The organism is Cellvibrio sp. BR (assembly GCF_000263355.1).
Lineage (GTDB): Bacteria > Pseudomonadota > Gammaproteobacteria > Pseudomonadales > Cellvibrionaceae > Cellvibrio.
The window spans coordinates 1,038,085-1,095,755 of sequence record NZ_JH668200.1 but is presented as its reverse complement, the minus strand read 5'-3'; the positions used below and the strand labels follow the sequence as shown (position 1 = coordinate 1,095,755).

The window sequence follows — 57,671 nt, the reverse complement described above, 5'->3', positions numbered from 1 at the left end:
GCAAGTAACTCACCCGTCGCGAACAAGTGCAAAGCGTCGGCTAGAGGATTTTGTTTTTGATTAGTGTTGTACAGGTTTTCACTGTTTAAATACGCTAAAAATAGCTGACTACTGATGCCCAACTGATTGAATAATTGCTGAGCAGCATCCGTAGTGTTAATCACCTCGGGTATTAGATCAGTAGCAATGTGCGGATTAGGGCCTTTAATGATACACAAGCCAAATCCATTTTTACCCTTTAATGCACCCGCTGCGGCCAATGTAGGTAACTTATAGATCGCTAGGTCGCCACGCAAAATACATTGGGCAACCGCTTGATATACCTCTCCCGGATGGCTGCTATGGAAATTAGCGCTATGATGGGTGCGATTGAGAATTTGCATCCACTGCTGCAGTGTGACCGGTAACCTGGCAACAAAACGAAAGGTTGAATAGGAATCACTGGAGTAGCGTTTTGCTGAAGATGTGCGAGGAGACCTGGTGCGGGCTGTCAGCTCATAAGACTGGCCGCTCTGGTCTTTAATAACGAGATTTATCACTATGGCATCCCTGTGGTAATTATCTTGATGAAAATTGAAAACGCAGTGTAAGGATTTTATTCAGTATGTCCATAACCGAAGCGCGGCTTATCCTCAAACTGTGAAAATAGTCAATTCCATTATTTCCCTTTAATTTCCCAATCACCCGCAGCCAGTTTCACCAAAGCAAAATTATGCATTTTTGAACGCGAGCCCTCGCCCAGTGCCTTGGGTGGATAAAACGCGGCTTTGGCCTCAGGGTAATCAATCAATAATTCATCCAATGCCGCGCGAATTTCGCTCAGGGTTTTTTCCAGATTGGTATCAAAATCCGGGCGCTTACGAATGGTGTGCCCCAGTGCTACCAGCCGCATAAAATATTGATTGGCAAGGTGCAGTAATTCATCGGGTAAAATTGCGTGTTGGCATAGGCGCACACGGGGGTTTTGCTGACAGTAATTTAGCAATGCGGCATAAAAACACAGCGGTTTATTGGCCAGCTCTACTTTGTAATCCGTGTCGCGCAGTGCAATACATTTATTTTCCAAATCCAATACCAGTGCGATATGTTGGCTAGCGCCGGGCGCAAGTGTCGCAGCAATTGCTAGCGGTTTACGCTGCAAATAGGGCGATAAAAAGAACACCAGCAGCACAGCGAAAAATAAGGGATATACCGAAATAGTTTGCCACAGACTGGGTTCGCAAATGCCCAGTTTTAAACTGATCACTTGTCCCGGCAGTTGCAACTGCCGCTCTACAAAACGGTGTGAATGCGACGCCTGACCCGACAAGTTCATCTCTGACTCAAAGCGCAACTGGGCATCAAACTGCTGCAAGCTGCTGACCCGCACCGATAAATTCTGCGCGACTAATAGTGCATTTAGTTTTTCTAAATAGGCGTGTACTTGCGCCGGGTTGCCGGCCATGTTCAACGCGGGATTGGGCAGCGAAAGCCGCGGCAGATCCAGTGACACACGATTTTCCACCGCGAGGATACTGCGTTCCAGATTGAATTCTCGCTGCAGCGAGGAACCAAAAAAATAAGCTAATTGCAGCGCAACAAAACTACCTACCAATAACAACAGATGGGCGTAGCTGAGCGTATTTTTTAATGCCCCCAGCTGCGGCCGTTTGAAGCGCGGCAATTTCATACCCAAGGCATTGAGATATAAACTTTGCATTAACGTTTCACCAGCGGCTGTGGGCAACCTTCCGCGTAACTGAGTTCACCAAAATAGGTGGACTGTTGTTGCTGTGCGAGGTTACCCAAGGTGGTTTGCAGGGCGCAGAATAGATCCGTATTGCGCCCATTCATTTTTAAATACCAACTGCTGCCGCGAATATCGCTGTCGCCGATGGCTTGAATATAATTTTCTGAAAATTGTTCGCCGTCTTCTTCTGACCAATAGCTGGCAATCATATCTACCTTGCCGCTGGCGAGTAATTCACGCAGGCCGGTGTGATTGTGGCTGTACACAATGGATATTTGATCCTCGCGTAAATCCAACTCGCGAAATAAATGCATGGGAATAATATGCCCGGAGCGACTGGACGGATAATCCAATAAACCTATGCGCCGACCGAGTAAATACTCGCGGGTTAACAAGGGTTTTTCATGGCGACCAATTAAATAGGCTTGATATTGTGAATAGCTGGCAAGACGTTTATAGCCGTGGGTATTTTCCGCATCAAACGCCTGCACAATATTGTCTTTGGTATTCACTAAATCGCCGATGCCTTTACCGATAAAAGTGATATCGGAAACATCGCCCGTACCCCAATAGGCCTGCACCTGTTGATACTGCCGCTGCACTACCGGATCACCGCACAATAAATTGGCGAGATTGCGTGCGACGCTTTCTGTGTTCATATACACAGTTAATTTTTCTACCGCGGAATTGTTGCCCGCCGCGCAGGTGTAGCTGTCTTCAATCAAACTCGGCAAATGATAATTAAGCGGTGACTGACTATTTTTGCCCAGCAGCCACATAGCCAATACCGCTATAAAAAATAGCGTGAATGGCAAACTTATCGGTGCAAAAATTTTTAAGTCATTCATGTGCGTATTCTTATCAGCCCCTGAAAGAAAATTGCAAAAATCGTACCCTTAATACAGAAACGCCTGTGTGTTTGATAAAACTTGTCTATTAACCGCAAATAGCGTGATTTTTTCTCTTGGTTCAGTGTTAAACCACCTGTTTTTCTGCTTTTTTCCGTAGAGAAAAAACTCTGGCTGAAAAGACAAGTATTAATTGACCACTGCAATAGTGCGCTTCAGCCAGTGCATGCACCAAAGCAGACCAAAGTGGCGACCGGTCAGCGAAAAATCTCGCGACTGCGCGCTCTTATCCAACTCGAATTTTCCTCTCCAGCTCGCACTAACAGCGCACCCGCAACCCATAAACCTTCACATAAACCTGCTTTATTGGTTTGGATAAGCTTATTTATTCACCATAACTAATTGATGTTAAAGATTTATTAACCAGTAACTTTGAATTGCGACAAATGCTTTCTCGCGCACACGGCAATTTGGATGATAGGCCAACACATCTGTTATTGACCTTGTTTGAATTGCTGGAGTTTGTAATGAAGATCGCCCGATTTGTTTGCGGCCTGCTGTTGGTGACCACCAGTGTGCAGGCACTGGCCTGGGGACAAAATGGCCACCGAATAGTTGGCCAGATAGCCAATGAGCACCTGACCAAAAAAACCCAACAAGCCCTGCTGCCATTATTGGGTGGCGACTTGCTGGCCGAAGTGGGCACCTGGGCCGATGAAATGCGCTCCGACCCCGCCGAGTTTTGGCAAAAAGATTCCACCCGCTGGCACTACATTAATGTGGCCGCCCCCAAAGACTTTGATGCAAGCCACTACCACACACCGCAAACCAAAGAAGAAGTAAAAGATATCTACGGCGGCATTTTGCGCTGCATCGCCGCCCTTAAAGATAAAAACACCCCACTCGCCGAGCGCCAGTTTTACTTGCGCTTTCTGGTGCATTTGGTGGGCGATATTCATCAACCCATGCACACCGGCCACGCGGAAGATCGCGGCGGCAATTTGATAGAGGTGAAATTTTTTGGCAAGCCGACCAATTTGCACTCGCTGTGGGATACCGAGTTGCTGGAATCGCAAAACCTGAGTTTCAGTGAGTTTGCCGCCTTTATTAATACGCAGGACAAACAGCTCATCAAAACCTATTTAACCAGCAGCCCCGCTGACTGGCTCAAAGAATCCATGGCGCTGAGCGAGAGCATCTACCAAAGCGCCGCACCCGCAGCAACCAACACCCTGCCCGAATTCAGCTACGGCTACATCCATCAACAATTACCGGTTGCCGAAGAGCGACTGCTGCAAGCGGGCATTCGCCTCGCCGGTTTGCTCAACAGCATTTTTGACCCCAGAGCCAAGCCGGGCACTGCTGCCCTGGCGGTAAAACCCTAACGCCCTTGCCACACAACCGATCACACAACCAATCACACAACCATAGCTCGGTAGCGAGCACTGTTATTAACCGCTCCATTACTCTTGTTTAGGGAACACACACTATGAAACCGCTATTAAAAAGAAGCGCCCTCTTTGTGGCGATGACTGCCGGGATTTCCGGTTATGCCCATGCACAGGACACCAGCTCATCCATCCTCGGTAAAATCAGCGCGCCGGACGGTTCACCCGCCGCCGATACCCGCATCATCGTGATACATGAACCCTCCGGCACGCGCAGTGAAGTGAAAACCAACAGCGCCGGTAGCTACTCGCTCAAAGGCCTGCGCATTGGCGGCCCCTACAAAATCACCATCGATTCCGATACTTATCGCGACGCCGAGATGCGCGATCTATTTCTGCAATTAGGCAAGGTGCTGCGTCTGGATCAAACCCTGGAAGCGGCAGATATGGCCGAGTTGGAAGAGGTGCTGGTGATGGGCACCATCATCAACTCCAGCACCAAAGGCGCCAGTTCGGTATTTAGTGAAGACGATATTAAAAAGACCCCCGCCTTCAGCCGCGATATTAAAGACATCATCCGCAGCAACCCGATGGTGGTGGTAGAAGACGGACAGCTGAGCATTGCCGGTAGCAACCCGCGCTTCAACAATATCACTGTGGATGGTATCGGCCAGAACGACGACTTTGGCTTGAACTTCGGTGGTTACCCCACGGCGCGCCCACCGGTATCACTGGATGCCGTAAGCCAAATCAGCGTGAATTCGGCGCCCTTCACTGCCAAAGTCGGCGGCTTCTCCGGTGGTTTGGTCAACGTGGTGACTAAATCGGGTACTAATGAGCTACAGGGCTCAGTATTTGCTGAAGGCACCAACGACAGCCTTTCCGGCGACCCGAAAACCGGCGACCTGGATCTGGGCGAAGAAACTACCATGGGGTTCAGCGTGGGCGGGCCGCTGGTGGAGGACAAAGCGTTTTATTTTATCTCTTACGAATCCTTCGAGCAGGACACCACCGCGCTCTACGGCCTGAATGGTTCCGGCGCCAACGAGAGTGAAATCACCAGCGCCCAATACGAGCAGTTCCTGCAGATCCTCAACGATACCTATGGCCTGACCGACTCAGTAGCCGGTGGTGCGGGCGAGCGCGATGACAAGCTGTTGGTCAAGTTCGACATCAACCTGAGCGATGAACACCGCCTGGATTTCAGCTACCAGAAGCAGGATAACGAACTCGACCGCAACAGCCCGGATCAGGATTACCAGCTGCGCTTGAATTCCAACTTCTTCACCATCAAAACCGAATCAGACACCTACAGTTCACACCTGTTTTCTGACTGGAGCGATGCCTTCAGCACGGTCATCGGCCTGTCCTACAAAGACCTGACAACTGACTCGCTGAAAAACTCGGACCTGGGTGAAGTGACCGTCAATATCGGCAGCAATGAAATCCTGTTTGGTACCGACCGTTCCCGCCACGCCAATATCGCCGATACCCAAACCTGGCAGCTGCATTTGGACGGCACCTATTTGTTGGGCAACCACGAGTTGCGTTTTGGCTACCAGGGCCAAAGCGTGACCTATTACAACCTGTTCGGCCAATACACCGACGGCGTGTGGGAATTCGCGAGCCTGGATGATTTTGCCGCGAAGAAACCCAATTTCTTTGCCTATCGCAATGCCTACACCAATAACGCCGAAGACCTGGCCTACAGTGCAGAACGCACCACCCATGCACTTTACGCCGAGGACAGCTGGGCGGTTACTCCCTCGCTGTTGCTCACCTTTGGCCTGCGCTATGAGCAGCTCGCCTCAGACGATGTACCGCAAGAAAATGCGCGCTTCGTGAGCACCTATGGTTACAGCAATACCGAAAACCTGGATGGGCTGGACATCATCCTGCCGCGCTTCAACTTCAACTGGGACTTGAATGAGACCATGACCCTGCGCGGTGGCATCGGCCGCTTTAGCGGTGGCAAACCCAACGTCTGGCTCGCCAACTCCTTTACCAACGACGGTCTTACCTACGTTGCCGCACCGAGCAGTGCTACCAACTCGGCCATCGCCGACCCCGCCAATGTCGACTTCACCCAAATTCCCGACTCAGTGCAAGCCTCGCTGGTCAGCGGCACCGGCAGCACCGCCTATGTCGACCCGGACTATGAACTGGAATCTGATTGGCGCTATCAACTGGGTTGGGATCAGGAGCTGAACATTCCCTATTTGGGCGATGGTTATTTGTGGAGCACCGAGTTCAACTACATCGACAAGGAAGACTCCTCCTTCTGGGTAGATACCTCGCGCACCGAAAGACGCCGCACCGCCGACGGCCAGCGCATCATTTACCAGAGCATTTACAGCGGCAACCTGGCCAACAACTACGACCTGATGCTGACCAATGCCAAAAAAGATGGCCGCAGTATTATCTGGACGACAAACCTGAAAAAAGACTGGGATAACGGCGTGAATATGTTTGCCGCCTATACCCATCAGGACGTGACCGAGGTCAACCCCGGCACCAACTCCACCGCCTCATCCAACTACAACTTCAACGTCACCATGAACCGCAACGAGGAGTTGGTTGGCACCAGTAACTACGAAATCAAACACCGCTTTGTACTCAACCTCGGCTACGCCGCCAACTGGTTTGGCGATAACGAAACCCGTATCAATGTAGCGCTTGAGCGCCGCTCTGGCCGCCCACTGAGTTGGACACTGGATGCGTTTAACGACAACGACTTTGGCGACCAACGCGACTTCCAAAGCAGCGATGTCTACCTGCCTTACATTCCCACCGGCCCGAACGACACCAATATCGATTGGGAGGGCAGTAACTGGCCGGGTGCCACCACCAACGAAGAAAAATACGCCGCCATGCTGGCGGTTATCCAAGGCGCTGGACTGGAGGGTTATGCCGGCGGTTATGTGCCGAAAAACTCCACCACCCAACCCTGGGTTACCGATCTGGACTTGAGTGTGCAGCAGGACATTCCCGGATTTGCTGACGGCCACACCGGCACTATTTATTTCACCATTGAAAACCTGCTCAACCTGATCGACAGCAGCAAAGGTGAAGTCCGTCGCATGGAATTCCCGCAACAACCCCTGTGGGACTACGACGTGAACGCCACTACCGGCCAATACCAATATGACGTGCGCTTTAACGGCACCAACACCAACAACTGGAGTGAATACATTCCGGAAGCCTCGGTGTGGCGCCTGAAACTGGGCGTGCGCTACAGCTTTTAACCTCAGCTCAACTTCCCGTTAACGAACGCAGCTCCCGCCCTTTTGCCTAGCGGCAAAAGGGTCTGGGCAAGCTCGCGCTCAATTCCGGGCTTTTCGCGTGTTCCACCTTTATCAATCATCACTGTTAAGGAGTTACCTGTTATGAAAAAGCTCGCCCTTGGTTTACTCGCGCTCGTCGCACTCAGCGCTGCCACCACCCAAGCCGCCAACTGTATTTACGGCTGTCCCACCGGGAAATCCGGTCAAGTCGTCACCCGTTCGATTTACACCATCAGCAATAACGCCACCACCAAGTTTGCCGATTGGGCTGCCTATCAAGTCACAGCGGCTACTATCGATGGCCCCTCACGCACCCGCACTTGGCGCGTCGACCCCAGCATCACCGCCGCCAATACTCTCGAACCCGCCGACTACACGGATGCCGCCGCGGTATTGGGTACTGATCGCGGCCACCAAGTCCCACTCGCCGCGTTTAGCAACACCGCCGACTGGGCAACCACCAATTATTTATCCAACATCACCCCGCAAGCCGCCGAATTAAATCAAGGCCCCTGGGAGCGATTGGAAAATGCCGAGCGGGTTATTGCACGCAGTGGGCAACCGATTTTTGTTGTCACCGGCCCGCTCTACGAATGGTATTTCGGCTCACTGCCCGGCGCCGACGAATCGCACATCATTCCCTCGGGCTATTACAAAGTTGTCATCGCCGTAATCAACGGCACAGTAAAAGCCTCCGCCTTCATCATGGAACAAGACTCCGCGCGCGCGGATAATTTTTGCAACAAAGAAGTCACCATCGATGAAGTAGAAATGCGCGCAGGCATTAACGTCATGCCCAGTTTATCCACCACGATCCAAGCTCCCATTGAACGGAGTTACGGCGGATTAAAAAGCCAATTAGGTTGCTAACCGAGTTAGTGTTGTTTTCATGAGCGCTCCACTTGAGCGGGTTCGCCCGCTCTTTTTTTCGTATTTTTTATTGTTGTTGGTGATGCTTAGATTGAGTTATTGCGCACTGTTGCAATTCAAACTTTTTCCTAATAGGATTGCGGGACTCCATACAGGAGAAGTAAATAAAAAAATAATCATACGTACAAATCGGCAACAATTCCGTCAATAACATTTTAATAATAGAGGTGGTCTTTTAAAAAGGAATGTAACGAATGTACATATGTGACTTCTCCGCGTTGATTAGCAGCTCGTCAGCTCGTTTTACTTCAATGAAATACCCCTCTGTCCCGCCCTGTCGCGGAGCTTTCCTTATTAGCTTCAATATCCCCTATACGCCCACTTAACGCACCTCCAGCGCTCAACCACTTAAATTGCAATCACGCAACATCATTAATTTATAGCTTTTATGACAAAAGCTAGAGGTGATTAATATCATGTCAAAAAGACAAAACACTGTGTCTTATCGGCACTTATTGCATTTTCAAACATACAAAGCTTACACCTTGCTTTTAATACTCAGTCTTTTTTCATGCTGCTTGCACGCGGCTGACACAACTGCATATACCTATGATGCACTAGGGCGATTAGTCGGAGTGAAGCAAAACGGCGCAATCAAAGAAGGGTATCAGTATGACAAGGCAGGAAATAGATGCTCTACATCTTCTACACAAATAGTCGCGGATGCATATTGTGTTCAGAGCAATCCGGTTGAGAGCTATAGTGGCTCATGGGGTGTAGTCACGGCATATCACGATAGTGATGGGACTTTTCAATTAAATTGGACTCATCCGGCACAAACAAATTTAATATCAATTTCAGAATTTCAAATAATACATATTCCCCCTAGCGGAGTCAGAATTACTACAAACGAGGGGCTTTCATACAGTAAATCCTATTCAAATCTTGCACTTGGGCGCCACTCAATTGGAATCTATGCCTGTGGCGTTGAATCTTATGACGATGATGAATACGAGATACTTGGCTGTGATACGAGATCCATGGTTTTCGATATAACCGTACAGTAACCACGATAGATAAATATAACTCCAACACGATGGATGGATTCATTTAAGGTCTTTAATAATGAAAAAAAACCAATTATTTATTCTAATCTTTTGCACATTTATTAGCTTTATAGGGACAAATTTTACGTTTGCTCAGGACTATGACTTCGACAAATTACCTGTCATCAATCCAAAGCCAGACTTTAATGGCGTAGATGTAACCACCGGAAATTACACAACCGCATCGCCGTTTACATTTTCGGCACCAGGTGCGGGGAACTTAAATATCAATTCGTCTTTCAATGGAAGAAGACTTACTTATTCTCTGAATATATATTTTTTAGATCAGACCTACACTATAGGTTACGGTGATCCATCTGAGCGACATGTCTCAATTCGTATTGGAGGTGACGATAAGATATTTACTTGCGGCAATTCAGGTCAGTGCACTCACGCACTATCTCCGGACGGTTCTACCCTAAATCGTGTTACTACAGATAATTACGTGTACACCGATAAAGCAGGAACCGTGTACACCTTCGATTCATTGAGTTACCACTATCTTCAACCCTGCCTTGACCTTGATGGTGAACTTGGCTGCAATGCAGCAGGCTATGAGGCTTACGCTTATGTTTCCACTATCCAGTACGCATCTGGAGAGAAATTAACCTATGAGCCTTACTCGGAAATAACAACACTGAATGGTCAAAAATATGTTAAAGATTCAATTAAAAGCAATTTAGGCTACAGACTTGTCATTGAAAGAGCAGTTGCGGCAAATTATGTAGTACCAAGTTCGGCAGGCGAAAATTGGTACCCTTATTCCATTGGAAAAATACCAGAAAAGTTCTCACTTTATTTTGATACACAATTAATAAATAGCTTGACCACAACCAAAACTCAGGTGGGAGATATTACCACTTGGACACAACAAGATAATCTCAGCAGAACTTACCAAGTAAAACTTCAAGGTGGCACAGTATTAAGGTGCGGCGCATCTTTTGAAATCTATTATCAAGGGGGAGTGTCTGCTGGTAGTGGTGGAGAAGTTCATGACCATACACCTTTGCTGCCTATTCAAGAAATTTCCCCTGGAGGCATTACTACCAATATTGAATATTTCAAGCAGGTGGGAGGTCATACCAACGGATATTATTTAGAAGCCGAAGGATTGGGCATGTCCATTCCAGTGAAAAACATTTCACGCGGAGGCTATAGCTGGAATTACAATAACGCCGCCAATAGTAAAACAATAATTGATCCCTATGGTCAATCCCGTACTACTAATCATGTTTGGCTGCATGACGGATTCAGTTTTGATAATTCTGGCTGTCCAATTGGATATATAGATGCCAAAGTTACATCTTATATAGATGAAATACAGCGCCAATCAGCTTATAGCTATTCGATTGATCGCCTAGAGCAGGCGACTTTCCCCGAAAATAACGGTTATCACTATAGTTACGATCCACGCGGCAACCTTACATTAATTACTCAACGTGCAAAACCAAATTCTGCCGAAGTAGATAGAGTAGTTTTTCGCGCAGAATATCCAACCTATTGCGACACAACAAACGCCAAGTATTGCAACAAACCCACCTGGGTTCAGAATGCAAAAGGCTATCGCACTGACTACACATATAGCTCCACACACGGTGGAGTATTAACCGTAACGCAGCCAGCGCAACCAAATGGTGTTCGCCCACAAACTCGTTACACCTATTCGGGTATTAATACCGGAGATGGCACAGTCTGGCGTCAAACGGGTAGCTCCCTTTGCATAACCGGGGCAAGTTGCAGCGGTACTGTAAACGAACTAAAAACTGTTACCACTTATTGGGGCAATACATTTATGCCCTCAACCATAACAACAAGCGCTGGCGATGGCAGCATCAGTGCAATAGAAAGTTATGCTTATAACAATGCAGGATTGGTAACTTCAGCAACCGATGCGATGGGACAAACGACGCATTATATTTACGATACGGTAGGGCGAAAAATTGGAGAGATTAGTGCAGACCCTGATGGCTCAGGCCCTTTACCTCGCCTCGCGACACGCACTACTTACAATAACGACAATCAACCTACACGTATAACTAAAGGAACAGTAACAGGAACTGACCTTGCAGCACTAAATGCAATGGTTGTTACTCAATATGTTGATACTGCTTACGACAACCTCGGAAGAAAAACCCAAGATAAAATTGTTGCGGGTAGTCAAACTTATGCGTTAACACAATATTCCTACGACGCCAACAACAGGCTCATTTGTACCGCAAATCGCATGAATTTCAGTTCAGTACCTCAGGACGCTTGCACCCTAGGTGCATTGAGCGCAAATGGTTATGATCGCATCACTAAAAATCAGTACAACGATGCAGGAGAGCTGACCAAAATCTATCGCGCTTATGGCACTCCACTTGAACAGGTTTATGCGGAGTATGAATACAGTAACAACGGCAAAAAAACTGCCGTTATCGATGCAAATGGAAACAAAGCGCGCCTGGAATACGACGGCTATGATCGTCAAAGCTACTGGTATTTTCCTTCAAAAATTAAATCGTCTTTTTCGCACTCTACAACAGACTTTGAAAAATACGGCTATGACCTAAACGATAACCGTACCAGCTACCGTCGTCGCGATGGCGTAACAGTGACATATCAATACGACAATCTTGATCGCATGATTAGCAAGACCGTTCCAGAACGATCTGGTTTGGTATCAACTCATACGCAAGATGTTTTTTACGGTTATGACAATCGCGGCCTTTCATTGCATTCGCGCTTTGGCTCACAAACCGGTCAGGGAATCACTCAAACCTATGATGCGTTAGGGCGAATGAAAACTTCCACTATTAATTTAGATGGAGTAAGCCGGGCATTTACCTACACCAATAATCTGAAAGGGGTGCGCACCGAAATAAAACACCCGGACAACCAGTTATTTATTTACAACCACGACAACTTATATCGCCTAACCAGCATCACCCATAGTGCTGCAGGCACGCTGGCATCCTATGGTTTTGACGCTAAAGGGCGACTGGATTTTTTAAACGGTGGTATAAATTCAGATTATGCTTATGACGCTATCAGTCGCGTTTCATCCTTGATTCATGACATGGCAGGCACAGCTAATGACAACACCTATGGCTACACATACACCCCTGTATCGCAGCTGCAAAGCCTGACCACATCGAACAGCAACTACACTCCAGTTAACGGACAGCAAAATCAAACTTATCAAGTAAATGGTCTTAATCAATATACCAATGTGAGTGGCGCCGCTTACGAGTACGATGCCAATGGCAACCTGACTTTTGATGGTCAATCGCGTTATACCTATGACCAGGAAAATCGGTTGGTAAAAGCGACAACCGCAAGCGGTGCATTAAAAGCCGAACTTTGGTATGACCCTATGGGGCGCTTGTATAAAATCCAAAACCCATCATCTACCACGCATATGCTATACGATGGTGATGAGTTGATCGCTGAATTTAATGGCACAAGCACTACCGCACTCAATCGCTATGTGCATGGCATTAGCGTGGATGACCCGGCAGTTTGGTTTCAAGGCTCATCCGTAACCGCGAGTACCCGTAAGTATTTGCGTACCAACCACCAAGGCAGTATTGTCGCCATTGCAGACTCCGCCGGAAACATGCTCCACCTACCTCGTTATGACAACTGGGGAAAACCACAAGGAACCCATCCATTACGTTTCGGTTATACCGGGCAGGCATGGATAGCAGAACTGGGTTTGTGGCATTACAAAGCACGTATGTACTCACCAACACTCGGACGCTTTTTGCAAACAGACCCGGTTGGCTATGAAGATCAAATTAACCTCTATGCTTATGTGGGAAATGATCCGGTTAATAACATCGATGCTACCGGAGAGTTTGCTATACCTGTGCATGGATTGATTACATTTTTTGCTGCAACTAATTCCGGTTACGGATTGATGGATAGTTTCAGAATCGCTTATCGAAGCATGCAAGCTGATTGGGAGCCGGGTTCACAGGGAGCTGATGCTAACGCGGTTGCAAGACATGCAATGAGCGCTCAAGATCAGTTACCATCAGATGCGCAGCGAATGAATTCTTCGTTGGTAAATAAAGCTCTTAGTGATGGGGATCTTGGTTTGGCTGCTCATGCAATTCAAGATAGATATGCTGCTGGCCATGAAGGGTTTCAGGAATGGCCGGGAAGTTTCCGCAAGCTAGGTTTATGGGGCACGCTTAAGCATTTATTTACTGATACGTTCCCATCGCCCTCCAAAGTGTCAAAAGCATATTCGGCAACGAAAGGTGCTTTATCGAATGCGTCAAATAACAAATCAAATGACAATAAGGATGATGAATCTGGCTCTTCTGGCTTTATACAAATAGATAACGCATCCAGGAATGGAGCGATCTGTTTTCATACTGAACGAGGAGCATGCAATTGAAAAATATTAGAATAGTAAAACTGCTAAAATTCCTAGCCATTTTGAGTTTAACAATGAACTCAAAAGCTTTTGATTTTGAGTCTCAATATAGTCGGCCAAACGTAGATGAAATCGAGAAAGTTATAGGCGAATTTACATTGATAGGCTTCAAATGGATTGACCAGCCCATCAATAAAATTTTATTGATAAAGAATGGACAGGATCACTGTGCTATAAAAATTCTGTCTTATAAAAGGTTTAATGACAAAAAAGTTCCTACTATTTTTAGTGCAAATGAAGAATCTTTTTTAGGGGAGGCTACTTTCGTAAAGTTCAAAAATGGAAAGTCCTATAAATTCAAAACGCTGCATCTAAGTAGTAAATCGCCAGTAGGAATTGGAAAAATTGCATATGATTCCAGTCAAGACATCATTCGATGCGGAAAAGCCAGGCTATTGTGGAGATACCCTTCAGCAATAAGTTTATTGTCAGAGAGTAATGGCACTAACCTGTCCCCAACTGCAAATGAAGATTTTAATGAGCTAAATTTCAACTCAACCAATATTCGCTGGTATTCATATGACGAATCAAGAAAGATGGAATTAATACCAATATCTGAATTGCCGATAGCGCAATAAAAGTTCAGCTTCGGTTACCGATGAGATTTTACAAGCGCTGATCAGTCTAAAAATAAAGCGCGTGTTGATTGCCTATGATCGCGATGAAGCCGGTGATAAGGCCGCATTGGTCGTTGCAGAAAAATTAAACCAGCACGGAATAGATGCCTTCCGCGTGCTGTTTCCTAAAGGCATGGATGCCAATCAATATGCCGATCAAATGGCGCCAGCACCTAAAGCATTGGCGCTGGTGATTCGTAGTGCGCAATGGCTTGGCAGCGGTTCCGCTGTGCCGCCACTCACGACAACGATTATCGACGCAGAAAAGCCTACTGCCTTAACTGTGAGGGGTAATAAAGTGCTTGATGGTAATACACTTGTTAATGAGGCTAAAGGTCGTGGTTGGGCTGACGATACAAAAATTCCTGTTGTAGAGTTGCCTGACAACGTAAATGATGACCCACTAGGGCCCTACAGGTAGACAACTACTATGTTGACTGAAGATATAAAAGAAAATCGAAAAATTAATAAGGCGCTGCATTATATGATGCAGCTCGCTTTTATCGAGATAAGGTCGGCTACTAGCCTAAATGCTGCAAAGAAATTTGCTGACATTTTTCACAATACTCCGATGATGCTATCGAATAGTTCAAGTACTTCAGAGGATCAAATAATTTTAGACAAGCTTCTTCAGAGAGCTAAAAATCATGGAATGGAAGATTATATGAAAAAATTGAGTTTAGTCGCATTGGAATCAATTGATCGACCTGAAAGTTAAAAAATAGCGTAGCGATTTAATATTGGCCAATTTTTGATTAATTGAAACTATAACCCTGACCAGTTTTTCTGGTCAGGGTTTTCTTTTGTAGAGCGTGGACTTTCTTTCATTTTCAGAGAGCCCACACAAAATCCGCTCCTGTGAACTATTCGCTTAAATAAGTTTACCCAACAACGCTAACCCTCTCATTTATAAGCATTAACAACAACTCAACCTGAATTCTGTTAAATCATTTCTCGCTAACCTGCACTGCTTGATGATCGATCTGAGTTTTTATCCGGTTATTAACCACTTTAAGCAGGTGATAGAAATGAAACGTAGTCTATTTTTACCCGCCGCGTTGGTTGCGGCTTTTTCACTGCCATTGCAGGCAAAGGTTTTGATTTCCGAAGTGCTTTACGATCCGCCTAATGGTTTGGACAGCACGCTGGAATGGATCGAGCTTTTTAATGCGGGCTGTGATGCGATTGATCTGAGTACCTATACCCTGCAAGACAAACAAGGCGCGCCGGTACTTAACCTGAGCGGCACGATTCAGCCAAATAGTTATTTAACATTTACGCGCGAGGCAGATGCGTTTACAACACACTACGGCTTTGCACCCAACTTGACAGGTATGTCGCTTGCGCTGGGCAACAGCGGTGATTTATTTATTCTAAAAAATAATGGTGTCGATGTAGATACAGTTGCATGGGAAAGCGGTATTACCGGTTGGACAATTGCAGCGGTTGATGTATCGATTTATCGCGTTGATAACACAATGCCGGCAACCAACGCGCAGTGGGCGGTCAGCACTGCGGATAGCCCCGGCATCGGCCCGCTCACGCAAGATTGCTCCGGTGGCTGGGCGTCGAGTAGCAATACAACTAGCAGTATAAGCAGCAGTTCAAGTAGCACTGAAGAAATCAGTAGCAGCTCAAGTTCCAGCGTCGCGTCTAGTGCAAGCAGTAGTTCAATCAGTTTGTCATCAGCTAGTTCATCATCGGCAGCTATACCTTATAGCTACGATGTGTATTATGCACCGGCAATGGGGCTTGAAGGCTTTGAGTTACGCGCCGCGCTACACAATATTATTCGCACTGGCCATATTAATTTAAGCTACAGCCAAGTGTGGAGTGCATTGCAATATGCCGACGAGGACCCGGATAACACCGCAAATGTATTGTTGTTATACAGCGGCCGCTCGGCGAATAAAAATGATCGCGATGGGCAACCTGGATTTGATAACGACTCCTGGAACCGCGAACATGTTTGGGCAAAATCCTACGGCTTTCCTGATGACAATCAATTCGCCTATACCGATCTTCATCACCTGCGTCCGGAAGATAAAACCGTTAACAGTTCACGCAGCAACAAAGCCTTTGATAATGGTGGCACTGCGCAAGGTGAAGCACCCGATACCTTTACTGATGACGATTCATGGGAACCGCGTGATGCGGTAAAAGGCGATGTGGCGCGCATGATGTTTTATATGGATGTGCGTTATGAAGGCACCGATGGCAACACACCGGATTTGGTTTTAGTGGATAACACGGCCATGGCAAGCGGTGATGCCAATATCGGTAAGTTGTGTACTTTGGTTGAGTGGAGTGAGCTGGACCCGGTCGATAATTTTGAAATGCGCCGCAACCATCGTATTCAGGAATGGCAAGGAAACCGCAATCCGTTTATTGATAATCCAAATTGGGTACTTAGTTTGTGGGGCGATTTCTGCGGCGTAACATCGTCTTCCAGCAGCAGTAGTACTACAAGCAATGAATCAAGCAGCAGCATAAGCAGTGAAGCCAGTAGCGCCATATTATCAAGCAGCTCATCTACGGCCATAAGCAGTAGCGCAAGCAGCACTGTTATTTCCAGCAGCTCAACCGCTTCTGCGTCAGCCACTAACAGCGGCTCGGGTAGCGGCTCATTAAACTGGTTAAGTTTATTGTTGCTATTAAGTCTAGTTAGATTGCGTAAACAATAAGACCATACGCTTTGTTGTGAATTATAAAATCTATAAACATAAAAATAAAAAACCAGCTTAATCGCTGGTTTTTTTATGACTTAACGAAAAATCATTTTTCTCTGTTTCTAATTTCTATGGCAATACTAGCCAGCTGTTTTACGATTTCATGATGGCTCTTTGCTATTTCCTGCTGCGACGCGGCAATACGTTTTATGGATATAACCATAACAATGAATAAACAAATGACTAACACATAAATTGCGAACATTCCCAGCATCACTACTGGCCCTAATACAGAAAACATACTATCCCTCACAACAAGTTGAAAAACATTCTCATTAAACGAGAAAACGCAGCAAAAATCAACTTGCGGATTAATCCGTTACGCACAATAAAAATCTATAAATTTTTATCAATCCAGTAAGTGGTTATTGAAAGTACAGTTTCCGCCGTAGATTGATCTTCCGCCAGACCATTCGCATTGGCTGAACCTAAAACGTTAAACATATGATCTGCACCTTTGATAAGGTGCAATTCTGCGTTAGTGGTACCGGCGTGGTTGATTATATTTATCGATGACTCGTAGGGAACCAAGGTATCCGCTGTACCGGCAATTGCGAGTAATTTTCCGTGATAATTTTTTAAGTCCTGCAAACTGCTATTGGCTTTAACTTCTTCAAACCACTGCAAACCAAAATTTAATGGCTCGGGGCGCCAGGGGAATTTTACGACTGCAAAACCATTGGCTTTTGCCTCTGCATAATAGTCGTCAAAAAAGGATTGGAAAACACCAGTGCCATTTCCACTAACACTGGACCAGGCAACCAGCGATTTAATGCGAGCATCTTTTGTGGCAACGAGCTGTGCAATTAATCCGCCCTGACTAAATCCAATCAGGCCAATACGCTGTGCATCTATATCCTGCAGAGTGGTTAGATAATCCAGCGTGCTGACAACATCGCGCTGGGCGCTGGTGAGATTATAAAAACGATAATCCACCGGGCTATCGCCGGTACCAGCAAAGTCGATCCGCACGGAACCGATACCGGCTTCGGCCAAAGCAACAGCCAAACGTTGATACAATCCCCCCACTTCATTTTTCTGCGATGCAGTGCCATGCAACATCACCACCACCGGAAATGGTTTACCGGTTGCCTGAGTTGGCTTTACTAAAATGGCAGGAATTTTATAAGTTCCATTATCGATAAATAATGGCTGCTCGACACAAACAGATCCAGCGGGGGTCACATTATCTGGCTTAACGGCACAACCAGTTATGGCGACAAAACAAAATACTACCGCTAAAAACCTAACGTGCTTTAAACGAATCATTAGCTTCACCCGATTAATTATCGCCATTAAATGGCAACGCCATAAAAGTGCACACGTATACAATTAGAAAAATTTAAGAATTACAATTTTCAACCTGTGTAATCCACACTGCCTTCCACAATAATCATATTGGCCGTTGCATTCGCCGTGCGCAGTGCATGGATGGGGGCATATTCCGCGCAAGTCGCCCAATGGTTGGCGGTTGCCAGGTCAGGAAACTCCATCACCACCAAACGTTTGGGTTGCCAGCTACCGCTAACAATTTCTGCATTGGCGCCGCGCACTAAATAGCGTCCGTTGCAGGCAAATACCGTGGGCGTAATTTTCGTGAGGTAATCTTTATAGTTTTCGGGGTTATGTACTTCAATATCAACAATCACATAAGCAGCCATAATAATTCCTGCACTCATCCGCTATTGTTGCGCAAGCCAATCGATCAAGGTTTTACGTTCCAGATCGGTCATGTGATGAAAATTTCCCAGTGGCATATAGCCCGATGACAAAGCCGGTAATGCACGTACTTTTTGCGCAGCAAGGTGCACAGTGGAATCAATCACCAAACCAGCAGGTGCGGCATTAAAACCCGGTTGCGAGGGCACAGCCGCATGACAATTGGTGCAGTGCACGTGAATTAATTGGTTAATGCGCTCATCGGTACTGACGCTTTGTTCTGCTGAAGTAACAATCGCCGCTTTTTCAGCTTGTTTAGCGGCAATACTCGCGGGCGATGTAATTGCCATTAACACCGCAACCAATACCAAGCCGCTAAAACTGCTCAACAAAATAAATGGCTTTACTACACCCAAATGTTTGAGATTAAAAAAATGTCTGCCCCATGCCAAACACAAACCTATTGCAACCAATACCAGCCAGGAATAAACATGACTGTACAAAAAGGAATAGTGATTGCTGAGCATGCAGAAAATAACCGGCAGGGTTAAATAATTATTGTGCGTAGAGCGTAACTTGGCGAAGGCCATAGCACAGGTGTCCGGCGCTTCATTGTTGCTGACTGCCGCCACAAATTTACGCTGCGCAGGCATAATTCCCCAGAACACGTTGCCTGCCATCCAGGTGGCAATCATTGCACCGACATGCAAATAGGCAGCGCGCGGTGAAAATAACAAGTGCGCCAAATAACTCGCCACACTAATCACCAACAACAATATTGCGGCAAATAATAATCCGCGTTTTACCAGCGGTGTGCGCAACAATAATTCGTAGAGCGCTTGGCCACCGAGAATAAAACCGATGCTGGCAACGACCGCCCAACCTGGTGATTGAATCAGGGTGTTGTACCCCACCAGATAAGTTTGTGCTTGCAGGTAATACATTAATATTAATAAGCCGGTGCCACTCAACCAGGTGCTGTAAGCTTCCCACTTAAACCAGTGCAACTTTTTGGGCATTTCTTGCGGGCGCAAATGGTATTTTGCCACTTCATAAATACCGCCGCCGTGAATTGCCCACAAATCACCTTTTACGCCTTTATCCGCTTTCCATTGTGGCGGTTCACGCAAACTCAAATCCAACCAAATAAAATAAAAGGATGCACCAATCCAGGCAATGGCCGCGACCACATGAAACCAGCGAAATGCCAGATTTAACCACTCCAATACCAGCGGGTTAATTAAATCGCCCATGACAATGCTCCTTCTGTAGCGGGTGCGCGGCTAAAAATTTTTTTACCCATCACATAGGTATGGGCGATATTGTGTTCATCACCCAAGGTCATTAATGCAAACAGTTTTTCTGCCAAACTTTTTACTGAATCCTGTGCCCGGTTCTGAAAGGATAATTGCTGCACCGATGATTGCCGCAATGCCTGTAAGGGTGTTGCACCCAAATTAATCACCACAAAATCAGCTTCTTTGCCCGGCGCAAAATTGCCGAGGTAATTATCCAATTGCAACGCACGTGCATTACCCAAGGTGGCCATATAAAACCCTTTTAACGGATGCAAATTTTGCCCTTGCAACTGCAGCACTTTGTAAGCTTCGGCAAGGGTACGCAATTGCGAAAAACTGGTGCCGCCACCCACGTCGGTAGCAAGGCTCACGGGAACACCGGCGCTCTCCAACCGCGCCATATCCAACAAGCCACTACCCAGAAATAAATTGGAAGTCGGACAAAAAGCAATGCCCGAACCCGTTTGTGCCAAACGCTCAACCTCAAGATCACTCAAATGAATACCGTGGCCAAATACACTGCGCGGGCCGAGCAAACCAAATTGATCGTACACATCCAGATAATCGCGCGCTCTGGGGTAAAGTTCTTTTATCCACGCCATTTCCTGTAAATTTTCAGAGAGATGGGTTTGCAAATACAAACCGGGGTATTGCGCGTAAAGTTTTCCCGTCACCGCCAATTGCTCCGGGGTACTGGTGGGTGCAAAACGCGGTGTGAGCGCATAGAGTTGCCGCCCCTGTTGGTGCCAGCGTTCAATTAACGCGCGGCAATCCTGTTCACTGCTCGCCGGTGTATCAAGCAAATAATCCGGCGCGTTGCGATCCATCATCACCTTGCCGCTAATCATGCGCAGATTCATCTGCGCGGCGGCGGCAAAAAATGCCTCGGTTGATTGCGCAAATACTGTGGTGTAAACCATGGCCGTAGTAGTGCCATTTTGGAGAAGAATTTTTAGAAATTCATGGGCAGCGAGCGCGGCAAATTCCGCATTAGCAAAACGTGCCTCGGAGGGAAAGGTATAGTTGTTGAGCCAATCCAGTAACTGTTCGCCATAGGAGGCAATCACGCTGGTTTGAGGATAATGAATATGGCTGTCGATAAAGCCCGGCATAATTAATTGATCGGGAAAATGTTGACACGACTGTAAATCAAATCCTGCCGCCGCCATTTGTTGTGCATCGCCCAAAGCCTTGACTCGCCCTTGTTCAACAACCAACACCCCATCATCAAAATACTCAATACCGGCACCCGTGATGGGATCGGGTTGACCGGTGAAATGTAAAATTTTTGCGCGAAACGCCGCTGCCGCATTATTCGCACCTATCGCATTCACCATACTTTCCATTCCTACCGCAACATCACTCATAACCAGCCTTAACAACAAAATTAAAACAGAAAAATTAAAACTATCTTTTTGTCATACCCGCGAACGCGGGTATCCATAACAATCAAAAACCTAGCTACCGCGATAAGTGGAATAACCATAAGCATTCAACAACAACGGCACGTGGTAGTGTTCCTGCGGATTTACCACACGAAAAATAAGCTGGATTTCCGGATAAAAATTACTCAGCGCCTGGCGTTCATACCAAGGCGCCACGGCAAAATGCAGCAGATAATTGCCCGCTTGAATTTCAAAAGTATTTTCCCACTGCATAATTCGGCCATCACCATCAGTAGTCGCACTGGCGATAGGTTCCTGGGTGTCCAGACGGTGCAGGGTTACACGTACACCCGCCGCAGGTTTGCCGCTATCCAAATTAAGAATGTGAGTTGTAATTGGTGCTTTTTGCATAAAATATTTTCCGTAAACTATAAGATTCTTAAATCACAATTTCGTCATATCCCCATGTTCGCGAGGATGACGACTCCCTTTTAACACTCCTGATCTTCAATCAAATTCATTAACCGAAGCGTGGTGATTTTCCCCTGCTCCAACGCACCATTAACCAGCTCCTGACTGCGCGAATTTGTGATGCGCGCTTTTAAGAGCGCCAACATTTCTTCTGCGGATTTACCACTGGCGCAGACAATAAAAATAAAACCATTTTGCTGTTCATACACCTGATTCAGCGTATAGAGTTCCTGAATAACTGCGTCACTCGCGGCCAACACTTGACCCTGCTCCTGGGTGGCGCGACCGGCATAACGGGAACGCAATAGTTCGATGTCACCAATACGTGCATGGCCGGAAAAGGCTTCCAGAATTTCGCTTTCGTTGGCGCGCGCCCAGACTTGCTGCGCAGCGATTAATAAATCCTCGCACTGTGCAAAAGGGCGACGTGCCGATACCGCTTCTGCCCAGTGCTGGCAATGACAGCAGCCGTACAGTGCACTTACCGCATCCACCGCAGGCAGGTGATTAAATTCATCCAGCTTCATGATTTATTTCCCCAGCAAACATTCAGTACACCGACTATTCGCATAAAATTGCCGTGGTTTTTTGTTGTTGCAGGATGGTTTTAATATCGCGCCAGGAACTGGAGGTTCCCGCTTGCGGTGCAGCGGTCTGGTAATACAAACTTTGCAATTGCGCCGCAATGGATACCGCGACCTCCATTGGCAATTTGCCTTTCACTTCTGGCAAGCCAATCGGGCTGTGAATTTTTTCTATTGCTGTATCAGCAAAACCAGCATCACTTAAACGTTTGCGAAAACGCAGTGCTTTGGTTTGCGAACCAATCATGCCTGCATAGGCCCAACGCTGATCGGATAACAGGGTTTTACACAGCGCAAAATCCAGTGTGTGATCGTGAGTAAAAATAATTGCCCAACAATTGTCGGGTAACTGCACGACTGCTGCAGTGGGGTCACTATAAAATTCGTAACGGCAATTCGCGGGCAGCGGCGCTGCCATTAATTCCGGGCGATTATCAATCACCCGCACCTGACACGGCAGCCCGGCGAGAATAGTGACCAAGGATTGACATACATGGCCCGCACCAAACAGCGCGATTTGCCAAGCACAGGCCGCAAAACATTCCAACATCACCGTGACATTGCCACCGCAACATTGCGCTGCCTCTGCCGCGAGTGGAATCGCTTTTAATACCTGGCAATTTTTATTTTGCGCGAGCAATTCACGCGCTTGCTGCACCAGCAAAAACTCCAACTGACCGCCACCAATAGTGTCGTAGGTGGCGTCCGCCGCAATCACCATTTTGCTGCCACCATCGCGCGGGGTTGAACCCTGGGTATTAATAATGGTGGCGATCACATAGGCGCTACCGCTTTGCTGGCAGTGTTGAATCGCGGCTGACCAATTAAGGATTGCCATTACACGCCTCCTTGATTCGCTAAACTATTTTGCTGTGCACTTGCTGCATGTGCCTTATTAAATTCCGCGCACTCTTGCAGCGCCCAATAAATTCGCTCGGGCGTTGCGGGTGTATCCAAACGTGGGCTGAATTGATAATCGGTTGTGCTACTGCACGCATCGCGTAATGCTGCCCATACTGAGATCGCGAGCATTAGCGGCGGTTCTCCCACGGCTTTGGATAAGTGAATGGTATTTTCGAGATTGGGCTCATCAAATAATTCCACAGTGAATTTTTCCGGCACATCAAACGCGGTGGGAATTTTGTAATTGGCTGGACTGTTGGATATGAGGCGGCCTTTTTCATCCCACAATAATTCTTCCGTAGTGAGCCAGCCCATGCCCTGAATAAATCCACCTTCAATTTGGCCAATATCAATGGCTGGGTTAAGCGATTTACCCACATCGTGCAGCACATCAATTTGCTCTACTTTGTATTCGCCGGTTAAACAATCCAGCGTGACTTCCGCTACTGCCGCACCGTTGGAAAAATACAAAAAAGGTTGGCCTTTGGCTTTGGCGCGGTCGTAATAAATTTTTGGGGTGCGGTAATGGCCGGTGGCCGAGAGCGCAACACGATTGAGATAAGCCAATTTAATAAATTCAGCAAAACTCATGGCCTGCTCGCCCAGCACCACTTGGTCCTGCGCAAAACTAATTTGAGCTGCGTCCAACTGAAAATGCTCAACCGCAAAGGCAATTAAATCCGCTTTGATTTTGTCGCACGCATCTTTGGCGGCCATGCCATTTAAATCGGTGCCGGATGACGCCGCAGTAGGCGAGGTATTGGGCACCTTATCGGTACGAGTGGATGACACCATCACCCGCTGCACACTGACATCAAAAGCGCTGGCAACAATTTGTTGGATTTTGGTATACAACCCCTGACCCATTTCCGTGCCGCCGTGATTTATCAACAAGCTGCCATCGGTATAAATTTGCAACAGCGCACCGGCTTGGTTGAGATGTTTAGCGGTAAATGAAATACCAAATTTTACCGGCGTCAGTGCCAAGCCTTTTTTCAAGGTGCGATGGGTTTTATTGAATTCGGTGATAGCAACGCGGCGTGCGCGATAGTTTGAACTTTGCTCCAACCGTTCGATTAACGCGGGCAGTACATGCTGCTCAATTTTTTGCCCATAGGGCGTTTCATCGGCACCGGGTTGGTAGAGATTGGTTTTACGAATATCGAGCGGATCTTTACCTAAATAACGCGCAATATCTTCCACGATGGTTTCAATCGCCATCATGCCTTTAGGGCCACCAAAACCGCGAAAGGCGGTATTGGAAACCGTGTGAGTTTTGCAGCGCAAACCAAGAATGCGGGCGTTATTTAAAAAGTAGGCGTTGTCTGCATGGAACATGGCGCGGTCGACAATACCTTCCGATAAATCGGCAGAAAAACCACACTTACCGGCGAGCAACATATCCACACCGAGCAATTTGCCTTCGCTAGTAAAACCGACCCGCCAGCGATTTAAAAAATCGTGGCGTTTGCCGGTTTGTACCATGTCGTCGCGGCGCGGCATGCGGTAGCGCACCGGGCGACGGGTGCGCTGCGCAAATAAGGCGGCGATACACGCAAGCGGTGCCGCCTGACTTTCTTTACCACCAAATCCGCCACCCATGCGCCGCACTTCTGCCACGACTAAATGAAACGGAATAGCCAAGACTTCAGCGACTAATTTTTGCAATTCGGTGGGATGTTGCGATGAGCTGATCACATGAATGCCGCCGTCTTCCGTTAGCCGCGCTTCACTGATTTGCCCTTCCAGATAAAAATGTTCCTGCCCGCGTACATAAATTTCACTGCTTAAGTGATGCGGAGCGACGCTAATACTCGCATCGGGATCGCCGAGCAATAATTGATGTTGTGGCAAGACAAAACTCTGTTCGGCGAGTGAATCCTCCACGGTTAATTGCGCAGGTAATTCGTCGTATTCAATGCGCGCTAACAATACCGCACGCTGCGCCGCTTCAAAACTGGTGGCCGCCACCGCATAAATAGGTTGGCCGATAAATTCAACGAGTTCGCCCGCCAGCAAGGGATCGCCGGAATACACCGGCGCGACATCGACCTTGCCGGGGATATCACTTTGTACAATGACATCGATCACGCCGGGCGCATTTTTTACGCTGGTTAAATCCAGCGTGCGAATACGCGCGTGGGGTTTAGTGGACTGACCAGTGGAGACAAATAAAGTGCCGGGAAGTAGCGGCAAATCATCCACATATTCGGCGGCGCCGCGCACATGTTTGTGTGCCGATTCATGCGCAGTTGAGTGACCAACACCACCGTTGGATGCTGGCGCCACAATAGCCGGAGACAATTCAGAATTGGTAATTAATCTACGCATGGGCAAACAACCTCGTTTCAATTTGATTGCCCGAGGCTTCTGCAGCAAATTCGTAACAGGATTTTTTAAGCAGGTTGCACGCCATGGCCATGCGGTACTCAGCGCTGGCACGCACATCACTCAGTGGTGAAAATTCACTGCGCAATACATCGCATGCTTGTTCGAGAATATTTTCATCAACCACACCATTAACATACCAATTGGTATTCGATAAAAATTGTTCGGTGGCACTGGCACGTTTTGGAATCGCCGCCATACCGCCAAAGGCAATGAAAAATTCGTTCGTTGTTTTTCCGCTCCAGCAAAATGCACCCATCACGGCGGAGATATCGTCTTCATAACGCTTGCTGATTTTGAACAGCTTCAATGGTTTTGCTAAGTGCGCGCGGTTGATATAAATGCGCGCCAGGTATTCACCGGTCATCAAACTGGTTTTTTTGTAATCGCGATAAAATTGCGTCAGCTTTTCACGGCGTACTTCACCGCGCCCATTCACAATTTCCACTTCCACATCCAGCGCCAATAAATACGGCGGGCTATCGGCGATGGGCGATGCGTTGCAAATATTGCCCCCCAAGGTGCCGCGATTGCGAATTTGCCGTGAACCCAAGCGCCCGAGCAGCGCAACAAATTCCGGCGAGAGATCGCGCAGGGACTTTTCCAACTGGCTGTAACACACCGCCGCGCCGAGAATGACTTCGCGCTCATTGATCTCGATCTGCTGTAATGTCTCCACCCGATTCAGATCAATCAAGTGCGCCAAGGATTTGTACTGCTGGGTAACCTCCAGCATTAAATCCGTACCACCGGCCACCAAACGCGCGTGGGGATAGGCGTGCAATAGTTGCTGCAACTCCACTTCGGTGTGCGGCTGCCAATAACTGCTGCCATCACCCTGTAATAGCGACGCGGCAACAGGCGCCACCGACTCAGGGTTTTTGCCCGCTAAAGGTGCATTCGGCACCCACTCTTGCACAAAACTGGCCACTTGGGCAGGTTTTTTAAGGGCCACCATTCCCGCCGTGACAATGGGGCGATAACCGGTGCAGCGACACAGGTTTCCGGAGATAGCATCAATCACCGCCGCGCGCTGTACCGCATCCTCCGCCTGTGCCAAACGCTCGCCCTCATTGAGCTGCAAGTTGGCTAGCGACATCACAAAACCGGGGGTGCAAAAGCCGCACTGGGAGCCGTGGCATTCCACCATCGCGGCCTGTACCGGGTGCAGGGAATCCGCGCTGTCGGCCAGTGCCTCCACGGTAAAAACATGACAATCCTGCAGGCTGCCGAGCGGGCAAATACAGGCGTTCACCGTGCTGTAGGCCAGGCCCTGCGGGCTGGGGCGCCCAACAATCACCGTGCAGGCGCCGCAATCACCGGAGGCACAGCCCTCTTTGGTACCCATCAATTGTTGACCGCTGCGAAGGTAGCGCAACAGCGTCATATCTGCTGCCGCATCCACACCTTCAACCGGTTTATTGTTCACCACCAACCGCACAATACCTCCTCCACTTGCCTGCCTTGCACGGGTATTACACCCTCGCTGGCACGGCAAAAAAATCGAACCTGCCAAGGCCAAAGCAAAAGTCTGGCCAAACAGACAATTTTTCATAGGTTTTTTGCAAAGCGCGGTTTATGGCAGTGAATGGCATGCAATTTGCTCAACCCGACTTATCTTTTTGTCCAGATAGTCAGGTTTATGAGCGAGTTGATTTATGTCTGAAAAAAAGGCCATGCGCCTTGAGCTATTAGCGCTCACCAAGGCTTACCCCGGCTGTATCGCCAACGACAGCGTGAGCTTGCAGGTTGAACCGGGCGAGATCCATGCGCTGCTCGGCGAAAACGGCGCCGGTAAAAGTACCTTGATGAAAATGATTTACGGCGTGGTGAAACCCGATGCCGGGCAAATGCTGTGGAACGATAAAGAAGTCAGCATTAGCGGCCCCGCCCATGCGCGCCAATTGGGGATGGGCATGGTGTTCCAGCACTTTTCCCTATTTGAAACCCTGACCGTGACCGAAAATATCGCGCTCTATTTAACGCCGGCCGAATACGGCAATTTGGAGCGGTTGCGCGAGCGCATTATCGCGGTGGGCGATGAATATGGCCTGGCGATAAATCCTGACCGCTTGGTGCACAGTTTGTCGGTGGGCGAACAACAGCGGGTGGAAATTATTCGCTGCCTGCTGCAGGACATCCAACTGCTAATTCTTGACGAACCCACCGCCGTACTCACGCCGCCGGAAGTGGCACAGCTGATTGCGGTGCTGAAAAAACTTGCGCGCAAAGGGTGCAGCATTTTGTTTATCTCGCACAAATTGCACGAAGTGAATGCACTGTGCGACAAGGCCACCATTCTGCGCGGTGGCAAGGTCACCGGCACCTGTGTGCCAAGTGAAACCAGCCCCACCCAAATGGCGCGCCTGATGCTGGGCGATGAGTTGGAATTGCAGGGTTCCATGCCAGCAGGCAGCGCCGGTGAATGCCTGCTCGCGCTCGATAAAATTACCGTGAAGCCGCGCGATGCCTTTGCGATTCACCTGCAAGACATTCAACTGCAGTTACACTCGGGCGAAATTCTTGGCCTTGCCGGTGTGGCCGGTAACGGGCAAGACGAACTGGTGGATTTAATCAACGGCGAACTGCGCAGCGATAGCGGCAGCCTGTTATTGGGCGGCAAAGATATTGGCCAACTCGGCGTACAGCAGCGCCGTCGCCTGGGCATGGGTGTGGTGCCCGCCGACCGGATCGGGCGCGGTGCGCTGGGCAATATGAGCCTGACCGAAAATAATCTGCTCACTGGCTACATCAACCAAAGCGGAAAATTCGGCTGGCTGAATTGGCCGCTACTTAAAACCCGCGCCACCGACATCATCGCCAAATACAAAGTCAAAGCGACCGGCGCCGATGCCAGCGCCAAAAGTCTCTCCGGCGGCAACCTGCAAAAATTTATTATCGGCCGTGAAATTCTGCAAAACCCGAAGGTGCTGGTGTGTTTTCACCCGACCTGGGGCGTGGATGTGGGCGCGGCGAATTTGATTCATCAGGAGCTGATCAAGCTGCGCGATAAGGGCGCGGCGATTTTGGTGATCAGCGAAGATTTGGATGAATTGTATTTATTGGCCGATCGCCTCGGTGCCCTGTGCGGCGGGCGCCTGTCACCGTTGGCAGCTAAAGCGGAGGTGCCTCTGGGGCAACTCGGCCAGTGGATGACCGGCAACTTTGGCAGCCACCTCGCTGACAACACAGCAGCGGAGGTTGCCCATGCGCATTGAGAAACGCCTGCAAGACTCCCGCGCGATGATGTACCTGTCGCCCCTGCTCGCCCTGCTGCTCACGCTCGTCTCCGGTGCGCTGTTGTTTGCGTTGCTTGGGCGCCCGCCGCTGGGCAGCCTCTACACCTTTTTTATCGCACCGATTAGCGATTTGTACGGCCTGTCGGAACTCGCGGTAAAAGTCACCCCGCTGTTGCTCTGTGCGATTGGGTTAACGCTCTGCTTCAAAGCCAAAATCTGGAATATCGGCGCCGAAGGCCAGTTTGTATTTGGCGCGCTGATTGGCGGCGCAGTGAGTTTGCAGTTGGCGGATAGCGAAGGCGTTTGGGTGCTGCCGGTGATTATCGCCAGCGGCGCCTTGGCGGGTTTGGTCTGGGCGGGCGTTGCTGCGCTCTTGCTCACGCGCTTTAACGCCAATGAAATTCTCACCACCATCATGCTCAACTATATCGCCGTGAACCTGTTGCTGTGGGGCGTGCACGGCCCGCTCAAAGACCCGGAAGGGCTCAACTTTCCCGAGTCCGCGCTCTTTGCCAGCCAGACCTTGTTGCCGGTGTTGTTTGAGGACTACCGCGTGAGCATCGCCATTTTTATCGCGCTGTTTATGTTGGTGGTGATTTGGGTGGTGCTCACCCGCACCCTGCTCGGCTTCCAACTGCGGGTGATGGGCGAGAACCACAACGCCGCGCGTTTCGCCGGTTTTAACGGCAAAAAACTCATCTGGCTGCTGCTGTTATTCAGCGGCGCCATGGCCGGTATTGCCGCCATTTCCGAAACCAACGGCCCGGTGGGGCAACTGATTCCCACCCTCTCGCTGGGCTACGGTTATGCCGCGATTATTGTGGTGTTTATGGGGCGCATGCACCCGCTCGGCATCCTGCTGGCCAGTTGTCTGTTAGGGCTTACTTACCTGGGAGGCGAGATGACGCAAATCGATCAGGGCCTGCCCAAGTCCATCACCGGATTATTCCAGGGCATGCTGCTGTTTTATTTGCTGGCCTGCGACCTGCTGATTAGCTATCGCCTGGTGCCCGGCAGCAACCAAACAATAAAAGAACACAAGGTATAAACGAAGGGTATAGATGTATGGATATCGGCATGTTTGAAAACATTCTCTTCGCCATGGTGCGCACCGGTACGCCGCTGCTACTGGTGGCCTTGGGGGCGATGATGTCGGAGCGCGCCGGGGTATTAAACCTGGGGCAGGAAGGCATGATTCTGGTGGGCGCGGCCTGCGGGTTTATCGCCGCTTACGCCGGGAGCAGCCTCGGTTGGGGTGTGCTTGCGGCGGTGGTTTCCGGGGTAGTGGTGTCGCTGTTGTTTGCGTTTATCGCGCTCACGCTGATTTCCAACCAGGTCGCCACCGGCCTTGCACTCACTATTTTTGGCACCGGCCTAAGTGCGTTTTTGGGTGCAGGTTATGTCGGCCAAACCATCACCGGGTTTAACACGGTGAAAATTCCGCTGCTGGGCGATATCCCGCTGATCGGCAAAGCGCTGTTTGAGCAGGACTTATTGGTCTACCTCGCGTTTGCACTCTTCGCCGCCGTGTTTGTGGTGATGCGTTATACGCGGCTGGGATTAATTATTCGCGCCGTGGGCGAAAATCCCGATGTCGCCCACGCACTGGGTTACAAAGTTATGCGCGTGCGCTACGGCGCGGTAATGTTTGGCGGCGCCATGGCCGGTTTGGCCGGTGCCTATTTGTCGCTCGCCTACACACCCATGTGGTCGGAAGGTATCGCCGCCGGGCGCGGTTGGATCGCCCTCGCGCTGGTGGTATTTGCCAGCTGGCGCACCGAGCGCATTTTGCTCGGCGCCTGGTTGTTTGGCTTCGCCAGTATTTTGCATTTGTTATTGCAAGGTTATGGCTACGAAATATCGCCCAACCTGCTCGCCATGCTGCCCTATGTGGTCACCATTGTGGTGCTGGTACTCATGATGTATCGCCAACAAAACCAGGGCTTATTTGCCCCGCGTTCACTCGGGCAGCCGTGGCATTCACCGAAATAAATTGTTTGTTAATGATGCTAAATCGCTAAAAAAGAGGAACCACCATGACGCTGTTAACCCGCAAAAAATTTCTCCGTGTGCTGGGCGCCACGGCGGCACTGCTAACGCTGAGCGCCAATGTATTTGCCGCGCCGCTGAAAGTCGGCTTTGTGTATGTAAGCCCGATTGGCGATGCCGGTTGGACTTATCAACACGACGAAGCGCGCAAAATTGTGCAGCAAGAATTTGGCGATAAAATCGAAACCACTTTTGTCGAAAGTGTGGCCGAAGGTGCCGATGCCGAGCGCGTGATTCGCAACATGGCCTCACGCGGTTACGATTTAATTTTCACCACCTCCTTCGGTTACATGAACCCCACCATCAAAGTGGGCAAGATGTTTCCCAAAGTAAAATTTGAACACGCCACCGGTTATAAAACCGCCGCCAACGTCGGCAATTATCAAGCGCGCGATTATGAAGGCCGCTTCCTCGCGGGCATGATTGCCGGTGCCATGAGCAAAAAAAATGTGATCGGTTATGTGGGCGCATTTCCCATTCCCGAGGTGATTCGCGGCATCAACTCCTTTATGCTCGGCGCCCAGGTGATGAACCCGGACATCAAAATGAAAGTGGTGTGGGTCAATACCTGGCACGATCCAGCCAAAGAACGTGAAGCGGCGGAGAGTTTAATTTTGCAAGGCGCCGATGTAATCACCATGCACACCGATTCTGCGGCAACCATTCAAGCGGCAGAGGCGAAAGGGGTTTATTCGGTGGGCTTTAATTCCGACATGAGCGCCTACGGCCCCAAAACCCATTTGACCTCATCCACGCAACACTGGGAATCCATTTACCGCGCAAAAATCCAGGCGGTATTGGATGGCACCTGGAAGCCGGAAGCGATTTGGCACGGACTGCGTGAAGGTGTAGTAGCACTATCGCCCATGAACCCCCTAGTGCCAAAAGAGGTTGTGGAGAAAATGGAGGCGTATAAAATGGAAATTGTCGCGGGCAGCCGCGCTGTGTACCAAGGGCCTATTTACGATCAAGCCGGTGCATTAAAAGTTGCCGAGGGCAAAACCCTGAGCGATGAAGAATTGCACCAACAAAACTGGTACGTAAAAGGCATAGAGGGGAAAATTCCGCAATAATTGCCTGGCGCGCGGCACGAATTTATGCGCTGCCAGCGCGCCACCAATAAAAACATCCAGCGAGAAACAATAACAATGGCCATTAAGACCACCGCCGAAAAAAAACCTGCCGCCACGACAAGCAGCAAACAAGGAACCGGAAAAACTATGGCAAGCAAACCAGCAGAAGCCCAGCCGGAGTTTAACCCCACTGAAACGCCCACCGGCAAATACAAACCGGGCAAAATTCGCGACCGCAACCTGAGCAATATTATTAACGCCGCCGAAGAAGAATTTGTGCAAAACGGTTTTCGCGGCGCCAGCATTCAAAATATCGCCGACCGCGCGGGCATTCCCAAAGCCAACGTGCACTATTATTTCAAAAGTAAAACCAATTTATATGTCGCGGTGCTGGATAACATTATTAATTTATGGAACGACCTGCTCGGTGAAATCACCGTGGATGATGACCCTGCAGAAGTATTGGATCGTTTTATTCGCAAAAAGGTTGAGCTTTCCTACACCAACCCCCGCGCATCAAAATTGTATGCGATGGAAATGATTCAAGGCGCACCGCATTTAAAAGGTTATATCCGCACCGAGATGCGTCAATTTGTACGGCGCAAAGCGCAGATTATCGAGCAGTGGATCGAGCAGGGCCGCATGGACAAAGTTGACCCCATGCATTTGATCTTTTTAATTTGGGCCTCCACCCAACACTACGCGGATTTTGATGTAAAAATTCTCACCGTCATGAACCGCGCAGAATACGAACCGGACATGATTAAAGATATTTCGGATTTTTTAAGCCAAATGATTTTAAAAGGCTGCGGCCTGAAACCACCGGTTAAGTAATCAACACCCATGACAATGATTTCATCAAACAGCAACACTCTTTGGCTTAAAAACCCACGCGCCTGCTGGACAGGCAATACACAAGACGCCAGCAATGGCCTGGTGATTCAAGGCAATAACATTATCGAATTGGTCGCCGCCGGTGCTACACCGGCCAGCACCTACGATTACAGTTTTGATGCCTCCGACCATGTCATTCTGCCCGGCCTGATTAATTGCCATCACCATTTTTACCAAACGCTCACCCGCGCATTGCCGGGTGCACTCAACAAAGAATTATTTCCCTGGCTACAAGCGCTCTACCCCGTGTGGGCGAATTTAAATGACGAGGCCATTTTTGCCTCCACACAATTAGCACTGAGTGAATTATTACTCTCCGGCTGCACCACCGCCGCGGATCACCATTACGTATTCAGCAGCATTATGCCGCACGCGATAGACGCACAAGTCGCCGCTGCAAAAACCATCGGTAATCGCGTTACCTTAACACGCGGCTCAATGAGCCTCGGCCAATCCAAAGGGGGTTTGCCGCCGGATTCAGTAGTGGAGAGCGATGAAAAAATCCTCAGCGAAAGCGAGCGCTTGATTAATAGCTATCACGACACCAGCGAAGATTCTTTTTGCAAAATCGCACTCGCCCCTTGCTCGCCTTTTTCTGTAACGCCCGATTTAATGCGCGCAACCGCCGTGCTCGCGCAACAAAAAGATGTGTTGCTGCACACCCATCTCGGCGAAACCGAAGATGAAAATAATTTCTGCCTGAAACAATTTGGTATGCGACCGGTGGATTATCTGGACGATGTAGGTTGGTTAAACAACCGCGTCTGGCTCGCCCACGGCATTCATTTTAATGAAGAAGAAATTGCACGCTTAGGCCACGCCTGCGTCGGCGTCTGCCACTGCCCCAGCTCCAACATGCTGCTCGCCTCCGGCATGTGCCACACCCGCGATTTACAACGCGCAGGCGCACCAGTCGGTTTGGGTGTGGATGGCTCCGCATCCAACGACGGCTCCAATATGATCCAAGAAGTCCGCCAAGCCATGCTGCTACAAAAACTGCGCTACGGCTCCGCAAACTTCACGCATATCGATGCACTAAAACTCGCAACCTCTGGCAGCGCAAAATTACTGCACCGCCCCGAACTCGGCGAATTAGCAGCAGGCAAAAAAGCCGACCTCGCACTATTCTCCCTAAACCAACCCCGCTTCTCCGGCCACGGCGACCCACTCGCCGCATTAATTTTATGCGGCGCCCACAAAGCGGATTACGTGATGGTTGCTGGAGAATGGAAAGTGAAAAACGGTGAGATGGTGGATGTGGATATTAATGATGTGATGGCACGGCATGGGATTGCGGCGAAGCGATTAAGAGAGATGGCTGCAAATTAAAATCCAGAGCGGTTTGCCAACATGCGTCTCGAATCTTAGTTAATCTATACAACCCCCAACCTTAAAATCTCCTCCTTCAGTTCTTCAGGGATGTTAACCCACGTTGTTTCTTTACAAACCTGAAGCTGATGCGATTGCTCTTTTACAACCGAAATTATTTGAGTGTACCAATGAAAATACGACCACTCTCTCGGCTTTGGAGAATAGAGGTATTTTTTCTCCGAACACCAACCAATTTCCATCGCCTCACGATAAATATACGGGAAAGCTGCAAATACAGGGATAACATAAAGCCTTCCCTCTTCGTCAATTCCAACTTCTACTATTTTGGTATGTATCATAATTTTGCGATTCTCAATCTGAATCTATTTTTTATTAGGCGGAGCCCAATTAGGCCTTAACCCAAGCTCATACTCTTCGCGCACCTTTATAAGCGACTCTTCATCCCCCATATCTGCCTCGGCTTCACCAACACAACCCCAGCAATTACCGCCACAATCAACAGATAAAGGATCTTTAGGGTTGTTCAACTCCCGGCCACAAATTCTACAGCTTAATATTTTTAGTGCCATTAACGACTAATCCCAAAATTAACTTTATTGGAAGATTGATTAAAATAATATGCCGATCAATAAAATGTATATAAGCGATCTGCAATAAGAACGTTAAAGCAATCGTAATTACTACAATCCAATTCAATCAATTACTGAAGATTACAGCAAATTCAGCATCGATTGGGTTTACAATTGAATTAACTCAGCACACAGGCTTACCCCATGACCACCACCCCAAACAAACTGCGCATAGACATAGTGTCCGATGTTGTCTGCCCCTGGTGCATTATTGGCTACCGACAGTTGGAACGCGCCCTGACGGAAACTGGAACCGCGTATGAACTTCACTGGCATCCCTTTGAGCTGAATCCCGATATGCCTACAGAAGGCCAAAATTTGCGTGAGCATTTGGCAGAGAAATATGGTTCGACCAAAGAGCAATCGGACGCTAACCGAAACCATATAACGGCGGTAGGTGCCGAGTTGGGATTTGAGTTTCGTTTTACTGATGATATGCGCATGCACAATACTTTTAATGTGCATCAACTACTGCATTGGGCTGATCAACAAGGGCGCAAGCAGGATTTGAAACAAGAATTTTTTGCAGCGCATTTTACCCATCGCCGGAATTTGTCGGATGATGAAGTGCTGGCCGATGTCGCTGCAGAAATTGGCTTGGCACGAGACGAAGCTTTGGCTGTATTGCACGATCAACGTTTTGCCAATGACGTGCGCGCTGCCGAAAAGTTTTGGATAGATGCAGGCATTCGCGGTGTACCGGCGATGGTATTTAATCGCCGTCACTTGGTGACAGGTGCGCAAGGCACTGAGAATTACAAACAGATTTTGCAGCAGCTTGCAGAGGAAGCTAATTAGACAGTGAGCGCATTTGACCCAAGGGCGTGATGCGCATACCATATGCGCATCAAATGAAGGAGGTAATTATGCTTGCGCTATATGATCAAAACGCCCCAAAGAAACCCACAAACCTTAGTGTAAACAGTGACTTACTTAAAAAAGCCAGGGATTTGGACATTAACCTTTCCGCTGCTTTAGAACAGGCACTGACAGACCAACTAAAGGCCAAGCAAGCGCAGCAATGGCTGGAACAGAATAAAACGGCTATTGCGGCCTACAACAAATCTGTTGATGACAATGGCGTATTCAGCGATGGACTGCGGAGTTTTTGATGGCGCAATTTACGGTTTACCAAAACAAAAATTCGCAGAGCAATAAAGTATTTCCTCTGCTCCTGGATATTCAAACAAATCTGCTCGATTCGCTACAAACAACGGTGGTAGTGCCACTCAAAAAACTGGGAAGCAATAAAGATAAGGCGTTAACTCACTTAACGCCCACCATAAATATCGAAGGCACTGATTATTTAATACTGACACCTCAACTGGCAGGCATTCAACGCAAAGAGCTAGGCAAAGCCATTGCTAATGTTGAGTACGCAAGAACTGAAATACTCAATGCCTTGGATTTTCTGCTTACGGGCATTTAACAGAACCGTGCACAAATACTGCGTTTATATTTCTGCAGTATTCGACATACCAACACTGCAACAATAATTACCTTTCTTGTAATCGTTATAGGCTTCCAAATGTCCAACACTCCCCTCTACGGCTTTTCCGACACCTCCTTCCAGGCCGCTGGCGGGATCGACGGTATCCGCCAACTGGTTGATGATTTCTATCGGGAAATGGATGCGCTGCCGGAAGCGGTGATTATCCGCAAGATGCACAAAACCGATCTCAGCGAGTCGCGCGATAAACTCACGTTATTTTTGTGCGGCTGGATGGGCGGGCCGGGGCTTTATCATGAAAAATACGGGAGTATTAATATTCCCCGCGATCACGCCCATTTACCGATAGGTGAAGCGGAGCGCGATGCGTGGCTGTTATGTATGGAGCGCGCGATTGCCAAGCAAAATTATTCACCGGAATTTTCAACGTATCTTTTAGCTCAACTTAAAATTCCCGCTGAGCGGATTTTTGCGACGAGTAAAAAACCGGCAGTATAGAAAAATATAGCTGCAATCCGCGACTTATTTTTTCCTCATTCTCTGCCTCACTTTATTCGAATGCAAAACAGCAGGAACAATCACTAATATCGCAATCATAGCTAAAATCCAAAGATAACTTTGGCCCATGATGGTGAGGTTTACCATTTCACCGGCTTGTTCGTTGTTGATATGTTTTGCAAAAGCAAATGGCGCAATGGCCGCTTCATTCGCGATAGAAAAACCAATACCACTAAAAGCGCTATTCCAGCCAAGGGCGGAAAACGAAGCGTAGGCTTTATAGCCTATTGCTGAAGCGCCAAAGCCGATAACGCCAATGCCGATAGTGCCCAAGCCAAACAAGCCTATGCCCACGGCGCCGACGCTGATTAAACCAACAGAAATAATGCCGACACTGACAGGTGCAATCGCAACGCCGCCCCAGGCAAACAACATTCCATAGGCGTAGTCGCCACCGGCGATCCAACCTACAACAGGTTTGTCGCCCTGCTCCGGCATACCAAAACGAAAATGCAGCAAAGGAATTCCCGCGAGACAAAAACGGCTTTTGTATTCCCGTTGTTTTGCGCCGATTTGATCTGCCTCACCCTGAAATGCCTGCGGATTAAACAATCGTTCCTCAGCTCTGAGCTTGCGCATTCCGCGCAGCATACGAATTACCAGAACGATGTGACCGAGCACCATGCCCAATACCACAAGTTGCGAAATGGCGGCGTAAATACCTGCATTGCCAACATCATTCAACGCCATGTGCTTCAAACCAAACATAGCCAATATATAAATGATGGTGACCGCAAAAAAGAGTGCGGTATAGATGATGACGCAGTTGCGCTCGCGTTTAGTACGTGCTTGATCAAGACCTGATCTTATGCCAAAGAAAGAACTTACAACACCAGAGAAAGAAGCCAGAAGAACGATGATGCTAGCCCCCTTGAACAACGAACCGGTTTTCATCACGCCTGCGCCCATGGCTGCGGCTTTTACTGGCGGGGAAATACTGTTGATGGCCGCCATTACCGCTAGAGTAAACACCGCGCCCTGTGTACTTTTTGCGAGTGTATCCTCGACAAATATCACCATCGCTTTTTGCAGTAGCTTGCGCCCGCGCGACAAGCGTTGCTTCACTGTGTCTTCCGACAGATCTAACTGACTGGCGACATACTCCACCGAGCGATGCTCCCGGTAAAACAAAATCAAAGGTTCGCGATAAGTATCGGGCATTTTTTCCAGTGCCTGCCAAAGCAATGCCTGTTCTTGCGCACTGATTGCTGCATCTTCAACTTTTACCTGCGCCGAATGCCCACAGGCATGCTCATCTAACTCATCCAATTCATCGGCGCCCTTCACCGGCTGCGTCGCCTCTTTTCGACGAAAGTGGCTCGCTTTAAACCGCAGAATCCCGCACAGCCATGACTTTAATTTTTCCGGGTCATTGAGAGTGTCGAGTTTTTTCCATGCTTCGATAAAGGCTTCTTGTGCTATGTCCTCGCTGTGTTTTAAGTCCCCAACAGCTGAATAAGCCAGGGAACACAACAGGTTTTGGTAGCGCGCAACAATTTTACAAAAAGCATCGCGATCCCCCCCTAATGAGGCCATCACCAAGGCGGCGTCGCTCGTGTCAATGATGCGGTTTCGTTTTTTAAAAATACTCATGGCTCACTATCTCTACTCTGGAACCATTAAGTGCCCAGCTCCCCACTAAAGGTGACAAGGATTTTTCAATTATTTATCAAAAAAAAATCTGTCACCTTCTTTCTCTTATTAGGCACTTAAGTGTTGTGACGATCAGCAATCGCCACAGATTTTTTATCGGCATATTGAATATCCCCAATTACCTATGGAATACCCTTTATGAAACATCTTTTTAATAGACATCTTAGCCTAGTGGCAATACTCACTTTTTCTAGCGCCAGCTTTGGCGGGGGTTTGAGCCCGTTAATCGACGACTTTAGCGATGCAACCAATAACAACCTGGGCATTCCACGCCAATTTCTAAACGATACCCTTGCGGGAGGAAGTACGACAACTGCACAGGAAGTTGTGCAGGGCATTATCACCGCCAAGGGTGAAATTATCCCGCCACGCGGCCAGCCGGGTTGGGCAAGCATGATATTGCCTCTTGATTCACAAAGCCTGCCTAAAGATGCAAGTGCATTCGAAGGCGTGCGCCTGCTGATAAAAATCAACAGCGGCAGCATGTCAATTTCTGCCAATAGCACCGAGATCACCAATTTTGACTACCACGCCGCGCCCATAGCAGTAGCGGCAGATGGCAAATTCCACGAGGTAAAAATTCCCTTCGCCGCCATGAAACGCGCCTGGTCGGAACAGTCGCCGCTCAACACAAAAACCATCAACAGCCTGAGTATCGTCGCCTTTGGTTTGCAAAAAAGCGCGTTCGATTTTGCTCTGGACGAAGTGAGCTTCTACTAATCAAAAAGAGCAGAAACCCGGCAAATAGTATTGCCGGGTAATAACCGCGCAATAGCCCAGGCTCCATGCAAATCTCTATTCAATCAACTGAAACGACGCTATGACTATCTCATCACAACATAATGAGCGGTTCGACTATTTAGATGCAGCCCGAGCCTTCGCGCTACTGCTGGGAATTATTTTTCACGCCAGCATATCCTTCTTGCCTATTTTCATTGGCTGGGTGGTTATGGATATATCAACGAGTTCCATAGTGTCGATATTTATGATGATTAGTCACTCCTTCCGATTGGAATTATTTTTTCTGCTTGCTGGATTTTTCAGTCATATGACATTTCATCGCGACGATGTACCCGGTTTTTTGCAGTCGCGCTTAGTGCGCATTGCGATCCCATTTGTAATTGGTTGGTTTTTATTGCGCCCGCTGTTGGTTTCCGGCTGGATTATGGGCGCGGAAAGTATGCGCGGCGAAGTGAATATTTTAAATGCATTGCGGGCCGGTTTCGCCACACTGGGCGACTTACCAAAAGATCTGTTGGTTGGCACACACCTTTGGTTTTTGTATTACCTGTTATTGATCAGCCTGAGCATCGTATTAATGCATTATTTTTTTAGTATGCACAAACCGACAAAACAAAAAATAATTCAATTCGCTGACATTATCACGCATTGGTTGTGTAGCTCGCGCCTTGCTATTTTTGCGGTTGCAATTCCCACTGCAGCTTGCCTGTGGTTTATGAACCACTGGGGTATGGATACACCCGACAAATCACTGGTGCCGCACATTCCTGTAACGATCATCTACGGTGGATTTTTTCTTTTCGGTTGGCTGCTCCATCGCCAAACACATTTAATGGAGCGTTTTACTCGTTTAACTTGGGGCAAGTTCGCGCTCTGCTTACTCGCGATAGTTGCCGCTAACCTGCTCGCCAGTTTTGAAATGAAATTCGCACACCCGCATTATCAACTGATTAAAACCGGTTTTGTATTCAGCTATGCCATTATGATGTGGTCGCTTGTCTCGCTCACTATCGGACTCTTTAAGCACTTTCTTGATCGCCCGAGCAAAACTGTCCGCTATCTGGCCGACTCGTCCTATTGGCTTTACCTTATTCATTTACCTATCGTCATTTGGCTACAAATCGCCTTTGCCGAATTAACACTGCACTGGTCGATAAAGTTAGTCGCCATTTGCGCAATTACTATTGCATTATCCTTAGTGCTCTACGATGTATTGGTGCGATCAACCGTCATTGGAATGGTGTTGAATGGAAAGCGTAAGCCGTGAGTTAGGTGATGGTAATGGCTTACCTATTACAGAAACAAAAAAGAGAACTGAAGCCAAGCTCCAGTTCTCTTTTTTGTTTCTGCAATTCAGTGAACATTATTTCTGCTGTAAAAAATTCAACAAATCCTGATTCAAACGATCTTTGTGTGTATCCGCCAAACCGTGTGGTGCGCCGGGGTATACCAACAATTTTGCACCTTTAATCAAGGCCGCAGATGCTTTACCAGAGGTTTCAATCGGTACGATTTGATCGTCGTCACCGTGGATTACCAAGGTCGGTACATCAAATTTAGCCAAGTCACCTCTAAAATCAGTCGCTGAAAATGCAGCGATGGAATCATAAGTATTTTTTGCACCGGCCAGCATGCCTTGTCTCCAGAAAGATTGGATTGCACCTGCTGAAGGTTTTGCACCGGGGCGGTTGTAACCAAAGAAAGGGCCAGAGGCAATATCCAAATATAATTGTGAGCGATTTTCGTTGGAGGCTTTGCGTAAGCCATCAAAAACTGAAATCGGTAATCCGTTCGGATTGCTTTCGGTCTTCAACATAATGGGCGGCACGGCGCTGACCAGTACAGCCTTTTTAACTTGTTTGGTGCCGTGGCGGCCAATGTAGCGAGCTACTTCACCACCACCAGTGGAGAAACCTACCAGAGTTACATCATCAACATTGAGCGCGCTAATTACATCGGCCAAATCATCCGCGTAATGATCCATATCGTTACCATCCCAAGGTTGGCTGGAGCGGCCGTGGCCGCGGCGGTCATGCGCAACTACGCGATAACCTTTTTCTGCCAGAAATTGCATTTGTGATTCCCAGCTGTCGGAACTCAGCGGCCAGCCGTGGCTAAACATTACTACCTGGCCATTTTTTGGGCCCCAATCTTTGTAATAAATTTGTACGCCGTCGCGTGTGGTGACTGTGCTGGCAGTGTATTCAATTTTATCGGCAGCCTGCGCGTGCAGGGTGACAAAAGAGGTTGCGGTGGTGATTACAAAAGCGCTGAGTATGTGCATAAATTTTTTCATGATTAATCTCCAAATTAATTAAAAAGTTTCAAGGTTCAATAAGAAAGTGTGAATGAATTTAGTTTTCGATAACCACTAACTCGACATCGATATTGCCGCGTGTTGCATTCGAGTAAGGGCAAACCTGATGCGCTTTTTCAACCAGCTCTTGCGCTTGCGCCAATGGCAAACCGGGCAGAGAGATTTCCAATTTAACGCGCAGTGCAAAACCGGTTGGGATTGGACCTATGCCTACTTCTGCTGCGATTTGTGCGCTGGCCGGTATTTGCACCCGCGCCTGGCCAGCTACAAATTTGAGAGCACCTAAAAAGCAGGCTGAGTAACCGGCTGCGAACAATTGCTCGGGGTTGGTACCTGAACCGCCGGCACCGCCGAGCGCTTTGGGTGTGGAAAGTTGTACTGACAAAGCGCCGTCATTGGACTCTGAACGGCCTTCGCGGCCACCGGTTGAAACTACGTTTGCGGTATAGAGAATTTGTGAAGGTTTCATAATCTGCATTCCTGTTTGGATATTGGTTGAGGTTTGTTTGTTGCTGTTGACGAGGAGCATTGTGCTGGATATATAAATACGAACTGATACAATTAGTATTCAATATTTAACGAATCGTATTTTTATGGTTGATCGCCTGGCAGCACTTCTGGGGCACTTTTCGATAAGCGCCCAAACCTTCCAAACCGGCCCGCTATGCGGCATTAACACGCTGGACGGCAGCAAACCCTATGGGCAGCTGCATCTATTGAGGCGAGGAAAAGCGGAGGTGTGGCATGGGCACACCAAAGCCCATGACCTTGAGGAGCCGAGCCTGCTGTTTTATCCGCGCCCGACACCCCACAGTTTTGTGACCGACCGCGAACATGGCGCTGACTTTGTATGTGCGCATATTTTGTTTGAAGGCGGCTCGGCCAACCCGCTGCTGAATGCCCTCCCGGATTGCCTGTGCATGCCGCTCACCCAACTGCCGGACAGCGTCGCGCTACTCTCACTCCTGTTTGCAGAAGCCGAGGCCAACAACTGCGGGCGCCAGACCGTGCTCGACCGTTTGTTCGAGGTGATATTGATTCAGTTGTTGCGCGGGCTGATGGAAAGCGACAGCCCACAACTGGGATTATTAGCGGGCCTCGCCCACACACAATTGCGCCGCGCGATAGTGGCGATGCATGAAAAACCGGAAGAGGATTGGTCGGTCGAACGGCTGGCGAAAATCGCGGGCATGTCGCGCAGTGTTTTTTCCAATCAATTCCGCGATGCCGTAGGCGATACACCCGCGAATTATTTACAGCGGTGGCGTATTGGTCTGGTGCAGAAATGGCTGAAGAACGGCCAGCCGTTGCGATTAATCGCAGAAGAAGCTGGCTACGGCAGCGAAGCCGCACTATCGCGCGCATTTAAATCGCAATGCGGACTTTCGCCTATGCAGTGGTTGAAGGAAAGTCAGGCTGCAAAACATTAATCCCGCCATCGGTTTTCAGCGGGATTAACTTATGCGAAATACTCACGCTATTGATTGATTAAATTCTGAATTTCCGTTGGGTGGATTTTTTGCGACTGGTAAAACACTGATTGTGGAAAAGAAACAGATACGCACTCAAAAACTTCCACTTTCTTGTAGTTAATCCATTTGATCTGCATAAATCCCCAAATCAGTTCCCTCACGCTCACACACTGACTTAACCACATCACGCTTTGCGAGCTTACGTAAATACGCTCCCAGATTTTTAAACGCTAATGGTGGCTGTGCAAAACCGCTAGCCCAGTGCGACAACATAAATAAAAAGTAGTCGCACACACTAATACTCTCGCCCACCAAAAAATCCTTACCTTCCAACGCCTTGTCAATCAACGAAAACATTTCCGTCACGCGCAACTCTTGTGCCTGAACGATTTCTTTAGTGTTTTCTCCCGCAGTGTGTTTCTGCGGGTAAAAATACACCATCAGTTCAGGCTGAATGGTGGAGTTTAAATAAAATAACCATTGATAAAATGTTGCGCGCGACGGGCTCGCTGCACTGGGAATCAAGCCGGACTCGGGATGCTTATCGCAAAGGTATAAACAAATAGCGGCGCTTTCAAAAATAACCAGATCCTTATCTACCAAGGTAGGAATACGACCAGTAGGATTTAACGCGATATAGTCAGGTGACTTTTGCTGATTGGATTTTCTGTCCACCAATATCAACTCAAACTCAACACCCATTTCAGCCAATACCAAATGCGGCGCCCAACTTGCGTTTCTCGGATAGTAAAATAATTTATACACCATTCACTCCGTTTGTGTGATTTGGAATACAGCAATCATTTTATTTAACCCACAACCCCAAATCCCCCAATAACTGCAGCGACAAGGTTTTTCGGTAATCTTTCAGCGCGGCGAAATTTTCCGTTTCCATGTACAGCGCAAATGCCGCAACGGGTTTGCCGCCATCATCTTTGACATAACCCACATACCAACCTTCGAACGCGCCATCAAAATTATTCGGGTCGACCGGGCCGGCTCCGGTTTTGGCGTAGAGTGAGAAAGTATTTTTGGTTTCCTGCAAGGCGATGGACTCATACGCGGCAAGGTTTCTGGCGCTTACACCGCAGCCATTCTTGAGCAGGCAGGCGATAAAGTCGACTTGTTCTTGCGGTGAAATTTTTAATTCATTGTCGAGCCAAAACTCATTGCTGCCCGGTGTAAACACTTGGTCGCCATACTGAAAACGGGCGAGCCATTTTTTATAGTCGGCGGGCTTAATACGAGGCACCAATGCTTTGTAGTACCACACCGCTGAATGTTTAAAGGCCGATGCCAATGTGTGCGATTGTTTCCAGGTTGCTGGCCAGAAACTTTTTGCCGGGTATTTCACCTGATCCCACTCAAACCGTTCATCGACCGATTTCACCGCGCCGGTTTCCAGCGCAATTAAACTGTGCGGAATTTTAAACGTGGAATAAGGCCCGTGGCGTTCAGTCAAACCCGTTTTATTGATATAGCGACATTCGTTGCTGCGGTAATCCAATACCAAAAAAGTTACTTGTCGGGTGCCAATGTCCGCGATGTAGGAATCGGTATTGATGGGTTTGGTGGTGTTACAGACCTCGGCAACACTGATCAAAGGTGTTAACAGCAGTAAGGCAAATACACTTTTTATTTTCACTGATGATTTCTCCATCGCTAATTTTTTAATCCAGAAAAAATTTATAACTCCACGCTGCTTACAGCGCGAGCGCTAACCTTGGGGGCAAAAAATCAATCACTGTTGATTGATTACTCACGCGCCCGAAAAAATACCAAGTAGATCACCCTGCGCCCGGCATTTCATCTGATTTTGACAATTGTTCTCGCTATTCCGGCCAAAATCACTTGTATACAGGTTTGTTCGATCCCTAGTATGCCAAGCGGCAACGCATTCAAATATAAAAATAATTTTATGCAAGATAAAAAGAGACTGATGCATTCAACCCTCTACATCCGCTCGATGAATGGCAATAAGCAGTAGAAACGGTCAATTACCTTCCCGGCGCTAACCGAACAAAACCCGGTTGGCGGCGCCATCACTGTTGTAACCAATATTCATCTGCATGGAGGAATTTCTTATGCGTCATCACAAAGCAAAGAGCCATCGCCTGATGGCTGTGCTCGGGTTGGGGTTAATGACCGCAACCTGGGGCACGGCAGCATCGGCGGGTTGTAGCTACACCGTCACGAATGCCTGGGGCAGCGGTTTTACCGCGACTATCCGCGTCACTAACGATAGCGCCGCGGCGATTAACGGCTGGCAAGTCAATTGGGCCTACAGTAACAACACAGTCACTAATGCCTGGAACGCGCAGCTCAGCAGCGCAGGCAGCCGCAATTACACCGCAACCAATGTCGGCTGGAACGGCAGCTTGCAACCCGGTCAGTCGGCCGAGTTTGGCCTTCAAGGTGTCACCAATGGCGGCGCGCTTGAAACACCGCCAATCTCCGGCGCTATTTGTGGCGCGGCGGCGACCTCCAGCTCCAGCATCGCCTCCAGCATAGCCGCGAGTGCGACCAGCTCATCAATGGCGTCCGTTACCAACAGCGTCAATATCGCCGGATTGGCGACGGCAACTACGTCTTATGTATCGCCTTGGGAAACCTTGCGCGCGGTAAACGATAACAGTAACCCCGCCAACTCGAATGACAAATCTGCCGGTGCTTATGGCAATTGGAATAATCCCAATTCTATTCAATGGGTGCAGTACGATTGGCCGCAAAACTACACCCTAAGTTCAACACAAGTTTATTGGTTTGATGACAACGGCGGGGTGTTAACACCCACACGCGCTTATCTCGAATATTGGAATGGCAGCGCCTGGGTTAACGCGGGCAATCTGCCGCTCGCTAAAAATGCGTTTAATATCTTGGCGTTGAACGGTGTCGTCACTAATCGCGTGCGTGTGTCCATGCTCAATAGCACCCAATCCACCGGCATATTGGAGTGGCGTGTTGCAGGTACAGCCGCCGGTACGATTACCTCATCAGTGGCCTCATCCAGCAGCAGTCTGGTGCGCAGCTCCAGTTCATTGGCAGCCAGTTCAATACCGCGCAGCAGCTCAAGTTCAGTAGTGAGCAGTGTGGCGAGTTCATCAGTGCGCAGCAGCACACCCGCCCCAAGTAGCAGTTCCGCTGCCAGCAGCAGCGCGCCGAGTGTGGCGCAGTGCAGCGCTTACGACTGGCCGAAATACGAGCCGGATTTAAATTACGATTTCCGCACCGACTTTGGCCAAGTGGATACCAGCAACTTCAAGGTCTATAACGGCTGCCCCGCCAACACTATCGCCGGGGTAAAAACCAAAGGGCGTTTTGCGTTTATTTGGGGGCACAACCGCAATCCATCGATTACCGATGCGGATATTGATCGCGTGCTCACCAATCTGAATGAAGATGCCGACTACATCCACAATGTGATGGGTTGGCCGGTGGATAAACTGCAGCAAGAAGGCTACTTCAGCAATATCTACCTCTATGGTTCAGGCCTGTGTACCGACAGCGCAGCCAACACCGAGCGTGGTGGCTGGCAGAGCGGCATCAACGGTTATCCGATGGTGTTGTTGTCCTACTATCCCGTGGTGACCCCGAGCGAACGCGGCGGCATTACCCACGAATTTATCCACACCATTATGGCGACCCGCGGCAACAAGGCAGCCTGGTTTAACGAGGGCGGCAACACCTGGTTGCAGATGAATCTGGAAGCGTCGCGCACCGGCACTTACGGTGTGGGCTTTTTGGATGCGACCTCATTCCTCGCACCGCACATGCCCATCGAAAACTACAGCGGCTGGTTGCAAGACGGCACTTTTGGTGGCCCGAATGCAGAGGGTGTGGATCGCCGTGTGAATGGCCAACAAATTTCCACCTGGCGCGAATACCTGGGCGGCAACCAATACAACGCCGCCTTCCCGCACTTCCTCGGTGTGCATGTCTCCAAAGGAGCCAATGCGTGGATTTGGGCCAAAGGGCCACACAACCATATTCTGCGTTCACTCTCTGCCGGTGTGGGCGAGGAGCAAGTGCAGCGCATGATTATGGAATTCCGCGCGCGTCAGGCGATGGTGGATTTTGGCCCCTGGTCTAATGCGTTCAAGGTGCCGATCAATAACAATTGGGGCAGAACAATTAACGCCGAACCTGTCGCCGGTGGCATTCTGCAAGACCCGGGCCCGCATCGGTTGACCTTCTACTCAGCCACCACCCAGGAAGGCACCACCCTGGTTCCAAGCACCACGACCTTGCCCGGCTGGTCGGGTGCCAACCAGATTCCACTCAGAGTGACCGGCAATAAAGTGCGCGTAAACTTCCAACCCATCGGCCAGAATATGCGTGTGCAATTGGCCTATCGCGCGGCAGACGGCAGTGCGGTTTATAGCAAACCGGTCACCAGCGGCGAAGCTTGTTTGGATCTCACCAAAGCGCCGAAAAATGGGGTTGTGGTTGCAGTGGTAAGTAATGTGGATCACTTGTACAACGGTGAAGAAACCCGCACGCGGAAACACGATTACCGTTTGCAATTATTGGAAGGCGTGACTGGCACAGCACCGCTCTACGACAAGCATTATCAATAAATAATGGCTCAATATTTATTGGGTTGATAAAAAACGGCGCAAGTGAAAGCTTGCGCCGTTTTTTTATAGTGACAGTCATAACAACACAGGGAAAAACAGAAGCTTTATTTATTTTTACTCGTGGCGATAAAAAAATCCCACATTACATCATTGGCTGAAATCACCTTTGATGGTGGCTCACTGCCACGGGGTTTTGTGCCACCCGGCCAGGAGTGCCCGCCAGTGTCGGTCACACACAACTGCACCGCTACATCCGCTTGGCATTGCGAATACTGCTCACAATAGGCTCCCGGTTTTGTTAATACCGACTGCGGTGTTGTATTGCAGCGATTGAGGTTGACCCATTTGGCCAGTGTATCCGGCACTGAAACAAAATCAGTCACTTTGGATTCGTCGCGGAATTTTTTCCCGGCGCCGCCATTAAACAATACCCGGTCATCGTTTTTAGCGTGAATGTGCAACACAGAAACCGGCTTGGGCGGCTGGCAATTAAGCGTGCCATCGGTTCCTGCGACTGCCGCAATAGCAGCAAAGGTATCAGACATTTCGCACGCCAAGCGATAGGACATCATGCCGCCGTTTGACATACCGGTTGCAAAGATCATTCGGTGATTGATGCTCAGCTCGCGCGTTACACTGGCAATTATTTTTTTCACAAACCCGACATCATCGATATTTTTATCGCGCGCATCGGCACAGCAGCTGCCTGCATTCCAGGTTGCAAATTTACCGGATTTAAATTTGCTGTAACCATTCGGGAATACCACCACAAACCCTTCGGCCTCGGCTTTTGAAATCAAGCCGTAATATTCATCCTTGGCCATGTAATCCATATCGCCCCCACCGCCATGGAATGCTAACAACAGTGGCGCAGCGGTTGATGTTTGATATGCTCGGGGAACATAAATGCGATAAGTGCGCGTGAGGCCATCGTGTTTAAGTGAGCGTTCATAATCGCCCGGCTTTTGAATTTTTACCGCTGCAGATGCATCATCTCCCTGTCGCGCCTCGCGCCGCTCAGCCACCCGTTGTTTGATACGTTCACGCAATGTCGTATCGGCATTTTCACTCTGTGCAATAGCTAACGGCGGTAATAACAAACAAAAAACCGCACAGAGTGCGGCAATGCAGGGAGATATGGAATTTTTCAAGGCTGATAAAGTATTCATAAGACACACCATGGATGATGTTGAAAAGATACTTTTAACCAAAATAAGATTAACTGAAACTGACTAGACTACTCATTCTTTGTATAAGACGCTAAACACTTTGGTGTTTACCACCCAAACTAGCCGCAATAAAAACACAGAGAAAAACCACAATAAAATGCGGTGCAAACCAAATGAAGTTGGTAGCAGAAAGATTTTCCAACGTAGAAAGTGAAAACAGAAAAACATGCGAGAGGATTAGGTCAGCAGCAACAAATCCAATCGCCACGTACAGCCATTTTAAAGATGTGATTCTTAACAGCAGATAGGCAGCAATAGCCGACAGGATTCCAATTCCAAGCAATTGAACTACGAGCAATTCCCAAACAAAGAGCACCGGGAAATTCGCTGAGTTTTCTTTTGCCCAATCGGCAATTGAACCCGGCAGCACAATTGCTGCTGTATGACCGAGAATACAGTAAGCCGCAACATAAAAAACAATCGCGCCCAATACAGCACCAGCGAGAATGCTTTTAACTTTTATATTCATGAAGACCTCCATTTCGTTTACGGTTTAAACCGTTGGTTTTCCATCTTTGATTTCGTTTAAACGTTTGATAAGTTCCGGATCTTTGTTTATTAGCCTATCAATAATTTCACTGCATTTATGAAGCTGAGTATCACCCAGATAATTACTGAGACTAACAAAACAAAAAATAATCCCCAGCGCAAGTGAATATACAGCATTGAGTTCGGGCATAAATTGAAAATACGAATTGCAGAGTGCAGTTATTGCAACTACAGCATAGACATATACGTTTATTTTTAGGCTTCTTTTAAGCGAAGCCACAAACTTAAGCTCTTTATTCGTCACAAAAACTTCCTGTATTTTTAGCCGCTATTGTGTGTGGGGGGCAATATAGCGGCTGACTAAACCACCCCACCACAATTTCCAGCACCGAATTACACAGCGAATTACTCCGTCTTCGCCGGTGGCACATAGCCTTCAGCTTCATCCACTTTATCGCCAGACAAAAACTTTTCCATTTGTTCGGTTAAATATACTTTGGTTCCCATGTCCATTACGTTTAGCCGTTTTTCGTTGATGAGCAAGGTTTGATGGGCCATCCATTCTTGCCAAGCTTGTTTGGAAATGTTGTTAAACAAATCCATGCCTTTGGCACCGGGGTAAGGGGGCATGTCCAAGCCTTCCAGTTCTTGTTGGTATTTGCGGCAAAAAACCATTCTGGCCATAAACTTTCTCACTTTACTTTTTTAGCGGTTGATGTGCGTTTGGTTGCACTTGGTGGGGCGCTGTTACGCGGGTCGAGCTGGGCGATTTTTTCCAGCAGTTTTTTAACCGGTGCAGCGAGGCCCAAGGCATCAGGTTGGTGGGGATTGTACCAGTGTGTGGCGGCCTCACCGATAGCCTGGGGGCTTTTGGCGAGCTGGATCAGTACCGGGGTGATATCCAAGTGGTAGTGGCTAAAGGTGTGGCGATAGCTGTTCCAGGTTTCCAAGGCGATGACTTTGCCGTAGTGATCCTCCGCGTATTCCTGCGCATCTGCCGCTAACGCCAATTCCGGAAAACTCCACAAGCCGCCCCAAATACCTTGCGCAGGACGCTGTTGCAGCAATAAATCGCCCGCCGGATTGCGCAGCATTAATAGCTGCACGGATTTTTCTGGCAGGGCTTTTTTGGGTTTCTTGCCGGGGTAGTCCTGCGGGTTGCCTTGTGCGTAGGCGATACAACCTTCGCGCAAGGGGCACTGTTCGCATTTGGGTTTACTGCGCGTGCAGACGGTGGCCCCCATGTCCATCATCGCTTGGGTGTAATGGTTGGCGCGTTTTTTGGGCGTGTAGGTTTCGGCGATGTCCCACAGCTGGCTCACCACATCGCTCTGCCCCGGCCAACCTTCCACCGCGTGATAACGCGCAAGTACACGTTTGACGTTGCCATCCAGAATCGCGGCGCGCTGTTGAAACGCGATGCTGGTAATCGCACCGGCAGTAGAGCGACCTATGCCGGGCAGTTCGGCGAGCGTTTCCACGGTCGCGGGAAACTCACCGTCGTATTGATTCACTACTTGCTGCGCGCATTTGTGCAAATTGCGCGCGCGGGCGTAGTAACCCAATCCCGTCCATAAATGCAGCACTTCATCAATCGGCGCAGCGGCGAGGGATTCCACCGTGGGGAAGCGCGCAATAAAGCGTTCAAAATAAGGGATCACGGTAGTGACCTGGGTTTGCTGCAACATAATTTCTGACAGCCACACGCGATAGGCGCTGATGTCTTGTTGCCAGGGCAAATGTTTGCGCCCGTATTGATCAAACCATTTAAGAACACGGCGGGAAAAATCTTGGCTCATGGATAATTCAGCGGTCATAGAAACGGGAAGGGACATGTATGTAACAACTCTGGCGAGGCTGCGCAGAGTGCAACCAATTGCTGATAAGAGTTGTGAGTTTACCACCGCACCCGTGAGGGCGCGCGGTGGTGTGTTGGTTACCGGTAGTAATCTATTATTTTACTCAACAACAGGTTCAGTCGCGGCGGACGATGCTGCTGCCGAAGCGGGCGTTTTAAACAATTTATTCTGCAGTTTATTAATCAGCTCCTGCTTTTTGTCCTCCACTTGCTGCTTCACTTCCTGTTTTTTCTCTTCCACTTTTTGTTCAGCCGCTTCGATTTTAGCGCCGTGTTTTTCACGCAGTTTGTACTCGGCAAAATCTTTGGTTAAATCGCCCAGTGCACTCTTGTCAAAACCACAATCTTTCACCGGATCAATCGCACCAAAGGAGCCTTTGCAGCGCAGTAGCGAGAGGCCGCGATCGACCCAATAATTAGTGGTGCCCAAACTACAACCTTTGAGTTGCGCCGCTTCACTGGCGGAGGCGATTTTAATCGGCAATTTAAATTCGTATTTGTCGTTCGCCAGATTAATTTTACCGGTACTGGCCAGCAGCAACTGCGACACACCGGCGTTGAAACTGTTGAGACTAATCACCTGATCGCGCCAAACGATATTGCCATCCAGCTGACGCATTTCGGTAAAGGCGTCCCAGGTCACTTGCTCCTGATTTTGCGTAACCAGATTCACCAGCTTACAAAATTGCTCTTCAATATTGAGCGGCGCTAAACGCACCTGCGCGCCGGAAAAGTTAGCGGTGCTGTTCATGGAGGCCATTAACTGATTCACCGTGGCGCCTTGCGCCGTACCTTGGGTATTGGCCTGAATCGCGCCGGAGAGCGCCATTTTTTCATCCATCTGCAAATCTTTTAACAGTGGCGCCAATTCAAAACCTTGCACCGCGCCATCAAAATTGAGTGCGGCCTTATCGCTGCGAGCATCGGTTTTGCTGGTGAATTTCACATCACCGTTGTAAGCCTTGGCGGTGAGGTTTTGATTGACCACGCCATTTTTAGCATTCACCGTGAGCAGAATATTTTCCAGCGCCATTTGTTTGATGATCATGCGTTGCAACGCAAACTTTGCATTCAGATTTAACCCGCGAATCGCTTCCAGTGGTAAGGGGGTATCTTCCTGCGCAGCGGTGGATTCTGTTGCTTCCGTGTCACTGGGCGGCGGCAAATAATCATCGACATTAATGCTGTCACCTTTGAGATCCACTTTAAGTGCGGTGGTAGCCAGATCGGTAATCGCCAAGACACCCTCAAACCGGGTTTTATCCAACTGCATCACCACATTCGTTAATTGCAGCTGTTGGTCATTGCCATCAATCGCCGCCGAGAGGCTGAATTGTTTCAAGGCATCGCTATTGGCGGTTTCCAATTCGGTGCCGAGCGCGGCGAGCAGCCCGCGTAAATTGGTTTCCTTCACGCTGAGCTGGCCTTTGTATGCGGGTTTGTTTTGCACATCACTCAGCGCCATTTGATAGCCAAGCACCAGCGGCGCGGCCTTGCCCACCCCCAACTGCAATTCGCCGTCGCTCAGGGTGATGTCGCTCAGCTGGGCATCCACGCTCAGGTTATTGTTGAGTGCGATATCCAACAACAAGGGCGCAGCACCGTCTTGCGCCATTTCTACGCTCAACGCGAGGGTCAGCGGAAAAGGCTCGGCGCGGGTATTCACGTCACTCAAGTGCAAATTAATCGCGCGCAGTGCCAGTTTCTGGCCGCTTTGGGCATCACTGTAGTTCACTTGTGAATTGGTGAGGCTGATGTCCTGGATATCCAGGGTTAAATCCGCTGGGGAGTCGGTAGTTGTTTCGGCGGCGGGTTTGGCATCGCTTTTGGTTAAGGCCTCCCAATTGCCTGTGCCCGCTTTATCCACCGCGAGATTAATACGCGCACCATCGACCAACAGGTGATCGACCTGAAAATCCCCCGAGAACAAGGGCATTAACTTCAACAGCAAGCTGGCGCGGGTTAATTCTGCCAGCGGTTGTTCCGGCGTTGCTAGCGCGGCCACACTGAGGTCATTAATTTCTACCCCGATGCTTGGCCAGAGGTTCCAGCCCAAATCGCCTTTGATGGACAGGGCAATGCCCTGCTCCTTGGCAGCATTTTCGATGTGCGGTTTAAAACGATTAACATCCACCAGCAGGACGAGCGCGAGCACAGCAATCACCGGAATGGCGATAAGAGCGAGCAGTATTTTTCCCAAAGTCTTCATAGGGACTCCTTGTTAGTAAGCGAAAAAACGTGGTTATCAATAACCAAAAGATTGTGCGGTAAGCAGAGGGTTCAAGAGGGATCAACCAACTGCAGACCGCTGATATCGGGGTTAAGCGGTTTCACCTGGGGTTTGAGCTGGCCCAGATCGCTGCCAGCAGGCGCCAAGCCAAAATCGACCGGGCCGACCGCTACCGGTACCACCAGTGGACGCTCATCGTCACGTAGCAAATCGGCGCCGGCTTCAGCAATATCCCAGTATTCCAGTTCGATCTCCACCAGTGGCAGGGGCAGATGATCTTCATCACTCAGGGTAGCGCCCGCCTCGGCCACCACCAGATCCGGCACCGCCACAGTGGCCACTGGTGTGGGTGCGACCTCCGAAGCATCCAATAAGTTTCCACTTTGGGCGCGCAGGCTCAGGCCAGAGAGATCCACCGCCACCGGTGCGGCCGCTGCAGGGCGCTGGTTGGCGGGCAGTAAATCCGCGCCCGCCGGTGCAATCGACCACACTGGCGCTATTGGCGTAACCGGGGTAATCGCTGCCGTCGCAGCAGGGTGATTGACGGGTGCTGGTGCCGCCGGGCGGACAGGTGCCGGCTTGGGCGCCGCCGTAGCCGGGCTGCTATCGCTGGGGCAGATTTCCACCTGCGCGCCTGCCTTGAGCAATACCTCGCGATACTTGTGGGCAGTCGCTTCATCCAGCTTGCGTTTGAGCGGAACGGGGCGGCCGGTAAACAGTGCATCCACCTTGGCGGCATCCACTTTAAATAGCTGCTGCAGCTTGAGTTTGACCTCCGTTAATTGGTGACCAAACACAATATCGCCGCGAAAAATAATGTCGAATTCAGAAGTGCTCATCGCAATAGGACTCGCTATAAGAGTGGCAGATGCAAGGATAATAGCACTCCTGCCTTTGGCTGCGGGCGTGGTGGGGGCGCCAAGCCGCCGGTGTGATAACAAGCGCGATAACCAGTGCACAGAATGTAACCAATCAGTCTTAGGGACAACTGGCACAAGGCAAGAAGCGGAACCATACTCTATACCTGACCCACTCAGGGAGTAATAACGCCATGCTGCCTTTCATCGATAAAAAACTGCAAGATAATCGCTTTACCGGCGATCAACTCATCAGCCCGCACGGCAACGCGCGCATTAAGGTAGAGCAGGATATCGCCTTCCTCACTGACCGCATTACCGCGATGAAAAGTCAGGCGCGCCCTAATCCCATGTTGATTGAGCACTATCAATCCATGCTCAAAAGCCGCGAATCCGTGCTCAAGTGGTTAATGGACGGCTGCGATGACGAAACCTCCAGCCTGCCCGGCCAGCGCAGCGCCTGACCATCAAGTGGCTGACGGATCATCGCTCAAGTGATGATCCATATCCAACGCGGGTGCCTCGCCCTTGGGGCGCCCGATAGGTTTGGCTGGCACACCGGCAACGGTGGTATGCGGTGCAACTGCATCCAACACCACACTGCCCGCCCCGATTTTTGCCCCCTCGCCAATTTCAATATTGCCCAGAATTTTTGCCCCGACACCAATCAATACCCCGCGCCGGATTTTAGGGTGGCGATCCGTTTTCACACACCCGCTGCCCCCGAGGGTGACGCTGTGCAGCATGGAGACATCGTCCTCAATTACCGTAGTCTCGCCAATCACCACACCCGTCGCATGGTCAACCATAATTCCTTGGCCGATTTGCGCACCGGGGTGGATATCCACATCAAAGGCTTCTGAAATTTGATTCTGGAAATACAGCGCCAACGCCGTGCGCCCCTGCTGCCACAGCCAATGGGCAATGCGCCAGGATTGCAGCGCGTGATAGCCCTTAAAAAATAAAAACGGCATGGAAAATTTATTGCACGCTGGATCGCGCTCGCGGTGCGCGCGAATATCAGCGCGCATCGCCCGCTCAATGTTTGCGTCGGCATTCATCGCCTCGGCAAATACATCACGCAGCATCATCGCCGGCAGCGCCTGACTGTCCAATTTATTGGCGAGATGAAAACTGATCGCCGCCGCAAACGAGGCGTGATTTAAAATCGTGGCGTGATAAAAACTCGCCAGCACCGGCTCATCTTTACTCGCTTGTTTGGCCTCGGTGTGAATTTCCTGCCACACGTCCAGGTCGGGCGGAAATATCGCCCCCGCAGATTGCATAACCATGCTTAACCCTGTTGCAAAATTAACGGAATTAATTCATCCATCGAAAAAAATACGGTCGCACCCAACGCGCGCATTTCATTTACCAAACAATTGTCGCTGCCATCGTGATTGGGCGGGCAATAACCTAAGGGGCGCATGCCCGCTGCCACCGCCGCTTGAATGCCGGTGAGTGAATCTTCCACCACAATTGCCTCAGTTGCAGGAACACCCAGGGTTTTGGCGGCGTGCAAAAATAAATCCGGCGCGGGCTTGCCGCGGGTAACATCTTCAAAACTGAAAACACGCCCTTGCACATAGGGCATGATGCCGGTTTTGTTGAGCGTCATGCGCATTTTTTCATGTTTGCCGTTGGAGGCCACACAAAAGGGAATCTTGTGATCGCGCAGATAATCCAACACCATCATCACGCCGGTTACCGGTTCCAGTTGCTGCTCACACACCACCAGGGTTTGCAGTTGTACCTGCCGCCAAAATTGCGCGCCGCGTTCAGCTTTTTCGCTCTCGGCCAATTGCTGCCAATCGGCAGCCGATGACAACTCATCGGTAATCATGCGAATACAATCCGCCACCGATTTGCCGCGATAGGTTTCCAAAATATAATCCAGGCTGCGTTCAACACCCACCGCCTTTAAACAATCCACCGACACCTGTGCCGAGATAATTTCGCTGTCCACCAACACGCCATCACAATCAAAAATAACCAGCATGAGTACCTCGTAAATGCCGTCAACAACAATAAAAAAACAAAAACAAAAAAACAAAAAAACAAAAATGAGAAAAAATAAACGATAAAAAAATCAGCTAGCTCGCAACGCGGGATAGGGAGTTTTTAGCAGCAACCATAAACCCGCGATTAAAAACACCAACAGCGCCGACATGCCGATACGCGCCGAATCAGCGTAGAGCGTTAAGCTCGCCACCGCCATGGGGGCTAAAAATGCCGTCGCGCGGCCCGATAATGCATAAAGCCCAAAATAGCGACCGGCTTCATCGGCGTTAACACTGCGCGCCAGATACGCACGCGATGACGCTTGCACTGGCCCAAAGGCGATGCCAATTAATAACCCAAAACCGATATACACTTTTTCTGCTGCGGTCGCGAATAATCCGCCGCTATCTGCGGTGGATAATGACACCCAGCCAAACAGCGAATAACCCGGCCCAGTGGAGACTATGCCAAAGGTAGCCACAATCAACAGCAGCAAACTCATCAGCACGACGGTTTTGGAACCTAACTGTGCATCCAACCGGCCAGCATAAGCACAGCCGCCAATCGCCACGACTAATAACAAAATGCCGTAGATACCCATCTCAATGGTTTGCCAACCAAACATGCTCGCTGCAAAAGTACCTCCCAATGCCAGTAAGCCATTCACGCCGTCTTGATACACCATGCGTGCGAGTAAAAAGCGCAGCAGGGATTTACGCTGCATCGCTTCCGCCAGGGTGGATTTTAATTCGCGCAGCGTGCCGCTAATTGCGCGCAACAATGAAACGCCGCCATGGGAATCGGGGGTAAATAAAAACATCGGCACAATAAAAATTAAATACCAGAGCGCGGCATAGGGGCCGGTGATGCGCGCATCTTCACCTTGAGTCGCATCCAGGCCAAACAGGGGCTTAATGCCCAACAAGGTTTTGCCCGTTTCAGGGCTGCCCGCCAACAGCAGCAACACACTGAACAGCACCACCAAACCGCCGAGATAACCGAGCCCCCACGCGAGATTGGAAACGCGGCCAATATCCTGCGCGGGGATCAGGCGCGGCATCATGGAATCGTTAAACAAAATCGAAAATTCAGCGGCGACCATCGCACAAATCACACACACCATAGGCAACCATAACGCGGAGCCGGGCGCCGCAAACCAGAGCAATAGCAGTGCAGTAATTTTGATCAGCGCAAAAAAAGCGATCCACCGTTTGCGCGCGCCGGTGGCATCCGCGACGGCACCTAATATCGGCGCCAGCAAGGCGATAATCACCCCGGCGATAGTCACGGTATAACCCCAAGCCGCCTGCCCTTGCACTGCATCTTCAGCCAAGCGCG

General features: G+C 49.2%; 51 protein-coding genes and 1 pseudogene (2 of these 52 only partly in view). 24 read left to right on the top strand and 28 right to left on the bottom strand.

The genetic code is table 11. From position 1 onward, the window contains the following. The 3 genes from O59_RS20895 to O59_RS04520 form a co-directional block, all read right to left on the bottom strand. Positions 1-539, bottom strand: the 5' end (the start) of a protein-coding gene (locus O59_RS20895; RefSeq protein ID WP_007639953.1) for a TNT domain-containing protein. 688 nt of this gene lie to the left of the window's left edge; the window shows 539 of its 1,227 coding nt (coding positions 1-539); the start codon lies at positions 537-539; its stop codon lies beyond the left edge, outside the window. A 119-nt stretch (positions 540-658) separates the two neighbouring features. After that, positions 659-1,699, bottom strand: coding sequence for a hypothetical protein (locus O59_RS04525; RefSeq protein WP_007639951.1), 1,041 nt, complete (start codon positions 1,697-1,699; stop codon positions 659-661). Beyond that, positions 1,699-2,577: a PhnD/SsuA/transferrin family substrate-binding protein gene (locus O59_RS04520; RefSeq protein ID WP_007639949.1), complete on the bottom strand. Its 879-nt coding sequence runs from the start codon at positions 2,575-2,577 to the stop codon at positions 1,699-1,701. The genes O59_RS04525 and O59_RS04520 overlap by 1 nt, the downstream gene beginning before the upstream one ends. 527 nt (positions 2,578-3,104) lie before the next feature. On the opposite strand from O59_RS04520, the gene O59_RS04515 reads away from it, so the two are divergent. From O59_RS04515 to O59_RS04480, 9 genes and pseudogenes are all read left to right on the top strand, one after another. Next, positions 3,105-3,962, top strand: coding sequence for a S1/P1 nuclease (locus O59_RS04515; RefSeq protein WP_040391514.1), 858 nt, complete (start codon positions 3,105-3,107; stop codon positions 3,960-3,962). A 104-nt stretch (positions 3,963-4,066) separates the two neighbouring features. Continuing rightward, positions 4,067-7,210 (top strand): TonB-dependent receptor, encoded by a 3,144-nt coding sequence (locus O59_RS04510; protein WP_007639945.1) that lies wholly within the window; start codon positions 4,067-4,069, stop codon positions 7,208-7,210. 141 nt (positions 7,211-7,351) lie between these two features. Further along, the gene (locus tag O59_RS04505; protein ID WP_007639936.1) at positions 7,352-8,119 is read left to right on the top strand and encodes a DNA/RNA non-specific endonuclease; all 768 of its coding nucleotides are present in this window, start codon (positions 7,352-7,354) and stop codon (positions 8,117-8,119) included. A 476-nt stretch (positions 8,120-8,595) separates the two neighbouring features. After that, positions 8,596-9,186, top strand: coding sequence for an RHS repeat domain-containing protein (locus O59_RS21290; protein WP_081489632.1), 591 nt, complete (start codon positions 8,596-8,598; stop codon positions 9,184-9,186). Between the two features lie 58 nt (positions 9,187-9,244). After that, positions 9,245-13,612 carry an RHS repeat domain-containing protein gene (locus O59_RS04500; protein ID WP_081489631.1) on the top strand — a complete coding sequence of 1,456 codons (4,368 nt, stop codon included), beginning with the start codon at positions 9,245-9,247 and terminating at the stop codon, positions 13,610-13,612. Beyond that, a complete protein-coding gene (locus O59_RS04495; RefSeq protein WP_157152450.1) occupies positions 13,609-14,229 on the top strand; it encodes a hypothetical protein in 621 nt (206 codons plus the stop codon). The genes O59_RS04500 and O59_RS04495 overlap by 4 nt, the downstream gene beginning before the upstream one ends. Before the next feature lie 22 nt (positions 14,230-14,251). Next, positions 14,252-14,689 (top strand): annotated as a pseudogene (locus tag O59_RS04490) (toprim domain-containing protein); the annotation flags it as partial. A 9-nt stretch (positions 14,690-14,698) separates the two neighbouring features. Further along, a complete protein-coding gene (locus O59_RS04485) occupies positions 14,699-14,986 on the top strand; it encodes a hypothetical protein (protein WP_007639931.1) in 288 nt (95 codons plus the stop codon). A 310-nt stretch (positions 14,987-15,296) separates the two neighbouring features. Then, on the top strand, positions 15,297-16,952 hold the full coding sequence (locus O59_RS04480) for an endonuclease (RefSeq protein ID WP_157152449.1): 1,656 nt from the start codon (positions 15,297-15,299) through the stop codon (positions 16,950-16,952). Positions 16,953-17,333: 381 nt separating this feature from the next. On the opposite strand, the gene O59_RS04470 is transcribed toward O59_RS04480, so the two are convergent. The 9 genes from O59_RS04470 to xdhA all read right to left on the bottom strand — a co-directional run bounded on the left by O59_RS04470 (position 17,334) and on the right by xdhA (position 27,240). Next, positions 17,334-18,266, bottom strand: a complete 933-nt coding sequence (locus tag O59_RS04470; RefSeq protein ID WP_050976939.1) for a S9 family peptidase — start codon at positions 18,264-18,266, stop codon at positions 17,334-17,336. A gap of 89 nt (positions 18,267-18,355) precedes the next feature. Continuing rightward, positions 18,356-18,658 carry a DUF1330 domain-containing protein gene (locus tag O59_RS04465; protein WP_040391177.1) on the bottom strand — a complete coding sequence of 101 codons (303 nt, stop codon included), beginning with the start codon at positions 18,656-18,658 and terminating at the stop codon, positions 18,356-18,358. Between the two features lie 21 nt (positions 18,659-18,679). Beyond that, a complete protein-coding gene (locus tag O59_RS04460; RefSeq protein ID WP_007639925.1) occupies positions 18,680-19,909 on the bottom strand; it encodes a urate hydroxylase PuuD in 1,230 nt (409 codons plus the stop codon). Then, positions 19,897-21,321 (bottom strand): guanine deaminase, encoded by a 1,425-nt coding sequence (gene guaD / locus O59_RS04455; protein ID WP_007639924.1) that lies wholly within the window; start codon positions 21,319-21,321, stop codon positions 19,897-19,899. Before guaD ends, O59_RS04460 begins: the two co-directional genes overlap by 13 nt. Before the next feature lie 90 nt (positions 21,322-21,411). Then, positions 21,412-21,750, bottom strand: coding sequence for a hydroxyisourate hydrolase (uraH, locus tag O59_RS04450; RefSeq protein ID WP_007639922.1), 339 nt, complete (start codon positions 21,748-21,750; stop codon positions 21,412-21,414). Between the two features lie 80 nt (positions 21,751-21,830). Continuing rightward, entirely contained in the window at positions 21,831-22,337 is a 507-nt protein-coding gene (gene uraD, locus O59_RS04445; protein ID WP_007639920.1) for a 2-oxo-4-hydroxy-4-carboxy-5-ureidoimidazoline decarboxylase, read from the bottom strand. Between the two features lie 34 nt (positions 22,338-22,371). After that, positions 22,372-23,232, bottom strand: coding sequence for a xanthine dehydrogenase accessory protein XdhC (xdhC, locus tag O59_RS04440; RefSeq protein WP_007639918.1), 861 nt, complete (start codon positions 23,230-23,232; stop codon positions 22,372-22,374). Further along, positions 23,232-25,628: a xanthine dehydrogenase molybdopterin binding subunit gene (gene xdhB, locus O59_RS04435; RefSeq protein WP_040391176.1), complete on the bottom strand. Its 2,397-nt coding sequence runs from the start codon at positions 25,626-25,628 to the stop codon at positions 23,232-23,234. Before xdhB ends, xdhC begins: the two co-directional genes overlap by 1 nt. Next, positions 25,621-27,240: a xanthine dehydrogenase small subunit gene (gene xdhA, locus O59_RS04430; protein ID WP_081489629.1), complete on the bottom strand. Its 1,620-nt coding sequence runs from the start codon at positions 27,238-27,240 to the stop codon at positions 25,621-25,623. The genes xdhB and xdhA overlap by 8 nt, the downstream gene beginning before the upstream one ends. Before the next feature lie 103 nt (positions 27,241-27,343). Between xdhA and O59_RS04425 the strand changes: the two genes are divergently transcribed. The 6 genes from O59_RS04425 to O59_RS04400 all read left to right on the top strand — a co-directional run bounded on the left by O59_RS04425 (position 27,344) and on the right by O59_RS04400 (position 34,269). Further along, positions 27,344-28,903, top strand: coding sequence for an ABC transporter ATP-binding protein (locus O59_RS04425; protein WP_007639910.1), 1,560 nt, complete (start codon positions 27,344-27,346; stop codon positions 28,901-28,903). Continuing rightward, positions 28,893-29,972 (top strand): ABC transporter permease, encoded by a 1,080-nt coding sequence (locus tag O59_RS04420; RefSeq protein WP_007639908.1) that lies wholly within the window; start codon positions 28,893-28,895, stop codon positions 29,970-29,972. Before O59_RS04425 ends, O59_RS04420 begins: the two co-directional genes overlap by 11 nt. A 29-nt stretch (positions 29,973-30,001) precedes the next feature. Continuing rightward, on the top strand, positions 30,002-30,916 hold the full coding sequence (locus tag O59_RS04415; RefSeq protein WP_232283034.1) for an ABC transporter permease: 915 nt from the start codon (positions 30,002-30,004) through the stop codon (positions 30,914-30,916). A 44-nt stretch (positions 30,917-30,960) separates the two neighbouring features. After that, positions 30,961-32,046, top strand: a complete 1,086-nt coding sequence (locus tag O59_RS04410) for a BMP family ABC transporter substrate-binding protein (protein ID WP_007639904.1) — start codon at positions 30,961-30,963, stop codon at positions 32,044-32,046. 75 nt (positions 32,047-32,121) lie between these two features. Beyond that, complete coding sequence (locus O59_RS04405) at positions 32,122-32,880, top strand: TetR/AcrR family transcriptional regulator (protein WP_081489649.1); 759 nt, start codon at positions 32,122-32,124, stop codon at positions 32,878-32,880. Positions 32,881-32,889: 9 nt separating this feature from the next. Then, entirely contained in the window at positions 32,890-34,269 is a 1,380-nt protein-coding gene (locus O59_RS04400) for an 8-oxoguanine deaminase (protein ID WP_232283033.1), read from the top strand. A 44-nt stretch (positions 34,270-34,313) separates the two neighbouring features. On the opposite strand, the gene O59_RS04395 is transcribed toward O59_RS04400, so the two are convergent. Next, positions 34,314-34,610 carry a hypothetical protein gene (locus O59_RS04395; RefSeq protein ID WP_040391171.1) on the bottom strand — a complete coding sequence of 99 codons (297 nt, stop codon included), beginning with the start codon at positions 34,608-34,610 and terminating at the stop codon, positions 34,314-34,316. A gap of 435 nt (positions 34,611-35,045) precedes the next feature. Here O59_RS04395 and O59_RS04390 point away from each other — a divergent pair, with 435 nt between their 5' ends. The 4 genes from O59_RS04390 to O59_RS04375 all read left to right on the top strand — a co-directional run bounded on the left by O59_RS04390 (position 35,046) and on the right by O59_RS04375 (position 36,849). After that, on the top strand, positions 35,046-35,699 hold the full coding sequence (locus tag O59_RS04390; RefSeq protein WP_007639899.1) for a DsbA family protein: 654 nt from the start codon (positions 35,046-35,048) through the stop codon (positions 35,697-35,699). Positions 35,700-35,767: 68 nt separating this feature from the next. Then, complete coding sequence (locus O59_RS04385; protein ID WP_040391170.1) at positions 35,768-36,013, top strand: type II toxin-antitoxin system CcdA family antitoxin; 246 nt, start codon at positions 35,768-35,770, stop codon at positions 36,011-36,013. After that, entirely contained in the window at positions 36,013-36,330 is a 318-nt protein-coding gene (locus O59_RS04380) for a CcdB family protein (RefSeq protein ID WP_007639896.1), read from the top strand. Before O59_RS04385 ends, O59_RS04380 begins: the two co-directional genes overlap by 1 nt. Positions 36,331-36,429: 99 nt before the next feature. Continuing rightward, on the top strand, positions 36,430-36,849 hold the full coding sequence (locus O59_RS04375) for a group II truncated hemoglobin (protein WP_040391168.1): 420 nt from the start codon (positions 36,430-36,432) through the stop codon (positions 36,847-36,849). A 24-nt stretch (positions 36,850-36,873) separates the two neighbouring features. Here the strand turns inward: O59_RS04375 and O59_RS04370 are convergent, their stop codons facing one another. Further along, a complete protein-coding gene (locus tag O59_RS04370; protein ID WP_007639890.1) occupies positions 36,874-38,502 on the bottom strand; it encodes an RNA polymerase sigma factor in 1,629 nt (542 codons plus the stop codon). A 198-nt stretch (positions 38,503-38,700) separates the two neighbouring features. On the opposite strand from O59_RS04370, the gene O59_RS04365 reads away from it, so the two are divergent. Both O59_RS04365 and O59_RS04360 read left to right on the top strand, forming a co-directional pair. Next, entirely contained in the window at positions 38,701-39,282 is a 582-nt protein-coding gene (locus O59_RS04365) for a CIA30 family protein (protein ID WP_081489627.1), read from the top strand. Positions 39,283-39,382: 100 nt separating this feature from the next. Further along, positions 39,383-40,570, top strand: coding sequence for an acyltransferase family protein (locus tag O59_RS04360; RefSeq protein WP_050976938.1), 1,188 nt, complete (start codon positions 39,383-39,385; stop codon positions 40,568-40,570). A 96-nt stretch (positions 40,571-40,666) separates the two neighbouring features. Here O59_RS04360 and O59_RS04355 read toward each other — a convergent pair whose 3' ends face one another. Continuing rightward, entirely contained in the window at positions 40,667-41,599 is a 933-nt protein-coding gene (locus O59_RS04355; RefSeq protein ID WP_007639882.1) for an alpha/beta fold hydrolase, read from the bottom strand. Between the two features lie 58 nt (positions 41,600-41,657). After that, complete coding sequence (locus O59_RS04350) at positions 41,658-42,089, bottom strand: organic hydroperoxide resistance protein (RefSeq protein ID WP_040391165.1); 432 nt, start codon at positions 42,087-42,089, stop codon at positions 41,658-41,660. A gap of 124 nt (positions 42,090-42,213) precedes the next feature. On the opposite strand from O59_RS04350, the gene O59_RS04345 reads away from it, so the two are divergent. Further along, positions 42,214-43,050, top strand: coding sequence for an AraC family transcriptional regulator (locus O59_RS04345; protein WP_007639880.1), 837 nt, complete (start codon positions 42,214-42,216; stop codon positions 43,048-43,050). 159 nt (positions 43,051-43,209) lie between these two features. On the opposite strand, the gene O59_RS04340 is transcribed toward O59_RS04345, so the two are convergent. Further along, positions 43,210-43,860: a glutathione S-transferase family protein gene (locus tag O59_RS04340; protein ID WP_007639877.1), complete on the bottom strand. Its 651-nt coding sequence runs from the start codon at positions 43,858-43,860 to the stop codon at positions 43,210-43,212. 37 nt (positions 43,861-43,897) lie between these two features. Next, entirely contained in the window at positions 43,898-44,737 is an 840-nt protein-coding gene (locus tag O59_RS04335) for a penicillin-binding transpeptidase domain-containing protein (protein ID WP_040391163.1), read from the bottom strand. Positions 44,738-45,176: 439 nt separating this feature from the next. Here O59_RS04335 and O59_RS04330 point away from each other — a divergent pair, with 439 nt between their 5' ends. Then, a complete protein-coding gene (locus tag O59_RS04330) occupies positions 45,177-47,669 on the top strand; it encodes a cellulose-binding domain-containing protein (RefSeq protein ID WP_040391161.1) in 2,493 nt (830 codons plus the stop codon). Positions 47,670-47,773: 104 nt separating this feature from the next. On the opposite strand, the gene O59_RS04325 is transcribed toward O59_RS04330, so the two are convergent. From O59_RS04325 to O59_RS04295, 7 genes are all read right to left on the bottom strand, one after another. Then, positions 47,774-48,838: a PHB depolymerase family esterase gene (locus O59_RS04325; protein WP_007639872.1), complete on the bottom strand. Its 1,065-nt coding sequence runs from the start codon at positions 48,836-48,838 to the stop codon at positions 47,774-47,776. 91 nt (positions 48,839-48,929) lie between these two features. Then, entirely contained in the window at positions 48,930-49,367 is a 438-nt protein-coding gene (locus O59_RS04320; RefSeq protein WP_007639871.1) for a hypothetical protein, read from the bottom strand. A 24-nt stretch (positions 49,368-49,391) separates the two neighbouring features. Beyond that, the gene (locus O59_RS04315) at positions 49,392-49,691 is read right to left on the bottom strand and encodes a hypothetical protein (protein ID WP_040391159.1); all 300 of its coding nucleotides are present in this window, start codon (positions 49,689-49,691) and stop codon (positions 49,392-49,394) included. A 101-nt stretch (positions 49,692-49,792) separates the two neighbouring features. After that, positions 49,793-50,071: an oxidative damage protection protein gene (locus O59_RS04310; protein ID WP_040391157.1), complete on the bottom strand. Its 279-nt coding sequence runs from the start codon at positions 50,069-50,071 to the stop codon at positions 49,793-49,795. 8 nt (positions 50,072-50,079) lie between these two features. Then, the gene (mutY, locus tag O59_RS04305) at positions 50,080-51,222 is read right to left on the bottom strand and encodes an A/G-specific adenine glycosylase (RefSeq protein ID WP_232283032.1); all 1,143 of its coding nucleotides are present in this window, start codon (positions 51,220-51,222) and stop codon (positions 50,080-50,082) included. A gap of 123 nt (positions 51,223-51,345) precedes the next feature. Continuing rightward, a complete protein-coding gene (locus O59_RS04300) occupies positions 51,346-53,454 on the bottom strand; it encodes an AsmA family protein (protein ID WP_007639856.1) in 2,109 nt (702 codons plus the stop codon). Positions 53,455-53,525: 71 nt separating this feature from the next. Beyond that, positions 53,526-54,314: a hypothetical protein gene (locus tag O59_RS04295; protein ID WP_007639853.1), complete on the bottom strand. Its 789-nt coding sequence runs from the start codon at positions 54,312-54,314 to the stop codon at positions 53,526-53,528. Between the two features lie 212 nt (positions 54,315-54,526). Here O59_RS04295 and O59_RS04290 point away from each other — a divergent pair, with 212 nt between their 5' ends. After that, the gene (locus tag O59_RS04290; protein ID WP_007639851.1) at positions 54,527-54,796 is read left to right on the top strand and encodes a hypothetical protein; all 270 of its coding nucleotides are present in this window, start codon (positions 54,527-54,529) and stop codon (positions 54,794-54,796) included. A gap of 3 nt (positions 54,797-54,799) precedes the next feature. Here the strand turns inward: O59_RS04290 and cysE are convergent, their stop codons facing one another. The 3 genes from cysE to O59_RS04275 all read right to left on the bottom strand — a co-directional run. After that, positions 54,800-55,624 carry a serine O-acetyltransferase gene (gene cysE, locus O59_RS04285; RefSeq protein WP_007639848.1) on the bottom strand — a complete coding sequence of 275 codons (825 nt, stop codon included), beginning with the start codon at positions 55,622-55,624 and terminating at the stop codon, positions 54,800-54,802. A gap of 2 nt (positions 55,625-55,626) precedes the next feature. After that, on the bottom strand, positions 55,627-56,331 hold the full coding sequence (locus tag O59_RS04280; protein WP_050976937.1) for an HAD family phosphatase: 705 nt from the start codon (positions 56,329-56,331) through the stop codon (positions 55,627-55,629). A gap of 90 nt (positions 56,332-56,421) precedes the next feature. Then, positions 56,422-57,671: the 3' portion of an MFS transporter gene (locus tag O59_RS04275; RefSeq protein ID WP_007639845.1), read on the bottom strand. Its footprint extends 163 nt past the window's final position; the window shows 1,250 of its 1,413 coding nt (coding positions 164-1,413); the start codon falls outside the window, past its right edge; the stop codon is at positions 56,422-56,424.

Bases quoted from the DNA above. Each gene is read 5' to 3' on its own strand.
- O59_RS04515 (WP_040391514.1), top strand. From the start codon at position 3,105: ATGAAGATCGCCCGATTTGTTTGCGGCCTGCTGTTGGTGACCACCAGT.
- xdhC (WP_007639918.1), bottom strand. From the start codon at position 23,232: ATGGCAATCCTTAATTGGTCAGCCGCGATTCAACACTGCCAGCAAAGC.
- O59_RS04325 (WP_007639872.1), bottom strand. From the start codon at position 48,838: ATGAATACTTTATCAGCCTTGAAAAATTCCATATCTCCCTGCATTGCC.
- O59_RS04410 (WP_007639904.1), top strand. From the start codon at position 30,961: ATGACGCTGTTAACCCGCAAAAAATTTCTCCGTGTGCTGGGCGCCACG.
- mutY (WP_232283032.1), bottom strand. From the start codon at position 51,222: ATGTCCCTTCCCGTTTCTATGACCGCTGAATTATCCATGAGCCAAGAT.
- guaD (WP_007639924.1), bottom strand. From the start codon at position 21,321: ATGAGTGATGTTGCGGTAGGAATGGAAAGTATGGTGAATGCGATAGGT.
- O59_RS04295 (WP_007639853.1), bottom strand. From the start codon at position 54,314: ATGAGCACTTCTGAATTCGACATTATTTTTCGCGGCGATATTGTGTTT.
- xdhB (WP_040391176.1), bottom strand. From the start codon at position 25,628: ATGCGTAGATTAATTACCAATTCTGAATTGTCTCCGGCTATTGTGGCG.
- O59_RS04500 (WP_081489631.1), top strand. From the start codon at position 9,245: ATGAAAAAAAACCAATTATTTATTCTAATCTTTTGCACATTTATTAGC.
- O59_RS04465 (WP_040391177.1), bottom strand. From the start codon at position 18,658: ATGGCTGCTTATGTGATTGTTGATATTGAAGTACATAACCCCGAAAAC.
- O59_RS04520 (WP_007639949.1), bottom strand. From the start codon at position 2,577: ATGAATGACTTAAAAATTTTTGCACCGATAAGTTTGCCATTCACGCTA.
- O59_RS04400 (WP_232283033.1), top strand. From the start codon at position 32,890: ATGACAATGATTTCATCAAACAGCAACACTCTTTGGCTTAAAAACCCA.
- O59_RS04350 (WP_040391165.1), bottom strand. From the start codon at position 42,089: ATGAAACCTTCACAAATTCTCTATACCGCAAACGTAGTTTCAACCGGT.
- O59_RS04375 (WP_040391168.1), top strand. From the start codon at position 36,430: ATGTCCAACACTCCCCTCTACGGCTTTTCCGACACCTCCTTCCAGGCC.
- O59_RS04425 (WP_007639910.1), top strand. From the start codon at position 27,344: ATGTCTGAAAAAAAGGCCATGCGCCTTGAGCTATTAGCGCTCACCAAG.
- O59_RS04510 (WP_007639945.1), top strand. From the start codon at position 4,067: ATGAAACCGCTATTAAAAAGAAGCGCCCTCTTTGTGGCGATGACTGCC.
- O59_RS04525 (WP_007639951.1), bottom strand. From the start codon at position 1,699: ATGCAAAGTTTATATCTCAATGCCTTGGGTATGAAATTGCCGCGCTTC.
- uraH (WP_007639922.1), bottom strand. From the start codon at position 21,750: ATGCAAAAAGCACCAATTACAACTCACATTCTTAATTTGGATAGCGGC.
- O59_RS04405 (WP_081489649.1), top strand. From the start codon at position 32,122: ATGGCCATTAAGACCACCGCCGAAAAAAAACCTGCCGCCACGACAAGC.
- O59_RS04505 (WP_007639936.1), top strand. From the start codon at position 7,352: ATGAAAAAGCTCGCCCTTGGTTTACTCGCGCTCGTCGCACTCAGCGCT.
- O59_RS04380 (WP_007639896.1), top strand. From the start codon at position 36,013: ATGGCGCAATTTACGGTTTACCAAAACAAAAATTCGCAGAGCAATAAA.
- O59_RS04290 (WP_007639851.1), top strand. From the start codon at position 54,527: ATGCTGCCTTTCATCGATAAAAAACTGCAAGATAATCGCTTTACCGGC.
- O59_RS04330 (WP_040391161.1), top strand. From the start codon at position 45,177: ATGCGTCATCACAAAGCAAAGAGCCATCGCCTGATGGCTGTGCTCGGG.
- O59_RS04340 (WP_007639877.1), bottom strand. From the start codon at position 43,860: ATGGTGTATAAATTATTTTACTATCCGAGAAACGCAAGTTGGGCGCCG.
- O59_RS04365 (WP_081489627.1), top strand. From the start codon at position 38,701: ATGAAACATCTTTTTAATAGACATCTTAGCCTAGTGGCAATACTCACT.
- O59_RS04470 (WP_050976939.1), bottom strand. From the start codon at position 18,266: ATGATTCGTTTAAAGCACGTTAGGTTTTTAGCGGTAGTATTTTGTTTT.
- O59_RS04370 (WP_007639890.1), bottom strand. From the start codon at position 38,502: ATGAGTATTTTTAAAAAACGAAACCGCATCATTGACACGAGCGACGCC.
- O59_RS04360 (WP_050976938.1), top strand. From the start codon at position 39,383: ATGACTATCTCATCACAACATAATGAGCGGTTCGACTATTTAGATGCA.
- O59_RS04320 (WP_007639871.1), bottom strand. From the start codon at position 49,367: ATGAATATAAAAGTTAAAAGCATTCTCGCTGGTGCTGTATTGGGCGCG.
- O59_RS04345 (WP_007639880.1), top strand. From the start codon at position 42,214: ATGGTTGATCGCCTGGCAGCACTTCTGGGGCACTTTTCGATAAGCGCC.
- O59_RS04415 (WP_232283034.1), top strand. From the start codon at position 30,002: ATGTTTGAAAACATTCTCTTCGCCATGGTGCGCACCGGTACGCCGCTG.
- O59_RS04385 (WP_040391170.1), top strand. From the start codon at position 35,768: ATGCTTGCGCTATATGATCAAAACGCCCCAAAGAAACCCACAAACCTT.
- xdhA (WP_081489629.1), bottom strand. From the start codon at position 27,240: ATGAAAAATTGTCTGTTTGGCCAGACTTTTGCTTTGGCCTTGGCAGGT.
- O59_RS04310 (WP_040391157.1), bottom strand. From the start codon at position 50,071: ATGGCCAGAATGGTTTTTTGCCGCAAATACCAACAAGAACTGGAAGGC.
- O59_RS04390 (WP_007639899.1), top strand. From the start codon at position 35,046: ATGACCACCACCCCAAACAAACTGCGCATAGACATAGTGTCCGATGTT.
- O59_RS04420 (WP_007639908.1), top strand. From the start codon at position 28,893: ATGCGCATTGAGAAACGCCTGCAAGACTCCCGCGCGATGATGTACCTG.
- O59_RS04300 (WP_007639856.1), bottom strand. From the start codon at position 53,454: ATGAAGACTTTGGGAAAAATACTGCTCGCTCTTATCGCCATTCCGGTG.
- O59_RS04280 (WP_050976937.1), bottom strand. From the start codon at position 56,331: ATGCTGGTTATTTTTGATTGTGATGGCGTGTTGGTGGACAGCGAAATT.
- O59_RS04395 (WP_040391171.1), bottom strand. From the start codon at position 34,610: ATGATACATACCAAAATAGTAGAAGTTGGAATTGACGAAGAGGGAAGG.
- O59_RS04355 (WP_007639882.1), bottom strand. From the start codon at position 41,599: ATGAAAAAATTTATGCACATACTCAGCGCTTTTGTAATCACCACCGCA.
- O59_RS04485 (WP_007639931.1), top strand. From the start codon at position 14,699: ATGTTGACTGAAGATATAAAAGAAAATCGAAAAATTAATAAGGCGCTG.
- O59_RS04480 (WP_157152449.1), top strand. From the start codon at position 15,297: ATGAAACGTAGTCTATTTTTACCCGCCGCGTTGGTTGCGGCTTTTTCA.
- O59_RS21290 (WP_081489632.1), top strand. From the start codon at position 8,596: ATGTCAAAAAGACAAAACACTGTGTCTTATCGGCACTTATTGCATTTT.
- uraD (WP_007639920.1), bottom strand. From the start codon at position 22,337: ATGAAGCTGGATGAATTTAATCACCTGCCTGCGGTGGATGCGGTAAGT.
- O59_RS04460 (WP_007639925.1), bottom strand. From the start codon at position 19,909: ATGGGCGATTTAATTAACCCGCTGGTATTGGAGTGGTTAAATCTGGCA.
- cysE (WP_007639848.1), bottom strand. From the start codon at position 55,624: ATGGTTATGCAATCTGCGGGGGCGATATTTCCGCCCGACCTGGACGTG.